49 protein-coding genes (2 of these 49 only partly in view) are annotated in these 57,334 nt (G+C 70.7%); 19 read left to right on the top strand and 30 right to left on the bottom strand.

Features of this window, described 5'->3' with window-relative positions; translation table 11 throughout:
* From ftsX to prfB, 3 genes are all read right to left on the bottom strand, one after another.
* On the bottom strand, positions 1-27 hold the start of the coding sequence (gene ftsX, locus AB0J97_RS09380; protein WP_364086475.1) for a permease-like cell division protein FtsX. It extends 882 nt beyond the left edge of the window; only the first 27 of its 909 coding nucleotides appear in the window; the start codon lies at positions 25-27; the stop codon falls past the left edge of the window.
* Positions 28-47: 20 nt separating this feature from the next.
* On the bottom strand, positions 48-737 hold the full coding sequence (gene ftsE, locus AB0J97_RS09375) for a cell division ATP-binding protein FtsE (protein ID WP_020541427.1): 690 nt from the start codon (positions 735-737) through the stop codon (positions 48-50).
* A gap of 378 nt (positions 738-1,115) precedes the next feature.
* A complete protein-coding gene (gene prfB / locus AB0J97_RS09370) occupies positions 1,116-2,231 on the bottom strand; it encodes a peptide chain release factor 2 (protein WP_357702985.1) in 1,116 nt (371 codons plus the stop codon).
* 47 nt (positions 2,232-2,278) lie between these two features.
* Here prfB and AB0J97_RS09365 point away from each other — a divergent pair, with 47 nt between their 5' ends.
* Entirely contained in the window at positions 2,279-3,310 is a 1,032-nt protein-coding gene (locus tag AB0J97_RS09365; RefSeq protein ID WP_364086472.1) for a hypothetical protein, read from the top strand.
* Between the two features lie 19 nt (positions 3,311-3,329).
* On the opposite strand, the gene AB0J97_RS09360 is transcribed toward AB0J97_RS09365, so the two are convergent.
* The 3 genes from AB0J97_RS09360 to AB0J97_RS09350 form a co-directional block, all read right to left on the bottom strand.
* The gene (locus tag AB0J97_RS09360; protein ID WP_364086470.1) at positions 3,330-8,189 is read right to left on the bottom strand and encodes an NAD-glutamate dehydrogenase; all 4,860 of its coding nucleotides are present in this window, start codon (positions 8,187-8,189) and stop codon (positions 3,330-3,332) included.
* 269 nt (positions 8,190-8,458) lie between these two features.
* The gene (locus tag AB0J97_RS09355) at positions 8,459-8,656 is read right to left on the bottom strand and encodes a zf-HC2 domain-containing protein (RefSeq protein ID WP_357702991.1); all 198 of its coding nucleotides are present in this window, start codon (positions 8,654-8,656) and stop codon (positions 8,459-8,461) included.
* Positions 8,656-9,210: a sigma-70 family RNA polymerase sigma factor gene (locus AB0J97_RS09350; protein WP_364086468.1), complete on the bottom strand. Its 555-nt coding sequence runs from the start codon at positions 9,208-9,210 to the stop codon at positions 8,656-8,658. The genes AB0J97_RS09355 and AB0J97_RS09350 overlap by 1 nt, the downstream gene beginning before the upstream one ends.
* A 200-nt stretch (positions 9,211-9,410) precedes the next feature.
* Between AB0J97_RS09350 and AB0J97_RS09345 the strand changes: the two genes are divergently transcribed.
* The 4 genes from AB0J97_RS09345 to AB0J97_RS09330 all read left to right on the top strand — a co-directional run bounded on the left by AB0J97_RS09345 (position 9,411) and on the right by AB0J97_RS09330 (position 14,985).
* Positions 9,411-10,859 carry a DUF1996 domain-containing protein gene (locus AB0J97_RS09345; protein WP_364086466.1) on the top strand — a complete coding sequence of 483 codons (1,449 nt, stop codon included), beginning with the start codon at positions 9,411-9,413 and terminating at the stop codon, positions 10,857-10,859.
* A 55-nt stretch (positions 10,860-10,914) separates the two neighbouring features.
* The gene (locus AB0J97_RS09340) at positions 10,915-11,745 is read left to right on the top strand and encodes a hypothetical protein (RefSeq protein WP_364086464.1); all 831 of its coding nucleotides are present in this window, start codon (positions 10,915-10,917) and stop codon (positions 11,743-11,745) included.
* Between the two features lie 31 nt (positions 11,746-11,776).
* Complete coding sequence (locus AB0J97_RS09335) at positions 11,777-13,384, top strand: NADH-ubiquinone oxidoreductase-F iron-sulfur binding region domain-containing protein (RefSeq protein WP_357702999.1); 1,608 nt, start codon at positions 11,777-11,779, stop codon at positions 13,382-13,384.
* Positions 13,385-13,470: 86 nt separating this feature from the next.
* Positions 13,471-14,985 carry an FAD-binding oxidoreductase gene (locus AB0J97_RS09330; protein WP_364086462.1) on the top strand — a complete coding sequence of 505 codons (1,515 nt, stop codon included), beginning with the start codon at positions 13,471-13,473 and terminating at the stop codon, positions 14,983-14,985.
* Position 14,986: 1 nt separating this feature from the next.
* Here AB0J97_RS09330 and AB0J97_RS09325 read toward each other — a convergent pair whose 3' ends face one another.
* Positions 14,987-15,583, bottom strand: coding sequence for a L,D-transpeptidase family protein (locus AB0J97_RS09325; RefSeq protein WP_364086460.1), 597 nt, complete (start codon positions 15,581-15,583; stop codon positions 14,987-14,989).
* Positions 15,584-16,207: 624 nt separating this feature from the next.
* On the opposite strand from AB0J97_RS09325, the gene AB0J97_RS09320 reads away from it, so the two are divergent.
* Complete coding sequence (locus AB0J97_RS09320; protein WP_364086458.1) at positions 16,208-16,843, top strand: GNAT family protein; 636 nt, start codon at positions 16,208-16,210, stop codon at positions 16,841-16,843.
* A 13-nt stretch (positions 16,844-16,856) separates the two neighbouring features.
* Here the strand turns inward: AB0J97_RS09320 and AB0J97_RS09315 are convergent, their stop codons facing one another.
* Genes AB0J97_RS09315 through AB0J97_RS09305 form a run of 3 tightly spaced genes read right to left on the bottom strand, consistent with a single transcriptional unit; the run spans position 16,857 to position 20,660 of the window.
* A complete protein-coding gene (locus AB0J97_RS09315) occupies positions 16,857-18,818 on the bottom strand; it encodes an acetoacetate--CoA ligase (protein ID WP_357703007.1) in 1,962 nt (653 codons plus the stop codon).
* A gap of 58 nt (positions 18,819-18,876) precedes the next feature.
* Positions 18,877-19,734 carry a serine hydrolase gene (locus AB0J97_RS09310; protein ID WP_357703009.1) on the bottom strand — a complete coding sequence of 286 codons (858 nt, stop codon included), beginning with the start codon at positions 19,732-19,734 and terminating at the stop codon, positions 18,877-18,879.
* On the bottom strand, positions 19,731-20,660 hold the full coding sequence (locus AB0J97_RS09305; protein WP_364086453.1) for a LysR substrate-binding domain-containing protein: 930 nt from the start codon (positions 20,658-20,660) through the stop codon (positions 19,731-19,733). The genes AB0J97_RS09310 and AB0J97_RS09305 overlap by 4 nt, the downstream gene beginning before the upstream one ends.
* Positions 20,661-20,746: 86 nt before the next feature.
* On the opposite strand from AB0J97_RS09305, the gene AB0J97_RS09300 reads away from it, so the two are divergent.
* Entirely contained in the window at positions 20,747-22,354 is a 1,608-nt protein-coding gene (locus tag AB0J97_RS09300; protein ID WP_364086451.1) for a penicillin-binding transpeptidase domain-containing protein, read from the top strand.
* Positions 22,355-22,397: 43 nt separating this feature from the next.
* Here AB0J97_RS09300 and AB0J97_RS09295 read toward each other — a convergent pair whose 3' ends face one another.
* The 10 genes from AB0J97_RS09295 to AB0J97_RS09250 form a co-directional block, all read right to left on the bottom strand.
* The gene (locus tag AB0J97_RS09295) at positions 22,398-23,105 is read right to left on the bottom strand and encodes a haloacid dehalogenase-like hydrolase (protein ID WP_364086448.1); all 708 of its coding nucleotides are present in this window, start codon (positions 23,103-23,105) and stop codon (positions 22,398-22,400) included.
* Between the two features lie 94 nt (positions 23,106-23,199).
* Positions 23,200-23,826 (bottom strand): HAD hydrolase-like protein, encoded by a 627-nt coding sequence (locus AB0J97_RS09290; RefSeq protein WP_357703017.1) that lies wholly within the window; start codon positions 23,824-23,826, stop codon positions 23,200-23,202.
* 12 nt (positions 23,827-23,838) lie between these two features.
* Positions 23,839-24,342 carry a hypothetical protein gene (locus tag AB0J97_RS09285; RefSeq protein ID WP_364086445.1) on the bottom strand — a complete coding sequence of 168 codons (504 nt, stop codon included), beginning with the start codon at positions 24,340-24,342 and terminating at the stop codon, positions 23,839-23,841.
* A 31-nt stretch (positions 24,343-24,373) separates the two neighbouring features.
* Positions 24,374-25,021: an HAD family phosphatase gene (locus tag AB0J97_RS09280; protein WP_357703020.1), complete on the bottom strand. Its 648-nt coding sequence runs from the start codon at positions 25,019-25,021 to the stop codon at positions 24,374-24,376.
* Positions 25,022-25,080: 59 nt separating this feature from the next.
* Positions 25,081-26,376: a glycoside hydrolase family 3 protein gene (locus tag AB0J97_RS09275; RefSeq protein WP_364086443.1), complete on the bottom strand. Its 1,296-nt coding sequence runs from the start codon at positions 26,374-26,376 to the stop codon at positions 25,081-25,083.
* Between the two features lie 92 nt (positions 26,377-26,468).
* Positions 26,469-28,133 (bottom strand): phosphoenolpyruvate--protein phosphotransferase, encoded by a 1,665-nt coding sequence (gene ptsP, locus AB0J97_RS09270; protein WP_364086441.1) that lies wholly within the window; start codon positions 28,131-28,133, stop codon positions 26,469-26,471.
* The gene (locus tag AB0J97_RS09265) at positions 28,130-28,393 is read right to left on the bottom strand and encodes an HPr family phosphocarrier protein (RefSeq protein ID WP_357703026.1); all 264 of its coding nucleotides are present in this window, start codon (positions 28,391-28,393) and stop codon (positions 28,130-28,132) included. Before AB0J97_RS09265 ends, ptsP begins: the two co-directional genes overlap by 4 nt.
* Positions 28,394-28,563: 170 nt before the next feature.
* The gene (locus AB0J97_RS09260; RefSeq protein ID WP_357703028.1) at positions 28,564-29,010 is read right to left on the bottom strand and encodes a PTS glucose transporter subunit IIA; all 447 of its coding nucleotides are present in this window, start codon (positions 29,008-29,010) and stop codon (positions 28,564-28,566) included.
* Positions 29,011-29,020: 10 nt separating this feature from the next.
* On the bottom strand, positions 29,021-29,257 hold the full coding sequence (locus AB0J97_RS09255; RefSeq protein ID WP_125632338.1) for a PTS glucose/sucrose transporter subunit IIB: 237 nt from the start codon (positions 29,255-29,257) through the stop codon (positions 29,021-29,023).
* Between the two features lie 51 nt (positions 29,258-29,308).
* Positions 29,309-30,343, bottom strand: a complete 1,035-nt coding sequence (locus AB0J97_RS09250; RefSeq protein ID WP_364086438.1) for an SIS domain-containing protein — start codon at positions 30,341-30,343, stop codon at positions 29,309-29,311.
* Between the two features lie 176 nt (positions 30,344-30,519).
* Here AB0J97_RS09250 and AB0J97_RS09245 point away from each other — a divergent pair, with 176 nt between their 5' ends.
* The 3 genes from AB0J97_RS09245 to AB0J97_RS09235 all read left to right on the top strand — a co-directional run bounded on the left by AB0J97_RS09245 (position 30,520) and on the right by AB0J97_RS09235 (position 33,988).
* Positions 30,520-31,260, top strand: a complete 741-nt coding sequence (locus AB0J97_RS09245) for a GntR family transcriptional regulator (protein ID WP_357703032.1) — start codon at positions 30,520-30,522, stop codon at positions 31,258-31,260.
* A gap of 69 nt (positions 31,261-31,329) precedes the next feature.
* The gene (locus AB0J97_RS09240) at positions 31,330-32,646 is read left to right on the top strand and encodes a PTS transporter subunit EIIC (RefSeq protein WP_364086435.1); all 1,317 of its coding nucleotides are present in this window, start codon (positions 31,330-31,332) and stop codon (positions 32,644-32,646) included.
* Positions 32,647-32,725: 79 nt separating this feature from the next.
* Positions 32,726-33,988 (top strand): PTS transporter subunit EIIC, encoded by a 1,263-nt coding sequence (locus AB0J97_RS09235; RefSeq protein WP_364086433.1) that lies wholly within the window; start codon positions 32,726-32,728, stop codon positions 33,986-33,988.
* A 78-nt stretch (positions 33,989-34,066) separates the two neighbouring features.
* Here the strand turns inward: AB0J97_RS09235 and secA are convergent, their stop codons facing one another.
* Entirely contained in the window at positions 34,067-36,856 is a 2,790-nt protein-coding gene (gene secA, locus AB0J97_RS09230; protein WP_357703038.1) for a preprotein translocase subunit SecA, read from the bottom strand.
* 225 nt (positions 36,857-37,081) lie between these two features.
* On the opposite strand from secA, the gene AB0J97_RS09225 reads away from it, so the two are divergent.
* The gene (locus AB0J97_RS09225) at positions 37,082-37,342 is read left to right on the top strand and encodes an HGxxPAAW family protein (protein WP_357703040.1); all 261 of its coding nucleotides are present in this window, start codon (positions 37,082-37,084) and stop codon (positions 37,340-37,342) included.
* 252 nt (positions 37,343-37,594) lie between these two features.
* Entirely contained in the window at positions 37,595-38,788 is a 1,194-nt protein-coding gene (locus tag AB0J97_RS09220; protein WP_364086430.1) for a crosslink repair DNA glycosylase YcaQ family protein, read from the top strand.
* A gap of 999 nt (positions 38,789-39,787) precedes the next feature.
* Here AB0J97_RS09220 and AB0J97_RS09215 read toward each other — a convergent pair.
* The 6 genes from AB0J97_RS09215 to mtrA all read right to left on the bottom strand — a co-directional run bounded on the left by AB0J97_RS09215 (position 39,788) and on the right by mtrA (position 47,182).
* Entirely contained in the window at positions 39,788-40,486 is a 699-nt protein-coding gene (locus tag AB0J97_RS09215) for a response regulator transcription factor (RefSeq protein ID WP_357703044.1), read from the bottom strand.
* Between the two features lie 264 nt (positions 40,487-40,750).
* Complete coding sequence (gene raiA / locus AB0J97_RS09210) at positions 40,751-41,413, bottom strand: ribosome-associated translation inhibitor RaiA (RefSeq protein WP_357703046.1); 663 nt, start codon at positions 41,411-41,413, stop codon at positions 40,751-40,753.
* A gap of 627 nt (positions 41,414-42,040) precedes the next feature.
* Positions 42,041-42,634: a ComF family protein gene (locus AB0J97_RS09205; RefSeq protein ID WP_364086427.1), complete on the bottom strand. Its 594-nt coding sequence runs from the start codon at positions 42,632-42,634 to the stop codon at positions 42,041-42,043.
* Positions 42,635-43,027: 393 nt separating this feature from the next.
* Positions 43,028-44,752 (bottom strand): LpqB family beta-propeller domain-containing protein, encoded by a 1,725-nt coding sequence (locus tag AB0J97_RS09200; protein ID WP_364086425.1) that lies wholly within the window; start codon positions 44,750-44,752, stop codon positions 43,028-43,030.
* Positions 44,739-46,409, bottom strand: a complete 1,671-nt coding sequence (mtrB, locus tag AB0J97_RS09195) for an MtrAB system histidine kinase MtrB (RefSeq protein ID WP_357703052.1) — start codon at positions 46,407-46,409, stop codon at positions 44,739-44,741. The genes AB0J97_RS09200 and mtrB overlap by 14 nt, the downstream gene beginning before the upstream one ends.
* A gap of 95 nt (positions 46,410-46,504) precedes the next feature.
* The gene (gene mtrA, locus AB0J97_RS09190) at positions 46,505-47,182 is read right to left on the bottom strand and encodes an MtrAB system response regulator MtrA (protein ID WP_043620615.1); all 678 of its coding nucleotides are present in this window, start codon (positions 47,180-47,182) and stop codon (positions 46,505-46,507) included.
* 268 nt (positions 47,183-47,450) lie between these two features.
* On the opposite strand from mtrA, the gene AB0J97_RS09185 reads away from it, so the two are divergent.
* The 5 genes from AB0J97_RS09185 to AB0J97_RS09165 are packed head-to-tail and all read left to right on the top strand — an operon-like array spanning position 47,451 to position 52,955.
* On the top strand, positions 47,451-48,758 hold the full coding sequence (locus AB0J97_RS09185) for a glycerophosphoryl diester phosphodiesterase membrane domain-containing protein (RefSeq protein WP_364086422.1): 1,308 nt from the start codon (positions 47,451-47,453) through the stop codon (positions 48,756-48,758).
* Positions 48,755-49,381 carry a DUF4129 domain-containing protein gene (locus AB0J97_RS09180; protein WP_364086420.1) on the top strand — a complete coding sequence of 209 codons (627 nt, stop codon included), beginning with the start codon at positions 48,755-48,757 and terminating at the stop codon, positions 49,379-49,381. The genes AB0J97_RS09185 and AB0J97_RS09180 overlap by 4 nt, the downstream gene beginning before the upstream one ends.
* Complete coding sequence (locus tag AB0J97_RS09175; protein WP_364086418.1) at positions 49,378-50,556, top strand: DUF4350 domain-containing protein; 1,179 nt, start codon at positions 49,378-49,380, stop codon at positions 50,554-50,556. Before AB0J97_RS09180 ends, AB0J97_RS09175 begins: the two co-directional genes overlap by 4 nt.
* Before the next feature lie 13 nt (positions 50,557-50,569).
* Complete coding sequence (locus AB0J97_RS09170) at positions 50,570-51,526, top strand: MoxR family ATPase (RefSeq protein WP_357703060.1); 957 nt, start codon at positions 50,570-50,572, stop codon at positions 51,524-51,526.
* A 55-nt stretch (positions 51,527-51,581) separates the two neighbouring features.
* Positions 51,582-52,955 (top strand): DUF58 domain-containing protein, encoded by a 1,374-nt coding sequence (locus tag AB0J97_RS09165; protein WP_364086415.1) that lies wholly within the window; start codon positions 51,582-51,584, stop codon positions 52,953-52,955.
* Here AB0J97_RS09165 and AB0J97_RS09160 read toward each other — a convergent pair.
* Complete coding sequence (locus tag AB0J97_RS09160) at positions 52,952-53,944, bottom strand: stage II sporulation protein M (RefSeq protein ID WP_364086412.1); 993 nt, start codon at positions 53,942-53,944, stop codon at positions 52,952-52,954. The two genes, AB0J97_RS09165 and AB0J97_RS09160, sit on opposite strands and share 4 nt — an antisense overlap.
* 51 nt (positions 53,945-53,995) lie before the next feature.
* On the opposite strand from AB0J97_RS09160, the gene AB0J97_RS09155 reads away from it, so the two are divergent.
* Positions 53,996-54,922 (top strand): RDD family protein, encoded by a 927-nt coding sequence (locus tag AB0J97_RS09155; RefSeq protein WP_364086410.1) that lies wholly within the window; start codon positions 53,996-53,998, stop codon positions 54,920-54,922.
* A 15-nt stretch (positions 54,923-54,937) separates the two neighbouring features.
* Here the strand turns inward: AB0J97_RS09155 and AB0J97_RS09150 are convergent, their stop codons facing one another.
* The gene (locus tag AB0J97_RS09150) at positions 54,938-56,344 is read right to left on the bottom strand and encodes a hypothetical protein (RefSeq protein WP_364086408.1); all 1,407 of its coding nucleotides are present in this window, start codon (positions 56,342-56,344) and stop codon (positions 54,938-54,940) included.
* A gap of 167 nt (positions 56,345-56,511) precedes the next feature.
* Here AB0J97_RS09150 and AB0J97_RS09145 point away from each other — a divergent pair, with 167 nt between their 5' ends.
* On the top strand, positions 56,512-57,144 hold the full coding sequence (locus AB0J97_RS09145) for a DUF305 domain-containing protein (RefSeq protein ID WP_364086406.1): 633 nt from the start codon (positions 56,512-56,514) through the stop codon (positions 57,142-57,144).
* A gap of 17 nt (positions 57,145-57,161) precedes the next feature.
* On the opposite strand, the gene AB0J97_RS09140 is transcribed toward AB0J97_RS09145, so the two are convergent.
* Positions 57,162-57,334, bottom strand: partial view of an adenosylhomocysteinase gene (locus tag AB0J97_RS09140; RefSeq protein ID WP_357702714.1) — the 3' end only. 1,063 nt of this gene lie beyond the right edge of the window; 173 of the gene's 1,236 nt are visible here — the last part of the coding sequence; the start codon falls outside the window, past its right edge; its stop codon occupies positions 57,162-57,164.

Below are 57,334 nucleotides of genomic sequence, written 5' to 3'. Positions count from 1 at the left end.
CTCGGAGAAGATGAAGTTCGCCCGCATGTTCTGTCTGCCGCTCCCTGTCAGTACGCCTGGCCGTAAACGCCACGCGACTGGTCACGGACGATTTTCCCGTCTTCCAGCTCGACGACGCGTTTGCGCATGGAGTCCACGATGGCCGCGTCGTGCGTGGCCATGACGACCGTGGTGCCAGTCCGGTTGATGCGGTCGAGCACCTTCATGATGCCGATGCTCGTCGCGGGGTCGATGTTGCCCGTGGGCTCGTCGGCCAGCAGGATCATCGGCCGGTTGACGAACGCGCGGGCCATGGCGACACGCTGCTGCTCGCCGCCGGACAGCTCGTCGGGCATGCGGTGCGCCTTGCCCTCCAGGCCGACCAGCTCGATGACCTCGGGGACGACCTTGCGGATGAACCGCCTGGGCTTGCCGATCACCTCTAGGGCGAACGCCACGTTCTCGTAGACGTTCTTGTTCGGGAGCAACCTGAAGTCCTGGAAGACGCAGCCGATACGGCGGCGCAGGTGAGGCACCTTGAAGTTGGAGAGGCGGGCCAGGTCCTTGCCGGCGACGTGAATCGCCCCGGAATTGGGCCGCTCCTCCTTCAGGACCAGACGCAGGAACGTGGACTTGCCTGACCCCGAAGGGCCGACGAGGAACACGAACTCACCCTTGTCCACGTCGACGGAGACGTGGTCGAGAGCGGGCCGGTTCTGGTTCGCGTAGACCTTGGTGACATTATCGAAATGGATCACGAGAGCATCACGGCATGCCAGTCTAGGGGTCAGGACGGAAGCGAGGGTGGCACATGCCCATTCCCGCCGCCGGCCGATCGGGGACGCCGTCTTTACTGATGATCGACGTTCCGATTGGCCAGACGACAGTCTAGGGGGAAGACTGGCATGGAACGTCCATAACGGAAACAAAACGATTGTGCGGCTACACTTGGGGCTGTCATGAGTTGCGAACACCTCGTATGCGCGCAGTGCGCCCACCCCGTGATCGAGGGCCGCTGCCCCCTCTGCCGAGCCAACAGGGAGCGGATGCACAACCACGGCTTCGCCGGATTGTCACCCGCCCTCGTCGCCGTCCTGCTCCTCGTCCTGCTCTTCGCGACGCTGGTGCTCAGGCACCTAGTCGGTGCCTGACTCCTGCCTGCGCATCCAGCGGATCTCCGACTCGATGAACCCGTCGAGGTCGCCGTCGAGCACCGCCGTCGGGTTGCCCGCCTCCGTGCCCGTGCGCAGGTCCTTCACGATCTGGTATGGGTGCAGCACGTAGTTGCGGATCTGCGTGCCCCATGACGTGGTGGTCGCGCCACGCAGCTCCGACATCTTCTCCGCTTCCTCCTGCCGCTTGCGCTCCAGCAGCTTGGCCTGGAGCACGTTCATGGCCGAGGCGCGGTTCTGGAGCTGGGAGCGCTCGTTCTGGCAGGAGACCACGATGTTGGTCGGGATGTGCGTGATGCGCACCGCCGAGTCGGTGGTGTTGACGCCCTGGCCGCCGGGGCCCGACGAACGGTAGACGTCGATGCGCAGGTCGTCTTCGTTGATGTCGATGTGGTCGGTCTGCTCGACGACCGGCACGATGTCGACGCCCGCGAACGAGGTCTGGCGGCGGCCCTGGTTGTCGAACGGGCTGATGCGGACCAGCCGGTGGGTGCCGTGCTCGCCGCGCAGCGTGCCGTAGGCGTAGGCGGCCTTGATGGTGAACGTGGCCGACTTGATGCCGGCCTCCTCCGCGTAGGAGGTGTCGTAGACCTCGGTGGAGTAGCCCTTGCGCTCGGCCCACCGCAGGTACATGCGCAGCAGCATCTCGGCCCAGTCGGCCGCGTCGACGCCACCGGCCTGGGAGTTGATGGTGACGAGCGCCTCGCGGGCGTCGTACTCGCCCGACAGGAGCGTGCGTACCTCAAGGGCGCCGATGTCGGACTTGAGGGACTCCAGCTCCTTGTCGGCCTCGACGCGCGTGTCGTCGTCGCCTTCCTCCGCCGCGAGCTCGTAGAGCACCTTCAGGTCGTCGAGACGGCGTGCGACGCCCTCGACGCGGTTGAGCTCACCCTGGAGATGGGAGAGCTTGCTGGTGACCTTCTGCGCCTGCTCGGGGTCGTCCCACAGGTCTGGGGCGGCAACCTGCTGCTCCAGCTCCTCGATCTGCTTGCGCATCGCGTCGAGGTCGAGCACGTCCTGGATGCTGCGGAGCGTGTTCGCGAGCTCGTTGATCTCTTCTGCCGGATCGATGCCTGCCACGTCTCCCTAGGGTACGCGACCCTCGCGTGCACGAATAACATGGCGAGGTGCGCGCATACCGTCGGGGGAAGATGCTGGCGCTCGCCGTCGGCGTGCTGGCCGCGGCTACCGCGTGCACAGGCCCTGCTCAAACGTCCTCCGGAGTGTCGCAGGGGAAGGCGCCTGCCACGGGCTCGGCCACGCCCTCGCCGTCCGCGCCGCCTCCCGCCGTCACGCGTCAGGAGGCCGCGGAGGCGATCGCCGCGATCCTGCCCACCGACGACGTGCTGCGTGTCGAGAGCATCGTGCCGGGGCGGCTCGCGCTCGACAGCGACCTGGTCCGCGACGGGCAGTTCGCGCTCACCCAGGCCGCCTACGAGTCCACCGGCGACCGTCCGCCGCGCTACACGTGGGGCTCGCCGACCCTCTACGTGCCCAGGTTCGCCCAGGGCGAGCGGGCGCCCTGGTTCAGCGCGCTGGTGACGCGCAACGGGCAGCCGACGCTGCTGACGTTCGCCAAGAGCGGCGAGGACTGGCAGCTCAGCTCGGCCGCGCAGCTCCTGTCAGGGCAGCGGCTGCCGCAGGTCGAGCTCGACTCCGACGGCTACGCCAAGGCGCTGACCCCCGACGACAAGACCGTCACGATCAGCCCCCAGTACATGGGCCCGGTGCACGCCAGCGTGGCCGAGACGGGGGCGGCCGGGGTGACGGCGGGCCTGCTCGCCGACGGCCAGTACACGACCGAGGTGGCCAAGCAGATCGCCACCGACCGGGAGAAGGCCAAGAAGGACGGGTTCAGCTACGACTCGATCTTCAGCGCCGACAACTGGCCGGTCTACGCGCTGCGCACGTCCGACGGCGGCGCGCTGATCCAGTACTCGCTGTCGCGCAACACCTCGACCCGCACGGTCGCCAACAACACCTACATCATCCCGGTGCCGCCGGAGGCGAGCTGGGCCATCTCGGGCTCCTCGGTGCGCCGCAGCCTCAAGCTCACCGAGGTCCACCAGTACGCCACGGCGGTGCCGCCGCTGACGGCCCCGGCCGCCGCCCGCGTCATCGCCCACGACGGAGCCCTCACCCGCGCCAGCGGCGAGTGAGGGCCCCCTCGGGCGGTTCCTAGGCCTCCGTGCGCGGCAGGCCGCTGGCGCCCACCAGCGTGCGGATCGCGCGCAGGGCCACCGACAGCGTCGCCAGGTCGAAGTGGTCGCTCTCCCAGATCTCCGACAGCGTCTGACGGGCGCGTCCCACGGCGGCCGAGTTGGCCTCGGTCCAGCCGGCCAGCCGCTCCTCCGGGGGCAGGCCGGGCTTGCTGTGGGCCAGCACGTCACGGGTCAGCGACGCGTGCGCGGTGTACAGGTCGTCGCGCAGGGCCGAGCGGGCGATGGAGTTCCACCGGTTGTCCCTGGGCAGGGCGATGACGCGTTCGCGCAGGCGGGCGAGCTGCAGGCGGTCGGCCAGGTCGAAGTAGACCTCCGCCACCTCGTTCACCGGACGGCCCGTCAGCGACGCCACCTCGACCAGGTCCAGCGTCGAGTACGCGGGCACCATCGACGCCACCCGCTCGGCCAGCTCCTGCGGCACGCCGCGGGCCACGAACGAGTCCCGGCGCTCCTCGTACGCGGCCAGATCCGGCCCGGTGAGCAGCTTGGGGATGTGCGCCGACAGCCCGTTGACGCCCTTCAGGAAGAAGGCGACCGACCCGGCCAGGTCGAGCGGCGGACGCCGGTTGACCAGCAGCCAGCGGGTGCCGCGCTCCAGCAGCTTGCGGCCCTCCAGCAGCATGGCGACCTGGGTGGCGGTGTCCACCTCGTTGTCCAGCGCCTCCACGGCCCGGTAGAAGCTCGGCAGGTCGAAGACCTCACGCGCCACCAGGTACGCCCGCACGATGTCCGACGTGGAGGCCCCGGTCTCCTCGCCGAAGCGGAACATGAACGTGGTGCCCATGGAGTTGACCAGCTCGTTCACCACGCAGGTCGTGATGATCTCGCGGCGCAGCGGATGCGCGTCCATGTACGTGCGGAACCGCTCGCGCAGGTCCGACGGGAAGTACGACACCAGGCACGACGCCAGGTACGGGTCGTCGGGCAGCTCGGACCCCAGCACCTCGGCGTCGGCCACCAGCTTGGTGTAGGCCAGCAGGACCGAGAACTCCGGCGCGGTCAGCCCGAGCCTGGCCTGCCGCCGCTCGGCCAGCGTCTTGTCCGAGGGCAGGAACTCCAGCTCCCGGTTGACCAGCCCGTCCCGTTCGAGCTTGCGCAGGTAACGGGCGTGGATGTGGAGCATGTCGACCGCCTGGGCGCGGGTCGCGTCGAGCACCACGTTCTGGGCGTGGTTGTCGCGCAGCACCAGGTCGGCGACCTCGTCGGTCATCGACGAGAAGACCTGGTTGCGCTGCTTGTCGGTCAGCTCGCCGTCGCGCACGACCTGGTCGAGCAGGATCTTGATGTTCACCTCGTGGTCGGAGGTGTCCACCCCGGCGGAGTTGTCGATGAAGTCGGTGTTGACCAGACCGCCGTTCAGCGCGAACTCGATGCGGGCGAGCTGGGTGAAGCCCAGGTTGCCGCCCTCGCCGATGACCTTGCACCGCAGGTCTCCGGCGTTCACCCGGAGCCCGTCGTTGGCCTTGTCGCCGACGTCGGCGTTGGACTCGGAGCCGGCCTTGGCGTACGTGCCGATGCCGCCGTTCCACAGCAGGTCGACGGGGGCCCGCAGGATGGCGCTGATCAGGTCGTTGGGGGCCAGGGCGTTGACGCCCGCCTCGATGCCCAGCGCCTCGCGCATCTGCGGGGTGATCTGGATGGACTTGGCGGTACGCGGGAACACGCCGCCGCCCGCCGAGATCAGCGAGGCGTCGTAGTCGTCCCAGGAGCTGCGCGGCAGGTCGAACAGGCGTTGCCGCTCGGCGAACGACCGGGCCGCGTCGGGCGTCGGGTCGATGAAGACGTGCCGGTGGTCGAAGGCGGCCACCAGCCGGATGTGCTGGGAGAGCAGCATGCCGTTGCCGAACACGTCGCCGGACATGTCGCCGATGCCGGCCACGGTGAAGTCGGTGGTCTGCACGTCCACGCCCATCGTGCGGAAGTGGTACTTGACCGACTCCCAGGCGCCGCGGGCGGTGATGCCCATGGCCTTGTGGTCGTAGCCGACCGAGCCGCCGGAGGCGAAGGCGTCACCGAGCCAGAAGCCGTACTCCTTGGCCACGCTGTTGGCGATGTCGGAGAAGGTCGCGGTGCCCTTGTCGGCGGCCACGACGAGGTAGGTGTCGTCGCCGTCGTGCCTGACCACGTCGGCCGGCGGCACGACCTTGCCGTCCACCAGGTTGTCGGTGACGTCGAGCAGGCCGGAGATGAACGTCCGGTAGCAGGCCACGCCCTCGGCCAGCATGTCCTCGCGGGTGCCGGACGCGGGCGGCTGCTTCACCACGAACCCGCCCTTGGACCCGGTGGGCACGATGACGGTGTTCTTCACCATCTGGGCCTTGACCAGGCCGAGGATCTCGGTCCTGAAGTCCTCCATGCGGTCGGACCAGCGCAGGCCGCCGCGGGCGACCTTCCCGAACCGCAGGTGCACGCCCTCGACGCGGGGCGAGTACACGAAGATCTCGTACTTCGGCCGGGGCAGCGGCAGCACGCTGATCGCCTGCGGGTCGACCTTGAGCGAGATGTACGGCTTGCGCTGCCCGTCGACCGTCTGGAAGTAGTTGGTGCGCAGGGTCGCCTGGATCATCTCCAGGTAGGCCCGCAGGATGCGGTCCTCGTCGAGGGAGGCCACCTCGTCGAGGGCGCCCAGGATCTCCTCGTTGAGCGCCTCCACGAGGTCGACCCGCACGTCGTCGCCGCGCTTGGGGTCGAGCTTGGCCTCGAACAGGCGGACCAGCAGCCGGGCCAGCCGCACGTTGCCCAGCAGCACGCGTTCCATGTAGAGCTGCGAGAACGTGCTGCCGGCCTGCCGCAGGTACTTGGCGTAGACGCGCAGGATCTCGACCTGTTCCCAGGTCAGGCCCGCCCGCAGGATGAGGGCGTTGAAGTTGTCGGCCTGGACGCGGCCCTGCCACAGGGCGCTCAGGCCGTCCTGGAAGAGCCGCTTGAAGTCGTTCCTGTCCACCTCGCCGGAGGGCGTGTAGCGCAGGCCGAAGTCGTAGATCCAGGCGTTCTTGGTGCTCGCGTCGCCGTCCCGGTCGATCTCGTACGGCCGCTCGTCCACGACCTCGACGCCGAGCCGCTGGATCAGGGGCAGGGCCTCCGACAGGGAGATCGGCGAGCCGACCTTGTAGATCTTCAGCCGCCGCTCGCCCTCGGTGGCGTCGTACGGCTCGTAGAGGTTGATCGCCACCTCCTCGCCGTCGGCGACGAGCTGCTCCAGGCGGCGCAGGTCGACCACGGCGACCTTGGGCGGGAAGTCGGCCTTGTACCCCTCGGGGAAGGCGGAGACGTACCTCCTGGCCAGCGCGGGGGCCTCCTCCTCGGAGGTCATCTCGTCGAGCGCGACGGTCAGGTCGTCCTCCCAGGAGCGGGTCAGCGCGGCCAGACGCGCCTCCAGCTCCTCCACGTCGACGCTGGGCACGGGGAGCTGCTCGCCGCGCACGACCACGTGCAGCCGGGCCAGCACGGACTCGCCGATCATCGCGCTGTAGTCGAGCGACCTGCCGCCGAGCGCCTTGAGCAGCACCTCCTGCATCTTCAGCCGCACCTTGGTGGTGTAGCGGTCGCGTGGCAGGTAGATCAGGCAGGAGATGTAACGGCCGTAGTCGTCGCGCCGCAGGAACAGCTTGACCTGCTTGCGCTCGCGCAGCCGCAGCACGCCGAGCGCGATCGGCAGGAGCTGGGAGACCGAGGTCTGGAACAGCTCGTCGCGCGGGAACGTCTCCAGGATCTCGATGAGGTCCTTGCCGTCGTGGCTGTCGGGCGAGTGGCCGGCGGCGTTGAGCACCTCGGCCAGTTTGCGCCGCAGCACCGGGATGCGGGAGATCGACTCGTTGTAGGCCACGTGGGTGAACAGGCCGAGGAAGCGGCGCTCCCCGATGACCTCGCCCTCGGGCGAGAACAGCTTGACCCCGATGTAGTCGAGGTAGGTCGCCCGGTGGACGGTCGCCCGGCTGTTGGCCTTGGTGATGATCAGGAGCTGCTTCTCGCGGGCCTTGGCGCGCACCTCCGCGGGCAGCGCGGAGAAGCTGTCCGAGCCGACCTTGTCGTCGCGCAGGATGCCGAGCGCGGCCCCGGGCAGGGCCTTCAGCATCTCGCCCTGGTCGGTGTGCTCCAGCCGGTACTCGCGGTAGCCGAGGAAGGTGAAGTGCCCGTCGGCGAGCCAGCGCAACAGGTCGAGGCTGTCCTCGACCTCGGCGGGCTCCAACGGCGGCGGGTTCATGCTGAGGTCTTCGGCCGTCTGGACGGCCAGCGCCCGCATCTTCCTGAAGTCCTCGACCGCGTACCGCACGTCGGCCAGCACCCGCAGCAGGTCGGCCTCGACGCGCCTGAGCACCGCGGGGTCGGCCTGCCGGTCGATCTCGATGTGGATCCAGGACTCGACCAGCATCTGGCCGGTGACGTCCTCCTGGCCGCGGCCGAGCATCCGGCCCGTCATGTCGCGGCGTACCCGCATCTGGGGGTGGACCACCAGGTGGACGCCGATGTCGTGCCGGTCGAGCTCCATGGTGACCGAGTCGACGAGGAACGACATGTCGTCGGTGACCACCTCGACGACCGAGTGCCCCGGGTCCCAGCCGTTCTCCTCCAGCGTGGGGGTGTAGGCGCGGACCACGGCCCGGCCTTGGGGGCGTACCTCGGCGAGCTGTCGCTGGGACATCGCCGGGCCGTACACGTCGACGGGGTTGCGGTCGAGCAGGTCCTCGGGTGCGACATGGCGGTAGTAGAACCGCAGGAAGGAGAGGGCCTCCTCCGCGCTCATGTGCTCGCTGCCGACCGCGCAACTCTCCGCGGCTCTTTGCAGCAGCTCATCCTTGGCCTCGTCGAGCGGCATTTCGCTCTCACTCCTTTGTGAGGGTTTGCCATGGCTGTTCATAGCCAGGCTCTTCGTTCCCATGGCAAGGGGAAGTAGTGCAGACGCGTACGTCCGCGGAGACAGGGGACACCGGCCGGGCCACGCGTGCCCGGCCCGGTGCGGATCCGCCGATACGGGGGAACGGGCGCATCACCGTCGATGCCCACCGAACACCTCCCCCTGAACACCCGGCCTGATTCCGGGCGTACGCCTCGCCGTACCGATATCACCCGAAAAGGGCATAGACGTCAACGTGACATCGACATGGGGGGATCATCGCCGGAGGCCGAGGGGACGTTCTTGAGGTCGTCGAGCCGGTCGGGAAGCTCGGCCAGCTCCACGAGCTCGGCCTGACACCGCTCGCATGCGTCGAGGTGGCGCTCGAACGCCTCGTGCTCCTCATCGTCGAGGACACCGAGGGCGTAGGCGGCCACCCCGTCGTGCATCAGCCGGCTACCCCCTTGTCCCGCAGCTGTTCGCGGAGAGCCCGGATCCCGTAGTAGAGCCGGGACTTCACCGTGCCCGGCGGTATCCCCAGAATCTCCGCCGCCTCACTTATCGTACGGTCTCGGAGGTAGGTCTGCTCAATGACTTCGCGGTGTTCGTCGGACAGGCTGCGCAGCGCGTCGGCGACCACGATCGCCGAGAGGGCGCGCTCGGAGCCGTCCGGCACTGACATCTGGTCGACCTCGGGCGGCTCGACCTCGTGAGGCCGGGCGCTCTTCCGTCGACGTCCATCGATAACGATGCGGCGGGCCACTGTCAGCAGCCACGCCCATAAAAGGCTTGGTTCCCATTGCAGTCTTGCCGAGTTACGCCAGGCCCTGACCAGCGTCTCCTGTACGACGTCCTCAGCCCATTGCAGATCGTTACCAGTCGATTTGCGTACGTGGCGCAGCAGAGGGCCGCCGAACTCCTGGTAGAGCACCGCGATGCGATGTTCCGCCTCGGCATCCGCACTCTCGAACCTGCCGTCGAGGTGACCTAGCACGGGGCACATCTTTACACCTTCGTTATGCGTCCGGCAGCCACTCCGATAACTCCAGTTATTTCTAACTATCTCCGGTCATGGCTGAACCTGATGGTGTAAGCCCGCGTACCTCCCACCATGCAACGGCTTCGTGCGGCGAGACCCTCATGCCCGGCGGCTCCGTGGTGGCCGCCCGCCGCCGCCGAGGCGGTCGAAACGAGGAGACAACCATGAGGAGAACTGGGCGCATGGCCGCGGCCATGTCCGCTCTTGCCGTGGCGGCGGGGAGCCTGGTGTCCGCCGCCGTCATCGGGGTGGTGCCGGCGCGGGCCGACCTCTGCGACCCGGCCCAGGCCAGCCAGGAGAACGCCCGTCGCCAGGGCGACCGCGCCCCCGACCAGCAGGTCCCTGACCAGCAGGCGCCGGACCAGCAGGCCCCCGACCAGCAGGCGCCGGACCAGCAAGCGCCCGACCAGCAGTTCCCCGACCAGCAGGCCCCTGATCAGCAGGCGCCCGACCAGCAGGTGCAGGGCGGCGGGATCGGGCTGCGCGACCCCGCGCAGTCGCCGGATCCGGAGGAGTCCACCGGCCTGTTCAGACGCAACCGCTCGCCCCGGACCCCCACCCCGGAGGCACCCCAGAACCCCGACCAGAACTCCCAGGACCCCCAGAACCCTCAGGACCCGCAGAACCCCCAGGACCCCCAGAATCCCCAGGACCCGCAGGACCCCGGCGACCAGTCGTCGGACCAGCGCGGACGGCCGACCAGGACCGCCTCCCCCTCCCCCACGGCCACCCAGGACGACGACTGTCGGAATCTGGGCCCGTTCGTCGAGGACTTCGTGGACATCCGCCAGGTGCAGCCTCTGAGGCTCGACGCCGGCATCGGCAGGAACGGCTCACGCGGCACATTCGTCGCTCAATGCGGCACCAATCGCAATGGCCACAACAACCCCGACAATTTCATCGTGGCCCCCGGCGTGAGCAACGGCGCCCACCACCTCCACGACTATGTGGGCAACCTGTCCACGGACGGCTTCTCCACCGACGAGAGCCTGGCCGCCGCCGACACCACCTGCCGCGCAGGGGATAAATCCACTTACTTCTGGCCGGTTCTCCGTGACCGTAAAGTGGACGCGAACGCCCAGGACCCCGACGGCAACGTGGGCCAGGTGATCCGCGCCCGTGCGGTGACCCTGCAGTTCCGGGGCAACGCGACCTCCAGGGTCGTCGCGATGCCGAGGTTCCTACGGCTGATCACCGGCGACGCCAAGGCCGGGACGAACGGCGCGGCCAACGCGCGGGCCCGCTGGACCTGCACAGGATTCACAAATCGCATAAGTCCCGATAAATATCCGCTTTGCCCGCGCGGAAGTCAGGTTCTTCGTATTCTGGATTTCCCCAGCTGCTGGGACGGTCAGAACACCGACAGCGCCAATCACCGCACGCACGTGGGCTTCCCCGGGCAGAACGGCGCTTGTCCGCAAGGCACCAGGGCGATTCCGCAACTGCGCATGATCCTCGCCTACACAGTTCCACAGGGTCCGTCGTTCGCCGTGGACGCGTTCCCTGAACAGAAGCACAACCCGGTTACCGACCACGCGGATTTCGCCAACGTCATGCCCGATCGGCTGATGCAGTTCGTCGTCTCGTGCATCAACCGGGGGCGCCGCTGCTGACACGTCCCCATCAGCCTTCCGAGTCGTACCCTCACCCGACCTTGGAGGGAAACAGATGCTCCACAGACGACACCCCCGGCACGCCCCCACAAAGCTGGACACAAGGAACGTCCGGCTGGGGGCGAGCGCCTCGTTGACCGCCGTCCTGTTGTCGGTGTTCGCGCTGGCCAGGACCGAACGCGGCGTCGCGCTGCTCGGCCGGGGAGTCAGTTTCCTAGAGTTCTACGCGGGCGTGTTCGCCCTGGTGCTGCTGACCGCGACGGTCGCGCTCGGCCTGCTCACCACCGAACGCGTGTTCCTGTCCCCGCCCAACCGGGTCAGGGCGCAGCTCGCGCACCGGGCCACCGCCCTCATCGGCCTGGCCTACCTGGTCACGCACATCGTCCTCATGGTCGGCCTGGGACACGCGCCGCCGGGGGCCGCGGTCGTGCCGGTCGCCGGGCTCTACGTGGGGTTCGGCGCGCTCGCCTTCGACCTCATGATCGTGGCGGTGGTCACGGGCATGCTCCGAGGCCGCTTCGCCGTACGCGGCACGCCGTGGTTGTGGCGGCTGCTGCACTCGGCCGCCTACCTGGCCTGGCCCATCGCGATCATGCACGGGCTGACGGCGGGCCGCTCGCCGGCCGGCTGGGTGGCCTGGTCGTACGTGGCGTGCCTGGCCGCGGTCGGTTCGGCGCTGGTCGTGCGCGTGCTGGCCACGTTGCGCAGGCCGCCCGTCGTACCGGAGAGGGTCGAGGCGCCCGTCGTGACGGCCGGGGTCGCGGCGGACGTGCCCGTCGAGCGGCCGCGTGCCACGGCGGCAGCGGCGGCGGCCACCGCCGGGGCGCCGGCAGACGCGCTGGTGAGCCTGGCCGACGCGCGACGCAGGTACCGGGAGGCCGGATGAGCCCGCGCCGTGTGACCTCAGGGAGCCGGTCGTGATCCCGCACCGGGTGCCGCGCGTGCTGCGGATGGGTCCGGCGCGGCTGACCGCCGGGCTCGATCACTGCCGGCGGCTCGACCTGCCCGCGCACCGGACGCTGCACGGCGAACCGCGCCCGCGCGAGCTGGCCGAGCTCATCTCCATGGTGAACGAGGTGGACATGCGCGGACGGGGCGGCGCCGCCTTCCCGTTCGGGCGCAAGCTGCGGGCCGTGGCGGACGCGGCGGGCACCGGCGAGAGCGTGGTGCTGGTCAACGGCGCCGAGGGCGAGCCGGCCAGCTCCAAGGACGCCATGCTGCTCACCCGCAACCCGCACCTCGTGCTGGACGGCGCCATCCTGGCGGCGGAGGCCCTGGGCGCCCGAGAGGTGGTCGTGGCCACCGTCGCGGGCGAGGTGGCCGAGTCGTCCGTGTCGGCCGCAGTGGCCGAACGCCGGGCCGCGAACGTGTCGGGCGGTTCGGAGAGCCGCATCCCGATCCGGGTGGTCGGGCTGGCGGAGAGGTTCATCAGCGGGGAGGGCGGTGCGCTCGTCCGCGGCGTGAACGGTGAGGAGGCCATCCCGCCGGGAAGGAAGCGGCGGGCCGCGACGAGCGGCGTGGACGGGCTGCCGACCCTGCTGTCCAACACCGAGACCTACGCGCAGTTCGCGCTGCTGGCCGAGTACGGCCCCGAGAAGTACGCCGAGGTGGGCACCAGCAAGGAGCCCGGCACGATCCTGCTCACGGTGAGCGGCGGCGCGGCCAACGGCGCGGTGATCGAGGCGCCGACCGGCGTCCTGCTGGCCGACGTCCTCGCGCTGTGCGAGGCCGAGGCCGGGGACGGCGTGCTGGTCGGCGGCTACCACGGCGCGTGGCTGTCGGCCGAGGTGGCCAGGTCCGCGGTGATCTCGCGGGAGGGCATGAAGCTGGCCGGGGCCACGCTGGGGGCCGGGATCATCGTGCCGCTCGGCGACGCCACCTGTCCCCTGGGCGAGGCGGCCAGGGTGGCATCGTACCTGGCCGCCGAGTCGGCCGGGCAGTGCGGTCCCTGCCGCCTGGGGTTGCCCGACGTGGCGCGGGCGCTGTGCGCGATCGCCGAGGGCACGGGCTCCGTGGACGCCGTACGCCGGTGCGTGCGGGCCGTCGAGCGGCGTGGCGCGTGCTTCCACCCGGACGGCACGGCCAAGTTCGTGCTGTCGGCGCTGGACGCGTTCGAGAGCGAGATCGCGCTCCACCTGGAGCACGGCTCGTGCGGCCGGCCGGTGCGCGGCGTGCTGCCGATGCCCGAGCCCGAGGTGGAGCCCGAGTACCGGCTGGAGGTGGACTGGACCCGCTGCCAGGGGCACGGACTGTGCGCGCACCTGCTGCCGGAGTTCGTGGACCTGGACGACTACGGGTTCCCGTCGTTCAGGAACGTGCCGGGATGGATGGTCAAGGACGCGCGGCGGGCGGTCGAGATGTGCCCGGCGCTGGCGTTGCGCATCGCCCAGACGAACGGGGACGGGCCGAAACCGCCCATGTCGCCGCTTCGGCTGGTCAAGGACGGCGTGTTGAGGAAGGCCCCGGGGCTGACGCGGGTGGGGGCCGGTCAGAACATCTTTGGATTCGGAGGGACGGCGGGGTGATTTTTGCAGTGATGGAGTTGTGACCAACTTGTCCGGAGATCCACGCGTCTCATCGATCGGTTCGACACGACCGACGGGGGACGACCATGGACCGCCGCGACTTTCTCCGCCTCACCGCGCTCGCGCCGCTGGCACTCGCCGCCGACGCGAGGACGCCCGGCGCACCGGCCACCGGTGCGCGAACGTCCGGCTTCGGATTGTCCGGCGCTGAGGTGTCCGGCGCTGAGGTGTTCGGCGTCGGGGCGGCCGGCGCGGGGCGGTCGGCGCCGCCGCCGGACTGGGCGCGGCTGCGCAGGCAGCTCGCCGGCACGCTGGTGCTGCCCGGCGACTCCGGGTACGACAGCGCCCGCCGCCTGTTCAACCCGGCCTACGACCGGATCAGGCCGGGCGGCGTGGCGTACTGCGCGAGCCCGGCGGACGTCTCGGCGTGCCTGGCGTTCGCGCGCGCGACCGGCGTCGCGGTCACCGCCCGCTCCGGCGGCCACTCCTACGCGGGCTGGTCCACCGGCACCGGCCTGGTGATCGACGTGTCCCGGATGAACGCGGTCTCCTACGCCTCCGGCCGGGCCACGGTCGGGGCGGGCGCCAAGCTGATCGACGTCTACGACCGGCTGGCCCGGCACGGCGTGAGCATCCCGGCGGGCTCGTGCCCCACGGTCGGGATCGCCGGGCTGACGCTGGGCGGCGGCCTCGGCGTGGTGTCGAGGAAGTACGGGCTCACCTGCGACACCCTGGAGTCCGTCCGCGTGGTCACGGCCGACGGCCGCCTGCTGACCGCGGACGCCACCCACCACTCCGGCCTCTACTGGGCCTGCCGCGGCGGTGGCGGCGGCAACGTCGGCATCGCGGTCTCCTTCACCTTCCGCACCCACGCCACGCGCGACCTCACCGTGTTCTTCCTGCACTGGCCGTGGTCGAAGGCGGGGGCCGCGGTGCGCGCCTGGCAGTCGTGGGGCCCGTCCGCGCCGGACGAGCTGTGGTCGTCGCTGCACCTGACGCGCGCGGAACGCGGCCTGGACGTGCTCGTCGTCGGCACGTACGAGGGCCCGAAGGCGTCACTGGACCGCCTGCTCGCCCCGCTGGTCGCGCGGATCGGCACGCCGTCGTCGAGGTCCGTGCGGACCACGTCGTACCGGGAGGCGATGATGATCATGGCGGGATGCGCCTCGCGGTCGGTGGAGCAGTGCCGCCGGACGCCGAGGGAGGCGTTCGCCGCCAAGTCGCACCTGGCCTACGCCAAGCTCCCGGCCGACGGCGTCCGGAGGCTGGTGGACGGGGTGGCGCGCGGCGGACGGCACTCCGTGTTGCTGGACGCGCTCGGCGGCGCGGTGGGCCGGGTGAAGCCGGCCGCCACGGCGTTCCCGCACCGGGCCGCGCTCTACAGCGTGCAGTACTACGCGGAGGGCACGGACCGGACATGGCTGCGCGGGCTGCACGGCGAGATGACCCCCCACTTCGGCGAGCACGCCTACGTGAACTACATCGATCCCGACCTGACCGGCTGGCGCGGCGCCTACTACGGCCCCAACGCCGCCCGCCTGGCCGAGGTGAAGTCGACCTACGACCCCGACCGGCTGTTCCGCCTGCCGCAGGGCATCTGACCTACTTCTCCCGCACGTAGACGGGCTCGCCGATCTTCACCATGTCGAACAGCCGCTTCGAGGTGGGCAGCGGCAGCCGGACGCACCCGTGCGAGGCGGGCCGCAGCGGCACCTTGGACGAGCCGTGCATGGCGATGCCCCCGACGAAGTAGAGGGAGTCGTACATCGTGCCCAGCGGCCCCTCGGTCCAGCCCGGCGCGCGGCTGGTGACGTGGAAGTCGCCGGTCGGGGTGATCGCGTTGCCGCAGTGGCCGTTCTCGCAGTAGCTGACCCGAGCGCCCGTCGAGACGTGCGAGACGAGCGCCGGGCGGCGGTGACGGTAGACGACGAGGAGCTGGTAGCGCAGGTTGATCTCGACCCGGTCGGCCTCGCCGTTCGGGACCAGCGGCTTCATCCGCACCGGACGGTCGAAGGCCCGCCACACCTCTGGTCCAACCGCGCCCTGGGGACGCAGGTGCCGGTGCTTCTGGAAGGCCCACACGCCGAACTTGGTCTGCTCGTCGTAGACGCCGTTGATCCTGCCGTAGTAGTAGCCGTTCCGGTGCAGCCGCTCCTGGAGGCGTCTGACGGTCTCGCCGCGGTCGCCCGGCCGCAGCACGACCTCCGTGCCAGGCCCGGTCGTGCCACGCCCAGTAGTGCCGCGCCCGGCCGTGTCGCGCCCGGCCGTGTCGCGCCCGGCCGTGTCGCGCCCGGTAGTGCCAGGCCCAGTCGTGTCGGGCCCGGTCGTGTCGGGCCCAGTCGCGCCGGGCCCAGCGGTGCCGGGCACAGCCGTGTCCGCCACGGCGGGCGCACCGGCCAGGAAGGGAAGCCCACCACACCCGAGAGCGGCAAAAACAACCGCTCTCCGAACCTTTGTGATCATAGGTCAACGCCTACCCAGATCACCAACAATTCACGACACTGGTAAATCACACTAAAAACCGGCATATCGCTTTTATGCGACAACAAAGTCAAAGCTTTAGCGGCGTCTTGGGCAAGCAGAGAAGGGGGCGACCAAGAAAAGGCGGATGCGCCATGGACGCATCCGCCTTTCCTCCAGAGGCCGGGGAGTGAGCTGCGCGTTCACCCACCCGGACCTCTGTTCACCCCTCCGAACAGCCCCAACCTTAGCCAAGCCGAAGCCCGGAACGCACACCGTTCGGCAAAACCTTTCCGGAGAAAATCGGGGGCAGGCAAAAAACGAGTCGCGCGAGCGTCAGCACGGGTGGAAGTATGCCGAGATATGCGTAACTGGCCGCTCTTCGAGCTCTCCATCACCACGCCGCGACTGGAACTGCGGCACCCCACCCTCGACGACCTCGACGAACTGGCCGACCGGGCGGCCGAGGGTGTCCACGACGCCGGCTTCATGCCGTTCCTGCGCCCGTGGTCCGAGGCGGCCCCGGCCGAGCGGGTACGCCGTACGGTCCAGTACCACTTCAGGAGCTGGGCCGAGTTCACCGCCGACGACTGGTCGGTGGAACTGGTCGCGGTGCACGAGGGCCAGGTGGTCGGCACCCAGGGCATCACCGCGACGAGCTTCCCCGTGGCCCGGCAGGTCAAGACGGGCTCCTGGCTGGGGCGGCGCTTCCAGGGCCTCGGCATCGGCACGGAGATGCGCAGGGCCGTCCTGCACTTCGCCTTCGCCGGGCTCGGCGCGCGGCACGCCGTGACGGAGGCGTTCGAGGACAACCACGCCTCGCTGGCGGTGACGAGGAAGCTCGGCTACCGCGACGACGGCGTCACCGTGCACGCGCGCAAGGGCGAGCCGGTCGTCACCCGGCGCTTCCGCATGGCCCGCGAGGACTGGTCGCCGTCGCCCGACATCGAGATCCACCACCTGGACGCCTGCCTGCCCCTGTTCGGCCTGGAGCCCTGAGCATCCGCCGTCGCTACGGCCTGAAGTGCCGCAACACCTCCGGGTTCGCCATGGCGTCGGGGTTGGCCGCCTCCTCGACGGGCGTGCCGAGCAGGATCTTGCGTACGGGCACCTCCAGCTTCTTGCCGGACAGCGTCCGGGGGATGCCGGGCACGACGCGGATCTCGTTCGGCACGTGCCGGGGCGACAGCTCCTGGCGAAGGGCCGCGCACAGGGCGCGTTCGAGCTGCTCGCCGAACTCGGCGCCCTCGGCGAGGGTGACGTAGAGCAGCAGGCGGCCCTCCTGGCCGAGCTGGCCGGTGTCGATCACCAGGCTGTCGGCGATCTCGTCGAACCGCTCCACGACCCGGTAGAACTCGCTGGTGCCCATGCGCACGCCGCCGCGGTTGAGTGTCGAGTCGGAGCGGCCGTAGATGACGCAGCCGCCGTCCTCGTTGATCTTGATCCAGTCGCCGTGCCGCCACACGCCGGGGTAGACGTCGAAGTAGCTCTCGAAGTAGCGCCGCCCGTCGGGGTCGTTCCAGAACATCACCGGCATCGAGGGCATCGGCCGGGTCAGCACCAGCTCGCCCACCTCGCCGACCACCGGCTCGCCCTTGGGATCGTACGACTCCACCTTCGCCCCCAGCGACCGGCACGGGATGATCCCCGCCCTGATCGGGTGCAGCATCGTGGCCCCGACGAACCCGGTGCACACGTCGGTGCCGCCGGAGAACGACCCGATCGGCGTACCGGGCAGCTCGGCGGCGACCCACTCGAACCCCTCGGGCGGCAGCGGCGAGCCCGTCGAGCCGATGCCGCGCAGCCGCTCCAGCCCGGTCGGCCGGATCCCCTCCTTCAGCGAGGCCATGATGTACGGCGCCCCCACCCCGAAGTACGTCACCTGCTCCTGGGCGGCGATCCGCCAGAGCGCGGCGGACGAGGGATGCGTGGCCGAGCCGTCGTAGAGCACCGGCGTGGCCCCCACCAGCAGGGCGCCGATGAGGTAGTTCCACATCATCCAGCCCGTGGTGGTGTACCAGAAGAACACGTCCTCCTCGCCCAGGTCCTGGTGGAAGGCGAGCGACTTGAGGTGTTCGAGCAGCACGCCGCCGTGCCCGTGCACGATCGGCTTGGGCAGCCCGGTCGTGCCGCTGGAGTAGAGGATCCACAGCGGGTGGCCGAACGGCACCCGGTCGAACTCCAGCGGCCCCGCCTCGGCCCGCAGCCCCTCCCAGCCGATCACCTCGCCGTGCGGCACCGAACGCGTGTGCGCGGCACCGGGCTCGGCCTGCTGGGGGGCGCGGCCGTCGCCGGCCGCCGACAGGTAGGGGATCCAGACCGTGGCGCGCAGCGTGGGCAGCTCGGCGGCGATCTCGTTGACGGCGTCGGAGCGGTCGTAGGTCTTGCCGTTGTAGCGGTAGCCGTCGACCGCGATGAGCACCTTGGGCTCGATCTGCTTGAACCGGTCGACGATGCTCGGCACCCCGAAGTCGGGCGAGCCGGCCGACCAGATCGCGCCGAGCGAGGCGGTGGCGAGGAAGGCGATCAGGGCCTGCGGGATGTTCGGCAGATAGCCGGCCACGCGGTCGCCCCTGGTGACGCCGAGCCGGGCCAGGCCGGCGCGGACGCGGGCCACCTCGTCGCGCAGCTCGGCGTACGTCAGCTCCTGGCGGGCGCCGTCCTCGGAGACGAAGACCAGGGCGGTGCCCTCGGTACGCCGCAGCGCGTTCTCGGCGTAGTTGACCGAGGCTCCCGCGAACCAGGTCGCGCCGGGCATCTCGCCCGACAGCACCGGCCCGTCACCGCGCTCCCCGATGACGTCGAAGTAGTCCCAGACCGACGTCCAGAAGTCCTCAGGACGGTCGACGGACCACTGCCACACCTCCTCGTAGCTCGCTCCGGACCGTCCCAGCCACTCCAGGTAGCGGGTCAGCTTGGCGGCGGCCACGACCTCGTCGGTCGGCTCCCAGAGAAGCGCACCTTCAGCAACCATGTGCCCCATCCTGTCGCCCGGTAGGTGGAAAGTCATACCTGACCTCCCACATAACTTGCTACCTCCTCAGGTGGTCCACCGCCATACGCGCCGCCGTGCCGATCACCGCGTCGGCGCGCGGCTGGATGACCGCCGTGCTGGACGAGCGGGTGAACACCGCCACCGCGTACCGGCCGCCGTCGGGGTACTCGACCACGCCGACCTCGGTGCGCAGCGTCGGCAGCGACCCGGTCTTGCCGCCGACCTCGACGTCGTCGTACGGGAAGCCCGAGGCCAGCCGGTGGGGCCACACCTGCATGTTGAGCACGGCGCGCATCCAGGAGCAGGACTCCGGCGTGGCGGCCTCGTCCCGCCAGATCATGGAGAGCAGGCGGGTCATCTCGCGGGGGGTGCTGCGGTTCGTCCGCGCCGGGTCGAGCACCCGCAGGCGGGAGATGTCGTCGGGATCCAGGTACGGCCACCCGTGGCCGGTGTCCAGCTCCATGGACTCGAACAGGGCCCGGCCGCTCTGCCGCAGCCGGGTGCCGTCGAGGCCGAAGGCGTCCAGCATGGTGTTGACCGCCTCCATGCCCACCCGGTCGAGCAGCACGTCGGCGGAGGTGTTGTCGCTCACCGCCATCATCAGGTACGCCAGGTCGCGCAGCGACATCGTCACGTCGTCGAGCATGGCCGACAGGCCCGTGGGCCCCGAGACCCGCCGGTCGGCCGTGACGGTCGTCGGGGCCGTCGCGTCCAGCAGCCCGGCGTCGGCCTGCCGGCAGAACTCCACCAGCAGCGGCAGCTTGAACACCGACGCCAGGGGCACCGGCTCGTCGGCGTCGTGCCCGGCCTCCCGCCCTGAGTCGATGTCGCAGGCGTGCAGCCAGCCGGTGACCCCGGCCATCCGGAACAGCGCCGCGTAGTCGGGATCGCTCATGCCAGCATCCCCGGCCTCCGGCTGATCCGCCGCGCGGGCGCGGCGCCCTCGTCGGTCATCCCGGCGCTCTCCTTCAACGTGCGTACGGCAACGGCCGAGAACTCGGCCACCCAGTCCTTCCTCGTGCCCGTCGCCGTTCGCCAGGCGGTGGAGACCCGGCACGCGATCGGCGAGCCTAGCAGCGGCCGCCACGCCAGCCCAGGGACGTCCGCCTTCGGCCCGAACGCCACCGCCTGGCCCGCGAGCACCAGGCCGAGCCCGGCGCCCTGGTGCACCTGGGCGGGGACGTAGCCGTGCCGGCGGCACTCGGCCAGCGTCTCTGCGTGCCAGCCCGGCTCGCCCTCCTTGGGCGGCATCAGCAGCTCGCGCCCGGCCAGCTCGGTCAGGTGCACCTCGCCGGCCTCGGCCAGCGGGTCGTCCCCGGCCAGCAGCACGCCCTGGGGCTGCACGAGCACCTGGCCGAAGTCCAGGCCGGGGGCGGCGACCGGATGGCGGACGAGCCCGACGTCGATCGTGCCCTCGGCCAGCGCGGACACCTGGTGGGCCGTCCAGATCTCGGCGGGGACGAGCCGTACGTCCGGATTCGCCGCCCGGAAGCCCGCGACCAGGGCGGCGATCACGGAGGCGGCCAGGTCGGGCGGGACCCCGATCTTGAGCACGCCGCCGTCGCCGTGGCGGGCCAGCTCGCGCAGCCGCTCGACCCTGGCCACGATCTCCCGGGACTCGCCGAGCAGCAGCCGCCCGGCCTCGGTCAGGCGCACCTGGCGGGCGGACCGGTCGAAGAGCGGCACGCCGAGCTCCTCCTCCAGGCGCTTGATGCGCTGGCTGAGCGGCGGCTGGGCCATGCCGAGGCGGATCGCGGCGTTCCCGAAGTGCAGTTCCTCCGCCACCACGACGAAGTAGCGGAGATGCCGGACCAGGTCCATGACCAGCCACTATATCCAGATTTATATCTATGTAGCCGTCATATCAATATTGGACGGGACGTCTCACTGTCTGGTGTCCTCAGGCCATGGCATCACAAACGGGGGCCCTGTACGGGCGACTTCGGCCGGAGGAGCCGCGCCGCCGACGGCGGCGCAGGTGGCCGCTGGTCCTGGCAGTCCTTCTCGTGCTGGTAGTGGCGGCGGGGGCCACCATCTGGCTGTTGCGGACGGAAGGCTCACCCGAGCAGACGACCGACGAATACCTCTCGGCCTGGTCCGTCAAGGACTATGCGAAGATGCGCCGGCTCGTCGCCGACCCGCCCACCGACTTCGAGGCCTGGCACCGGCGTTTCAGCACCGACCTCAAGGTCGAGCAGGCCACCTTCTCCCGCTCCCGGTCGACCGGCCCCTTCGCCGACGACGGCCCGGACGACGACGGCTACCTGGGCTTCAACGTCAACCTGCAAGGCCGCCGGGACTGGAAGTACAGCAGCCGGCTCAAGGTGGTCGAGCAGGACGGCGCGTGGAAGGTCGCCTGGACCCCGGCCGTCCTCCATCCCCAGCTCAAGAAGGGCCTCTCGCTGCGCCTGGTCGCCCAGAAGCGCGACGCGGTGAGCGTCCGGGCCGCCGACGGCACCGAGATCGGCGGCGCGGACGCCCCCGGCTCGGTGCAGCAACTGGTGGAGGGCATCAAGCAGACCTACCCCGACCGCTTCAACGGGAGCGGCGACTCCATCATCGGCCTCTACAAGGGCGACGAGCTGGTCGAGACGCTGGTCAAACCGGGCGGCACCGAGCCGCTCACCACCACGATCGACCTGAAGGTGCACGAGGCGGGGGCCGCGGCGCTCGAAGGCGTGACCAAGCCGGCCTCGCTGGTGGCGTTGCGCGCCTCGACCGGCGAGATGCTGGCCGTCGTCAACAAGCCCGGCGGCTTCAACCGGGCGCTGCTGGGCAAGTATCCGCCCGGCTCGACGTTCAAGGTCGTCACGGCCTCGGCGCTGGTCGCGGACGGGGTCGAGCCCGCCAAGACGGTCACCTGCCCGGCCGAGAAGAACATCGGCGGCTTCCCCTTCCACAACGCCGGCTTCAAGGACTACGGCACGCTCTCCTTCCAGGACGCCTTCGCGCACTCGTGCAACACCACGTTCGGCGAGATGAGCGTGGCCGAGCTGAACGGCGGCAGGCTGGCCGAGGTGGCCAGGAGCTTCGGCTTCGGCACCGCGATCAACCCGGGCGTGCCCGCCGTGCGGGCCGAGTTCCCCGACCCCAAGGACGACACCGACCTCGCCTCGGCCTCCATCGGCCAGGGCCGGGTGCTGGCCAGCCCGCTCAACATGGCCTCCGTCGCCGCCGCCATCGCCTCGGGCGCCTGGATCCCGCCGCGGATCGTGCCCAAGGGGATGGTCTCCGACGACCGCCCGCGCCCGCTGGAGCGCGGCGTGGTCTCCGCCCTGCGCAAGCTCATGCCCGCCGTCGTCACGGACGGCACCGCCAAGGCCGCGCACTTCCCCGCGGGCACCGCGGGCAAGACCGGGACGGCCGAATACGGCTCGGGCAAGGAGCCGCCCGCGCACTCGTGGTTCATCGGCTACAAGGGGGACGTGGCGTTCGCGGTGGTCGTGGAGGGCGGCGGCGCCGGCTCGGCCGTGGCGGCCCCCGTCGCGGCCCGTTTCCTCACCGCCCTGCCCTGATCCACCGCACGGGGGCGTAGGTCGGCAGGGCGGAGCAGGCGGGTCAGCCGGCCTTGCGGTCCAGGGGGGAGGTCAGGCCGTTCACGGCGGCCACCACCTCCGAGGCGTCGGACAGGTCCGGCAGCACCAGGTCGGCGCCCGCCTCCCGCAGCTCGGCGGCCGTGGACCGCCCGGAGGCGACCCCGATCACGGCGGCCCCGCCGATCCTGGCCGCCTGCACGTCACGCGTGGAGTCGCCGATCACGACCGTGTTGGCCGCCGTGAACGGCGTGCCCAGCCGCTGCTTGGCCCTCCCCTGGGCGACCTGCAGCAGCGTCGCCTTGGGGTAGACCTCCTCGCCGTAGCCGCCGAGCTCGAAGTCGACGTACTTGTCCAGCCCGAACGCCTTGAGCTTGTGCACGGCGTTGCCCTTGATCGTGCCGGTCAGCACCGACTGCACGACGCCGTCGAGCCGGGCCACCGTCTTCAGCGCGCTCTTGGCGCCCGGCATCATCCGGCCCTCCTTGGCCAGCCGGCCGCGCCGGTCGGCGAAGGCGAGGGCGAGCGCGGCCAGGAACCGGGGCAGGTGGTCGTCCTCGGCCTGGATCCCGTTGACGGCCAGCGTCTCGAAGACGATCTCGGAGTCGGGGCGGCCCAGCGGCGGCACGAGCTTGACCAGCGGCCGGCCGGTCACGGCGCGGAACGCCTCGGCGTAGGCGTCCCGGGTCACGATGGCGACGTCGACCAGGGTGAGATCGACGTTCCAGAGCACAAGGCGGTTGATGGCGACCTCCTGAGGGGTTACCGGCAAGGGTACGGCCGCCGCCCGCCCGGGGGCTTCCCCCGAGGCGGATCCGGCATGCCCCTCAGGCGTACTGGAGCGCCTGGGCGAGCGTGTCCACCACGGGCAGGCCGGTGCCCTCCAGCTCGGCCCGCGAGGTCATGCCGCCGGTGTAGAGCACCGCCCGCGCACCCACGTGCCGCGCGGCGAGCCCGTCGTCGACGCTGTCGCCGATCACCAGGATCTCGCCGGGATCGACGTCGAGGGCCTGGATGTGCGTGGTCATGTGCACGGCCTTCTCGCCCCCCGTGCTCCCGACCAGCCCGTCGACCCGGGTGAAGTGCCGGGTGATGCCGAAGGACTCGACGATCGGCACCAGATGGGCGTGGGGGGCCATCGAGCACAGCGACTGGGTGCCGGCCCAGCCGCCGAGCACCACCTCGGCGTCGGGGGCCAGGCCGCAGGCGGCGCTCAGCCTGAAGTAGTGCTCATGGAACCCGTCGTCCAGCAGTTCCCACTCCCCCTCGGCGAGCGGCCTGCCGAGCAGGCGCTCGTAGGCGACCCAGATGGGGCGGGTGTAGACCGCGCGGAACCCGTCGGCGGTCAGTTCGGGCAGCGCGTACGGCTTGAAGAGGGCGTTGGTGGCACCTACGACGGCCTCGACGTCGTGAAAGAGCGTCCCGTTCCAATCCCAGATGATGTGTTTTGTCATGTCCCATCAAGCTTATTCTGAACGCAGCAGGTCCGGGATCTCCTGGGTGGCATACCACATGAGCTCATGGGCCTCCGCGCCGTCGACCGTGAACCGGGCGTCGTCGTCGCCGTCGTCGGAGGCGGGCAGCGCCTCGACGGCGGCCTCGATGTCGGCGGCGGCGTCATGGTCGTCGATGTGCACCGCGGCCACCTTCGCCATCGGGACGGCCGCGGCGAGCCGCACGCGGGCCCGCTCCTCCAGGCCGACGCCGGCCGAGACCGAGCCGTCGGGCACCTCGGCGGCGACCACCACCCGCCTGGGCCCGGCGGCCACGCCGTCGGCGGCCAGCATGCGCAGCGAGGCGCGGGCCGCCTCGGTCAGCGCGACGTACTCCAGTTCCTCGGTGTCGCCCGAGGCGTACCACTCGGTCAGCGCGGGGGTCACCGCGTAACCGGTCAGGGGGGCCGGCCCCAGTTCCCCTGCCTCGACCGCGCGGGCGAGGGCGGGGAGGGTGCACGGCAGATAGACGCGCATCACGAACCTTTCCGAAATCGCAAGGGCACCATCATGCCCGTCGCAGCGTGAGCCGGAGAACGGACTCCAGCTCTGTGAGGGTCGTGTCGGCGTCACGGTGGTGGATTCCGGTGATGCCGAGCGCGCGGGCGGCCAGGATGTTGGCCTCGATGTCGTCGATGAAGACGCACTGCTCGCCGGGCAGTCCGACCTGGTCGAGGGCGTGTCGGAAGATGCGTTCCTCGGGTTTGCGCATGCCGACCTCGCCGGAGATCACGACCGCGTCGAAGAGGCCGTCCCATTCGTGGCGGGGGTAGGTGTTCGACCAGGAGTTAGACAACAAACACGTCTTAACCCCATTTTTCCGTACGTCGCGGAGCATGTCGTACATGGCGTCGACCCGTTCGAACTGCGCGAACATGCGCTCCAGCAGCCCCTCGGCCACCGGCGGCACGCCGTCGACGGTGAGCAGCCGGGCGGCCAGGTCGCGCTCGAAGGCCGGGCCGTCGAGCTCGCCGCGTTCGAGCGCGTGCACGACGTTCTGGCCCTCGCCGCCCTGGTAGGCATGGTCGACCAGCTCGCGCATCACCGAACGGTAGTGCTCGGCGTCGATCCGGTCGGCCGCCAGCCACCGGGCGATGGAGTCGGTCAGGCTGGTCGTGAGCACGCCACCCCAGTCGATGAGCACCCCTGCGACCACGACCGCCTCCTCGCTCGAATCCGGTTCTAGGATAGAACCCCGCGAATCGGCTTTCGCGCCTACCCCGCGGCCCGCACCTCGGCGGCCAGCTTGCGGTGCTCGGGCGACCGCAGCACACCGGCCGCCTCCTGCGCCGACGCGACGGGCGCCGCGGACAGCAGCCCCCTCTTCTGCTTGAGCCTGAGCAGCCGGACGACCGACTGGTCGAGGCGGTCCTCCGAGACGCGCCCCGACTTCACCGCCCCCAGCACCGCCTGGTACGCCTTGCCCAGGTCGTACGGCATGAGCAGCAGGTCGGCCCCGGCCAGCACCGCGCGCACGGCCACCTCGCCGTCGCCGTACTTCTTGCGCACGCCCTCCATGTTGAGCGCGTCGGTGGAGATCACGCCCTTGAAGCCGAGCTTCTGCCGCAGCAGGCCGGTCAGGATGGGCTTGGACAGCGTCGCCGGGTCACCCGACGGGTCGAGCTTGGGGAAGACGATGTGGGCGCTCATCACGGCGTCGACCCCGGCGCCGACGGCGGCCCTGAACGGCGGCGCGTCGATCCGCTCCCACTGGGCCATGGTGTGCTTGATCACCGGCAGGCCGGTGTGGCTGTCGACGGAGGTGTCGCCGTGGCCCGGGAAGTGCTTGGCCGTGGACGCCACCTTGGCGTCGCCGAAGCCCTTGACCGCCGCCGCGACCATCTTCGCCACCGCGGACGGGTCGTTCCCGTAGGCCCGCCTGCCGATGACCGGGTTCCTCGGGTTGATGTTGACGTCGGCGACGGGCGCGAAGTCGAGGTTGACCCCGAGCGCCCGCAGCTCCTCGCCGGTCGCCCTGGCCACGGCCCTGGACATCGCCGGGTCCTTGGTGGCGCCGATCTCGGCCGCGCCCGGGAAGTCGGTCATCAGCGCGGACATGCGGGACACCAGGCCGTTCTCCTGGTCGGTGCCGACCAGCAGCGGGACCTTCTTCGACGCCTCCTGGAGGCCGTTGGTGAGCTTGACGACCTGGGCGGTGGACTTGACGTTCGCCGGGAAGAGGATCACGCCGCCCAGGTGGTAGCGGGCGATCACCTTGGCCGGGGTCTGGGCGCCGTAGCGGGCCTGGTTCTCGCCGGAGACGGTGTCGGCGGCGGTGCCGTACAGGACGGGCATGAAGAGCTGGCCGACCTTCTCCTCCAGGGTCATCCGCCGCAGGGCCCGCAGCACCGGGTCGGCCTCGGCCTGGGGCGGGCTCTGTGGTGTCGTGCTCCCCGCGGGGGTGGTGGCCCCGTCGCTCGCCGGGGCCGCACTCGCCGGGGCGCCACCCCCGCCGCCGCACGCGGTCAGCGCCAACACCAGGAGCCCTGCCGGGCCGATCCGTCTGAACATGCCTTCCAAGGTATCCATGCCGAGGCCCGTCCGAGGCCCGTCCGAGGCCCGTCCGAGGCCCGTCCGAGGCCCGCAGCCCCAAAACGCCCCGTTCACACCCCCAGCGCCGCGAGCCCGGGCAGGTGCGTGCGCGCCACCGCGCGCGCGTTCGCGGCCGTGACCTGGGCCCGCGCGTTGCGCGCCGCCAGCCTGCACTGCTCCAGCGTGTGCGCGGCCAGCGCGGCCCGTACGGCCCCCAGAGCCCCCGCCCCCATCGACAGCGTGGTCGCCCCGAGCCCGACCAGCACGCACGCCAGAGCGGGATCGGCGGCCGCCTCACCGCAGACGCCCACCGGCTTGCCGTGGCCGCAGGACATGGCGATCAGGTCGAGCAGCGCCGGCTGCCACGGGTCCTGGAGCCCGCTCACCGTGCCGAGCTGGCGGTCGGCGGCGAAGGCGTACTGGGCCAGGTCGTTGGTGCCGAGCGAGACGAAGTCCACCATCCCGGCCAGTTGCCCGGCCCGCAGCGCCGCGGACGGGATCTCGATCATGACACCCACCTTGGACAGCCCGCGCGCCCGGCAGGCGTCGGCGAACCATTCGGCCTCCTCGGCCGTAGCCACCATGGGCGCCATCACCAGCAGCTCGGCCGGCGCGTCCTCGGCCGCCGCGGCCAGCGCGCGCAACTGCGCGTCCATCACCTCGGGGAACCGCCTGAACAGGCGCAGCCCGCGCTCGCCCAGCGCCGGGTTCGGCTCGGCGGGGGCGGGCAGGAACCGCAGCGGCTTGTCGGCGCCCGCGTCGAGCGTGCGCACGACCACGGTCCCGCCGGGCACGGCCTCCAACGCCGCGCGGTAGGCCCGCCGCTGCTCCTCGACGGCCGGGGCGTCGGCGCGGTCGAGGAAGAGGAACTCGGTCCGGTAGAGCCCGACGCCCTCCGCCCCGGCGGCCACCGCCTCCGTCAGCTCGGCCGGGCCGGCGACGTTGGCCAGCAGCGGCACCGCGTGCCCGTCGGCGGTCCGGCCCGGCCCCTTGGCCGCGCTGATCGCCGCCTGCTTCGCCGCCGCCGCGTCGCGCGCCCCGGCCACGTGGTCGTCGGACGGCTCCAGGCTCACCTCGCCCGTCGTGCCGTCCACCAGCACCCGGACGCCGCCGGGGATGCCGGTCGCCCCGGGGCAGGCGACCACGGCGGGTACGCCCATCGCCCGTGCCATGATCGCGGTGTGGCTCGTGGGCCCGCCCTGCTCGGTGACGAACCCGGCCACGTGCCGCCGGGACAACAACGCCGTGTCGGCGGGCGCCAGATCGACCGCGACCAGCACGTACGGCTCCTCGGGCGCCACCGGCAGCCCCGGCATCGGGTGCCCGGTCAGCAGGGCGATCACCCGGTCCCTGATGTCGTCGAGGTCGGCGGCCCGCTCGCCCAGGTATCCGCCGGCCCCGCTGAGCACGTCCCGGTATTTGGTGAACGCCTCGAAGACCGCCCGCGGAGCGGCGAGACCCCGGTCGATGAGGGTCCTGACCTTCACCACCAGCCCGGGGTCCTCGGCCATCAGCGCCTGCGCCTTGAGGATCTCCTCGGCCTCGCCGCCCGCCTGGTTGCCGCGGGCCTCAAGCTCGCCCGCGACCCGTGAGAGCGCGGCCGTCGCCCGCTCCTTCTCCTGTTCCGCCTCACCGGTGTAGGTGCTGCCCTCGGGGGGTTCGGGCACAGAGGCGGTCAGAACGTACGCGGGGCCGTGCCCGATGCCCGGGCTGACCCCAACCCCCCGCAGGTTCATGGCGCTCCGGCGATCGTGGCCAGTTCGTCCAGGATCTCCTCGGAGCCGTCGCCCTCGGCGCTGATCACGACGGTCTCGCCCTGCCGGACGTCGAGCGCCATGATGGCGAGGATGCTCTTGCCGTTGACCGGCGCCCCTCCGCCGCTGGCCTTGGCCACGCTGATGTCCATCGGGGCCAGCTGGGCCCGTTTCACGAACGTCGCCGCGGGACGGGCGTGCAGACCCACCTCCGCCGCGACCGTGACCTTGCGCTCACCCATGAGCCTCTCCTTCTCTACCCGGTCCAGACCAGCTGGACCCCTGCTTGAATGGCGGCCGGCCGCTCGCGGTCGGGCCGGTGCCCGGTATGGCTGGGGGCACGCCTATTGTGACGTCTTCTGCCGGTACGACCGTGCCCGTACGGCGATCTCGGGGACCGCGCCGACGGCCGCTACATCCATGTGAACAGCTCGTCCCCCACGTGCACCGCCCCCTGGACGATGCCGGTCACCGACTCCGAGGGGGCGTCGAGGGCCACGACCGGGCAGACCGGGGACCGTCCGCCCGCCTCGACGGCGGACGGGTCCCACGCCACGACGGGCTGCCCCGCGCTGACCCTGTCGCCCTCGGCCGCCAGCAGCCGGAAGCCCTTCCCCTTGAGCTGGACCGTGTCGATGCCCAGGTGCACCAGCACGCCCCTGCCGTCGTCCCCCACGATGACGTAGGCATGCGGATGCAGTTTCATGATCTTTCCCGCTATGGGGGCCACGGCCTTGCCTGGCCCCCGCAACGGGTCGATCGCCGTTCCCGGTCCCACCATGCCCGCGGAGAAGACCGGATCGGGCACGGCGGCCAACCCCACAGCCGCCCCCTCGACCGGGGCGAGAACAGTCGTCATGGTCTCGCCCTTAGCCGATGATGTCCTCGATGTCGCTGGCGATCGTGTCCGCCTCGGGCCCCACGACGACCTGGACCACGTTGCCCGCGGCCATCACGCCGTGCGCCCCCGCCGCCCTGAGGGCGGCCTGGTCGACCTTGGACGCGTCGTGCACTTCGGTGCGCAACCGGGTGATGCAGGGTTCGATCTCGATGATGTTGTCGGCACCGCCGAGACCGGCGATGATCGCATTCACATCCGCCGCCATCCGGTCCTCCCTCGTTCCAACTCCTTGACCAGGCTAAACGAGGCGCCTCGCTCAGTCCGTCTGCGTGACCTTGTTGAGTCCGCGCGGCGAGTCGGGGTCGATGCCGAGGCGCCGGGCCAGCGCTTCGGTGAGGAGCTGGCCGGGGATGATCAGGCCCATCGGCGCCACCCATTCGGGCAGGTCGGGGCCGTTCAGCGCGGCCGTGCCGGCCTGCGCGAGCGCGTCGCCGCCGCCGATCGTGTACGCCGCCGCGCCCGCCGCCACGACCCGCTCGGCCAGGGCCACCGTGCCGGACAGCGTGGGGCTGTTCTCCGAGGCCACCAGCAGCGCCGGGGTGTCGGCGTCGACCACGGCGATCGGGCCGTGCAGCAGGTCGGCGTAGGACAGGCCCATGGCGTGCAGGTAGCAGGCCTCCTTGAGCTTGAGCGCGGTCTCCAGGGCCGTGGAGAAGGCGAGCCCGCGTCCGGACACGACCACGCCCGGCTTGTCCAGCAGCCCTTCGACGACCGCGTCCAGGTCGCCCGGCTCGGCGATCAGCTTCTCGACCGCCTCGGGCACCCGCCGCAGGTCCCCGGCGTCCACGTCGGCGCCCAGGCCCAGCGCCAGCACGGCCAGCGCGGCGAGCTGCGTGGTGTACGTCTTCGTCGCCGGGACGGCCTTCTCCTCGCCGGCCAGCGTGCACAGCGCGACGTCGGCCGCCTGGGCGAGTGGGCTGTCCTCGCCGCCGTTGGTGATGCCGACCGTCTTCGCGCCGCAGTCCTTGGCCCAGGCCAGGGTCTCGACGATCTCCTCCGTACGGCCCGACTGCGAGATCGCGACGGCCAGCACGCCGTCCAGGTCGACCTTGCGCTTGTAGGTCGTCGCGATGGACGGCGCGGCCAGCGCGCCCATCCGTCCCGCGTGGGACTCGACCAGGTAGCGGCCGTAGACTGCGGCGTTGTCGGAGGTTCCACGCGCGATGAACAGCAGCTGGCGAGTCTGCTCGCCCACCGCCTTCACCTCGCCGACCCTGGGGAGCAGGGCGTCGAGCGTGGCCCGCAGCGCCTCCGGCTGCTCGGCGATCTCACTGCGCATCTTGGTGGTCATCCTGAGCTCATCCCTCGATTCATACGGTTCGCACTTGACCGTCTTTCGCGACATGTGGTCTAGTCCGGACTAGACCAGTACGAACCATAGCCCATGACCACCAAACAAGAAATCTGCCCATAGACTGCCGCACCACCAGTCCCAGATTTCTTCTTTGCCGATCGAGGGGAGGATCCGTGGCGCACATCGATCCGGATAGCCCGGTGCCCAAGTACTTCCAGCTTCGCGAGATCCTGCTGGACCTCATTGACAGCAACGAGCTCAGCATCGGCGCCGCCATCCCGTCCGAGCGGGAGCTCTGCCAGCGGTTCGGCCTGTCCAGGATGACCGTACGGCAGGCCGTCGACCACCTGGTCTCCGAGGGACGCCTGCACCGCGTGCCGGGCAAGGGCACGTTCGTGGCCAGGCCCAAGATCGAGCTGGCGTTGCAGCTCACGTCGTTCACCGACGACATGAGGGCGCGCGGCATGATCCCGGGCTCGCGCGACCTCGACCGTCGCATCGTGCGGGCCAGCGCCCACCTGGCCAAGGAGCTGGGGATCCAGCCGGGTGAGGAAGTGCACTTCATCGAACGCCTGCGTACGGCCGACGGTGAGCCGCTGTCCATCGAGCGGGCACACATCCCGGTCAAGCTCGCCCCCGACCTGGCCGATTACGACTTGTCCGACAAATCGCTGTATGAGCTGCTGGAGAGCCGCTACGGCCTGGTCATGGACGCCGGCGAGCTCACCATCGACGGCGGCATCGCCGACCCGAGCGACGCCGACCTGCTGAAGCTCCCGCGCGGCGGCGCCGTGCTGCTGCTCCAGCGCAGGTCCTTCTCCGGCGGCGTCTGCGCGGAGCTCGGCGTGTCCACCTACCGCGCTGACCGCTATCAGCTGCGGACCATACTCGAAATGCCCGTTAGACGGGGCTAGGGCCACTCCGCCGGGCCCGGACGGCCGGCCCGGCGGACGCCCCACTCCCACCCCCCGGAGGAACGCCCGGTGAACGAGACCACCGCCGCCGCCCGGCCTTCGCCGCTCGCACGCGTGATGAACGTGCTCCAGAGGCTGGGCCGCTCGCTGATGCTGCCCATCGCGGCCCTGCCCGCGGCCGCGCTGCTCTCCCGGTTCGGCCAGCCCGACATGCTGGGCTCCAACGGCCCGGCCTCCGGCGGCCTGGCCGACGTCCCGGGGTTCGCGTGGATGAGCCAGGTCGCCGCGGTGCTGGCCGCGGCCGGGGACGCGCTGTTCCAGAACCTGCCGCTGCTGTTCGCGGTGGGCGTGGCCATCGGCTTCGCCCGCAAGGCCGACGGCAGCACGGCACTGGCGGCCGTCGTCGGCTACCTGGTGTTCGACCGGGTGACCAAGGTGATGTTCTTCGGCTCCGACATCCGGGACACCGTGGCCATGCGCCAGGTCCAGGACGAGGGCATCAAAGAAGTCATCAACTACGGCATGCAGAACCCCACCAAGGTGCTCGGCGGCATCGTGATGGGCCTGGTCACCGCGCTGCTGTGGCAGCGCTTCCACCGGATCAAGCTGCCGTCGTGGCTGGCGTTCTTCGGCGGACGCCGATTCGTACCGATCATCACCTCCATCGTCGCGCTGCTGCTCGGCGTGCTGTTCGGCTGGCTCTGGCCGGTCCTCGGCGAGTGGATCCGCCACGCCGGCGAGGCCCTGGCCGCCATCGGTCCCATCGGCACCGGCATCTACGGCCTGATCAACCGCCTGCTCATCCCGCTCGGCCTGCACCACTTCGTGAACTCGGTCGTCTGGTACGTCGTGCCGCAGTGCGAGGTGGGCGGTCACGTGCTGGGCGGCGACTGGAACTGCTACTTCGGCGGCGCCCCGCACTCCGGCCAGTTCATGGCCGGCTTCTTCCCCGTCATGATGTTCGCCCTGCCGGCCGCCGCCCTGGCCATGTGGCGGGCCGCGCCCCCGCACCGCCGGGCCACGGTGGGCGGCATCATGCTCTCGGCGGGGCTGGCCTCGTTCGTCACCGGCATCACCGAGCCGATCGAGTTCGCGTTCATCTTCGTCGCGCCCGCGCTGCTGGTCGCGCACGCCATCCTGACCGGGCTGGCGATGGCGCTCACCACGCTCATCGGCGGGCAGCTCGGCTTCGGCTTCTCCGCGGGCCTGCTGGACATGCTGCTGAACGTGAGCAAGTCCAACACCCAGAACCTTCCGGGCATCCTGCTGCTCGGCCTGATCTACGGCGTCGTCTACTACGTCGTGTTCACGTTCCTCATCCGCAGGTTCGACATCATGACACCGGGCCGAGAACCCGAGCCCGACCTCGACTCCGGCGAGACCTAGCGCCCGTTTTCCGCCTCTCCCGCCGTGGTAGGAACCTGGCATTCCCCCGCTGACGGACCACCGAGCGGGGGTGAGGGGCATGGGCGCGTCGCCCTGGTCGGCGACGTTCGCGGTGCTGCAGCGCATCGGCCGCTCGCTCATGATGCCCATCGCCGTGCTGCCCGCGGCGGGCCTGCTCTTCCGCTTCGGCCAGGACGACCTGCTGGGCAAGGACGGACTCGGCGGCATCCTTCCCTGGATGCTGCCCGTCGCCAACGTCCTGGCCGCGGCCGGCGGCGCCCTGTTCGACAACCTGCCCGTCCTGTTCGCGATCGGCGTGGCGATCGGGTTCGCCCGCAAGTCGGACGGCTCCACCGCCCTCGCCGCCCTGGTCGGCTACCTGGTGTTCGACCGCGTCAGCCGTACGCTCTTCTACGACGCGGGCCACGGCGCGGTCTACGCCAAGGTCGTCGTCGCCACCCCCCAGGGGCCCATGCTCAACCTCGGTGCCCAGAACCCCACCGGCGTGCTCGGCGGCATCGTCATCGGCATCACGGCGGCGCTGCTCTGGCAGCGCTTCTACCGGCTGAAACCGCCCCCGTGGCTGGCCTTCTTCGGCGGACGCCGCTCGGTCCCGATCATCACCGCCGTCGCCGCCCTGCTGCTCGGCGTCGTGTTCGGGCTGGTCTGGCGTCCGGTCGGCGACTGGCTGGCCGGCGTGGGCGACTGGCTGTCGGCCCACGGCACCGCCGGCACCGGCATCTACGGCGTGGCCAACCGCCTGCTGATCCCCGTCGGCCTGCACCACTTCCTCAACACCATCGTCTGGTTCACCCTGCCCGAGTGCCATGCGGGCCTGAACGGCGCCACCCGGAACGCCGCCGGCGACCTGAACTGCTACTTCGCCGGCGAGCAGGGCGCCGGCATCTTCATGACCGGCTTCTTCCCCGTGATGATGTTCGGGCTGCTCGGAGCCGCCATCGCCATGTGGCGGGCGGCCCCGCCGGAACGCCGCAAGTCCGTGGGCGGCATCATGCTGTCGGCGGGGCTGACGGCATTCATCACCGGCATTACCGAGCCGCTGGAATTCGCCTTCATATTCGTGGCGCCGGCGCTTTTCGTGGTGCACGCCCTGCTGACGGGGTTGTCGATGGCCCTGCTGGCGGAATTCGGCGCGCGACTCGGGTTCACCTTCTCCGGCGGAGCCATCGACATGCTGCTGAACGCCAGCAAATCGAACACCCATCGGCTCGGCCTGATCATCGGCTTCGGCCTGCTGTATTTCGTCCTCTACTATTTGATCTTCGCATTCCTGATCCGCCGCCTGAACATCCCCACCCCCGGCCGCGAACCCCCCGCCTGATCACGCATGACGAAGCCCCCGCCCCCCCTGCTTTCGCACGGGGAGACGGGGGCCCGCTCAGGCTCTCGCCTCAGCCTGTCAGACGGCGTTCTTCGGGTCGCCGTGGCAGCGCTTGTACTTCTTGCCCGACCCGCACGGGCACGGCGCGTTGCGCTCGACGTTCCCGTACGCGGCCCGCTCGGCCGGCGTGGTGCGCACCCGCGTGTGCTCGACGTCGCCCTGCTCGCCAGGGGCGGAGTATTCGAGCTCGGCCGGGCGCTGCGGCCCGCGCAGGGCGGTGGAGATGATCGACCGCGTCTCGGTGACCGCGGCGTCCTCCTCCTCGACGATCGGGTTCTCCTGCACCTCGACCTCAAGGTTGAACAGGAAGCCGACCGAGTCCTCCTTGATGCCCTCCAGCATCGCGGCGAACATCTCGAAGCCCTCGCGCTGGTACTCGATCTGCGGGTCCTTCTGCGCGTAGGCCCGCATGCCGATGCCCTCGCGCAGGTAGTCCATCTCGTAGAGGTGCTCGCGCCACTTGCGGTCGAGCACGGACAGGATGACCTGGCGCTCGAAGTTACGCGTGGCCTCCGCGCCGAGCTGCTCCTCGCGCCTGGCGTACGCCTCCAGGGCGTCGGCCTTGATCTTCTCCGAGATGATCTCGGCGGTCAGCTCCTCGCGGCTGCCGACCTCCTCGACCAGGTCGTCGATCCGGAGCGAGACCGGGTAGAGCTCGCCGAACGCCTTCCACAGCTTCTCCAGGTCCCACTCCTCGGCGAAGCCCTCGGAGGTGGCGCCCGCGACGTAGCCGTCGATCACGTCGCCGACGAAGCCGCGCACCTGGTCGTGCAGGTCGGCGCCCTCCAGCACGCGGCGGCGCTCGGAGTAGATCACCTTGCGCTGCCGGTTCATGACCTCGTCGTACTTCAGAACTTCCTTGCGGATCTCGAAGTTCTGCTGCTCGACCTGGTGCTGGGCGGAGGCGATGGCCTTGGAGACGATGCCCGACTCGATCGGCTGGTCGTCGGGGATGCTCAGCCTGTTCATGATCATCTCGACCCTGGCCGCGTTGAACAGGCGCATGAGGTCGTCGCCGAGCGAGAGGTAGAAGCGCGACTCGCCGGGGTCGCCCTGACGGCCGGAACGGCCGCGGAGCTGGTTGTCGATGCGGCGCGACTCGTGGCGCTCGGTGCCCAGCACGTAGAGGCCGCCGAGCTGGGTGACCTCGTCGTGCTCGGCCTTGACGGCCGCCCTGGCCTTCTCCAGCGCCTCGGGGTAGGCCTTCTCGTACTCCTCCGGCGTCTCGACCGGGTCGAGGCCGCGCTGGCGCAGCTCAAGGTCGGCGCGGAACTCGGAGTTGCCGCCGAGCATGATGTCGGTGCCTCGACCGGCCATGTTCGTGGCGACGGTGACGGCGCCCTTGCGGCCCGCCTCGGCGACGATCGCCGCCTCACGCGCGTGGTTCTTCGCGTTGAGGACCTCGTGCACCACGCCGCGGCGCTTGAGCGCCTTGGACAGCCGCTCGGACTTCTCCACCGAGGTCGTGCCGACGAGGACCGGCTGCCCGGCCTCGTGGCGCTCCTTGATGTCCTCGACCACCGCGTTGAACTTGGCGTCCTCGGTCTTGTAGACCACGTCGGGCTGGTCCTTGCGGACCATCGGCCGGTTGGTCGGGATCGGGACCACGCCGAGCTTGTACGTCTGGTGGAACTCGTTGGCCTCGGTGACCGCCGTACCGGTCATGCCGGACAGCTTGGCGTAGAGGCGGAAGTAGTTCTGGAGGGTGACCGTGGCGAGAGTCTGGTTCTCGTCCTTGATCTTCACGCCTTCCTTGGCCTCGATGGCCTGGTGCATGCCCTCGTTGTAGCGCCGGCCGTGCAGCACGCGGCCGGTGAACTCGTCGACGATGAGCACCTCACCGTCGGAGACGATGTAGTCCTTGTCCTTCTTGAACAGCTCTTTCGCCTTGAGCGCGTTGTTCAGGAAGCCGACCAGGTGGGTGTGCTCGGGCTTGTAGAGGTTGTCGATGCCGAGCCAGTCCTCGACCTTCTCGACGCCGGCCTCCAGGACGCCGACCGTGCGCTTCTTCTCGTCGACGATGTAGTCGCCGGTGCTCTCCTCGCCCGGGTTCTTCGCCTCGACGCCCTTGCGCAGCCTGGGAACGATCTTGGCGAACTCGCTGTACCACTTGCCCGACTGCTCGCCGGGGCCGGAGATGATCAGCGGCGTGCGGGCCTCGTCGATGAGGATCGAGTCGACCTCGTCGACGATGGCGAAGTGGTGGCCGCGCTGGACGCACTCCTCCAGCGACCACGCCATGTTGTCGCGGAGGTAGTCGAAGCCGAACTCGTTGTTGGTGCCGTACGTGATGTCCGCTTCGTACTGCTTGCGCCGCTCATCCGGCGCCTGGCCGGAGAGGATCATGCCGACTTCCATGCCCAGGAACCGGTAGACGCGGCCCATGTTCTCGGCGCCGACCTTGACCAGGTAGTCGTTGACGGTGATGACGTGGACGCCGTTGCCCGCCAGCGCGTTGAGGTAAGCCGGCAGCGTACAGGTCAGGGTCTTGCCCTCACCCGTCTTCATTTCGGAGATGTTGCCCATGTGCAGGTTGGCCCCGCCCATGATCTGCACGTCGAAGTGCCGCTGGCCGAGCACGCGCCGGGCCGCCTCACGGACGGTCGCGAACGCCTCGGGAAGCAGGTCGTCGAGGCTCTCGCCGTCGGCGTAACGCTGCTTGAACTCGTCCGTCAGGGCGCGCAACTCCGCGTCGGACAGGCTCGTGAAGTCGTCCTCGATGGAGTTGACCTGATCGGCGATCCGCTTGAGCTTGCGCAGAGTCTTGCCTTCGCCGGCACGTAGGATCTTGTCGAGAATGGCTGCCACTTTATGTAAAGCTCCTCGCAGGTCTACCCCGGCGGCGCCGCCAGGAGGAGAGGCCGAGACAAACTTCCCCGGTTGCCATCGTAGGCGGTTCCACAACCAGACACAGCCACCGTGGCGACGAGGGCGCCGGACACGTCTGGGAGAATGGGGTCAAGGCAGAGGGTATGCCGGTTGAGCGCCGGTTCGCACCAATAGCGGGATATCCGGCAAAGGAAGGATTTAGTCATGGTTGAGGGGAAGAAGTCCGAGCACGCGCAGAATCTCGGCAACCACGGCGGGCGCGCCTCCTCGTGGCTGGCCGTGACTGTCATGGTGGTGGGCACCATCGTGGCCGGCTTCGGACTGACGGCCGACAACTGGACGCTGGTCTGGGTCGGCGCCGGTGCGTTCGTCGTCGGCGGCATCCTCGCCCTCGTCTTCGACATCTTCACGGACGTGGTGATCGACGCACCCCGCGTCGGCATGCACGCCGAAGACCACCGCTGACCACTCCGGCACACGGCGGGCCCCGACCATCCGGGCGCCCGCCGTTCCCATGCCCGGCCCCTCCGGAACCCCCTGTTCTCGGCATCCAATTCCCCAACCCCAGGACATCGGCGTGTCGCTCCCACGGCGCACAGGTCGTGGGGCCGCCTCCGGCCGTCCCCACCTGGGACGGAGCGATTCTGTCGGTGGGCGCCGCTAAATTTCCCCCATGGATAGCCCTACCGTCCCCCAAGGCCCCCTGGGGTTCGCCGCATGACGACCGTGACCGACCTGACCGCTGACGAAGCGCGTCGGGTCATTCTGCGCGCCCAGGGGCTCATCGGCGCCGACGTGCGCAAGGGCGGGGTGCGCGGCATGCTTCGCCGGCTCGGCGCCGTACAGCTCGACACGATCTCCGTCCTGGCCCGCTCCCACGAGCTGGTCGCCTACGCGCGCCTCGGCGCGGTGGGCAGGCCCGCGGTCGAGCGCGCCTACTGGCACGATCCCGCCCAGAGCTTCGAATACTGGTGTCACGCGGCCTGCATCCTGCCCATCGAGCACTGGCCGCTCTACGCCTTCCGGCGCCGCGCCTACCGCGACCGGCGCTACCGCTGGCACGAGGTCCCCGACAGCGTCGACAAGCTGCTGCAGCAGGTGCGCGACTCGGGCCCGCTCACGACGTCCGACGTCGGCGGCGCCAAGAACGGCGGCCCGTGGTGGGACTGGTCCGACTCCAAGATCGGGCTGGAGTGGCTGCTCGACATCGGCGAGATCGCCTGCGTGCGCCGCGTCGGCTGGCGGCGCGTCTACGACCTGACCGAGCGTGTCGTACCCGCCGACTCGCTGGCCGACGACCTGTCCGACGAGGAGTGCATCGTCCTGCTGGCCGCCATCGCGGGCCGGTCGCTCGGGGTGGCCAACCGTACCGACCTGCTCGACTTCCTGCGCCTCAAGGGCAAGTACGCGGCGATGCTCGACCAGGCCCTGCTCAGCGGCGCCGCCGGTCTGGCGCCGGTCAAGGTGGCGGGCTGGCCCGCCAAGAAGGGCCACGCCAACGCGTGGGCCGACCCGCAGGCGCTGGAGTCCGAGCCGCGCGGCCGTCACCGTACGACGCTGCTGTCCCCGTTCGACTCCCTCATCTGGCACCGCGGCCGCACCGAGCGCGTCTTCGGGTTCAAGTACCAGCTTGAGCTGTACGTGCCCAAGGAGAAGCGCGTCCACGGCTACTTCACGATGCCCGTGCTGGCCGGGGGCCGCCTGATCGGCCGGGTCGACCCGGCCCGCGAGGGCACCACCCTGGTCGCCCGCCAGGTCCACCTTGAGCCCGGCCTGTCCCCCGCCAAGTGGGCCGACGCCCTGCGCGACGCGCTGTGGTCGGCCGCCGAATGGGTGGGCTGCGACTCCGTACGCGTCGAACGCACCGACCCCCCAGAACTGGCCCCCCTCCTGACCACACCCCAGCCGTAACCCCCCGAGAAACGGACCCCCCACCGCACCACCAACCCGCCTCGGAGCTCCCCGGCACCACCCCGACCACCCCGTACCCCCGCCCCTCCCTTCGGCGCTCCGCACTCCCTCCCCCGCCCCTGACCTCAGCCCGCGCTCGGGCCGGGGGCTTCGGGGAGGGGCCTGCCCTAAGGGCGAGCGGTCCGGCTGCAGCCGGGCGCGAGGGCCGGGGTTGTAGCGCCGCTGGGCGCTCTCAACGAGCCGTACGCGGCGGGTTACGTGCCGGGGCCGCTGGGCGCTCTCAACGGACCGTGCCCTGCGGGTTGCGCGCCAGAGCGGCGGGGGCTGGGGAGGGCATCGGTGGGGTGCCCCGCGCTACGGGAGCTCGGCGCTTCCTGGCGCTGGAACGGCCTTCTCAGCAGCGGGCCGCCGGCTACAGCCACAGCCGGGAAGCAACGCACTCGGAAACCGGACGAGGGCCGGGGGCTGGACACCCAGGGGGGCTGGACACCCGGGGCCGGGCACCGTCGGCCGGGACTGAGCACCGAGGGTAGAACCAGGACAATCCGAGGATTGGCGCTAGATGCCAGGACCGAACCCAAACGGCCGAAGACCAGAACCAGGGACCGGGGCCGGGACAGAACCAGGACGTCCGAGGATCGGGACCAGGGACCCTGAACCGAACGCAGAACGACCGGAGACCGGAACCAGGAATCGAGCCAGCACCAGGAAACCGAGACCGAACCAGCACCCGAACTAGGAGCCTGAGACCGAACCAGCACCCGAGCTAGCAGCCTGAGACCGAACCAGCACCAGGATCAGGACCAAGAGCCCGGGACCGAATCAGGGCGACCGAAGGCCGGGGTTGGAGGCCGGGGGCCGGGGGCCGGACCAGGGCCATCGGGGACCAGGGCCAGGACCGGGATCGGCCAGGACCGGGGCCGGGGGTGGACCGGGGATCGTGTTGTGGTCGCTGTCAGCGGAGGGGCTTCGGGGTGTTCTGTGCGGGGCCGGGTGGCCTCAGGTGATCTCCAGCATGCGTTCCCGCACCGCGTACACCACCGCTTCCATCCGCGAATGCAGCTGCAGCTTGTCGAGGATGTTGCGGACGTGGTTCTTCACCGTGTTCTCGGAGATGAACAGCTGCTTGGCGATCTCGCGATTGTTCATGCCCTTGGCGACCAGGCGCAGAACCTCCATCTCGCGGTCGGTCAGCCTGGGCACGGGGAGCTGCGGCGGGCGTTCGGCCTCCTTGCGGCTCATGTTCGCGAACTCGCTGATGAGCTTGGCGGCCATCGCCGGGTTGATTAAGGACTGTCCCTCGTGCACGCCGCGCACCGCGGCGGGCACGTCGTTGATCTGCACGTCCTTCAGCAGATAACCGGTGGCGCCGGCCTTGATCGCCTCGAAGAGATCCTCTTCCTCGTCGCTCACGGTCAGCATGATGATCCGGGTGCTCGGGACGGAGGCTCTGATGCTCTTGGTCGCCTCGATCCCGTCCTGCCGGGGCATGCGTACGTCCATGAGGGCGACGTCGGGCATGAGGCGATCGGCCAGTTCGACCGCCTCCTGCCCGTCGCTCGCCTCACCGACCACCTCGATGTCGGGCTCCGCGGCCAGCGTCAACGCCAGGCTGCGCCTGATCAGCTCGTGATCGTCAACGATCAGCACGCGGATCGGCTCGCTCTCTGCCGTGCGGACCTCGCCGGACTCGGTCACGAGCCCTCCTCGGTCCGTCGTGCGCCTGCCTTGCTCACGGGGAACCTGCTCATCGGACGGCCGCTCCGTTGTCACGCCCGGTCGGGGCCGTGGCGGCTGTCCGCATGGCGGTAGTCCCGTCAGTACCCTCGCTTCGCTCGCTCATCTGAACCTGACTGAGCTCGCTCACGTGTCCTCCTCGTCGGGGGGCCAGAGCCGTCGGACCGCCATGATGGCACGTATGGCACGGTCCTCGGGTGGTCGAGAAGATCTTTTAGCGTGCGATCAGGGCTCTATGAGCCGCAACACGCCGTAGTTGTACCCGCGCCGGTTGTAGACCACGCTCGGCAGGCCGCTCTCCTTGTCACGGAACAGGTAGAAATCGTGCCCGACCAGTTCCATTTCGAGCATGGCCTGGTCGATGGTCATGGGTTCCGCCTTGTGGAACTTCTCCCGGACGACGAGCGGTCCGTCGCCGTCCATCTCGATCGGGACGATGTCGTCGTCGAGCTTCTCGTCCTGCACCGGCAGGTCCTCGTAGGACTCGGCCGGCTCAGGGACGTGCTTGGCCCCGAGAGGCGGCAGGCCGACGTCAGGGAGCGTCGCGGTGATCTCCGCCACCGAGGGCGGGCAGTGGTTGCCGTGATGAACCTTGCGCCGGTCGGCCAGCCGCCGCAGGCGGCCTTCCAGCTTGTCGAGGGCGATGTCGAGGGCTACGAACCGGTCGTCGGCCGAGGCTTCGGCGCGGATGGCCGGGCCCTTGGAATGGATGGTGAGTTCGACACGCTCGCGCTGGTCGGCGAGGCGAGGGTTGCGTTCTTTCGACACCTCCACATCGACTCGGATGAGTTTGTTGTCCAGACGTTCGATCCTGGCCAGCTTGGTCGTCACCTGGTCTCGGAACCGGTCACTCACTCCTGTGTGCCGACCCTTGACGATGATGTCCATGCAACAGCCCCCCTTCGTCTAACGACTGAGCAAGAGCGCCCGACTCTGTGCGTTCCGGACGGGGTTTCGGGTCCGCCTCTCTGTCACCGCTACCCTCTTCCGCCACGACGTCACCGGGTTCTCGGGTGGCACCCGTCCGGCCGACCTGGTCTTCGACCCCACATCCGCCTGCTGAGGATTTCGCAGCTCTGTTGCCACTACTGCCCTTCTCTTCTGACGAGGGACATCTGGACCCTCGGGAAGGCAGGACTTATCCCTAAGCCGCACCGTGATCGGTCGACAAAGAGTCGCCTTACGTGGACCGTTTTGCCTGCGGCTGGCATCGGCTAGCAGAGCCGGGGACACCGACTCTGCGCAACCACGGACCCGAACGGGTGCCATGTCAGAACGCTATCCGCATCCTGCGCGAATGTCAGCCGGAGCGTCGGCCAAAGGATCACGTTCCGTGACTTTTCCGGGGTTCCGGACGCCCGGGGGACCTCGGAGCGCCCTGTCGGCAAGCCCAGTGGCCACGCGCCTTCCGACGGTCTGAGCTGCACCACTTCTTCTTCCCCCAACAGGAAATCCATCCTTCAAGATGGGCCTAAGAATTGGATCTTTCTTTACCGACAGTGATGTCAAGCGTTTTCAAGATCTTCGGCGTGTCGCGGCGACGGTGGCCGCCATCGGCACCCGTACGCCGGCAGCGCGCAGTGCGCGGGCGGCTTCGGCGAGCGAGGCGCCCGTGGTCACGATGTCGTCCAGGAGCAGCGCAGAGGGCGCTGGAGGGCCTTTCGCGCGTCCGGCGACACAGAGGGACCCGGCGAGGTTCGCGACGCGCTGCGTGGCGCTCAGGCCCGCCTGGTCGGCCACCCGGCGCGCCTGCCGCAACCCCGCCCACGGCTCGGCCCGCAGGCCGGACGCCACGAGGTGACGGGTGACGAGCACGGCCACCCGGCCCATGGGATCGTGCCCCCGGCCCCGCAGCGCCCTCCTCGCGCTCGGCACCGGCACGACGGCGAACGGCCCCCGCGCCCACCCTGCCCCCGCCCCGGCGCCCAGGGCGGTGAGCACGGTGAACGCCAGCACCTGCGCCAGCACGCCGGCCAGCGCCACCGCGCCGCGCTCCTTGTAGGCCAGGATCGCCCTGCGCGCCGCGCCCTCGTACGGCGTGGCCGACCAGCACTCGGGCAGGCCGGCCGGGCCCGGTCTCGGCCCCCGCCTGGCGGGGACGGCGGCCATCTCGGCCGCGCACCCCGGACAACACCGAGCACCGGCACGGCCGCAGCCCACACAGGACTGCGGCAGGAACACATCGAGCACGCCCCCGAACACGCCGCCCAGCATGCCTACCGCCACCGACAGTTCCGGGAAACCCGAGCACCGCACGCTCGCGGGCAGAGGTCAGCCCGGAGGGAGGCGGGCCAGGGCGAAACAGACCCGGAGGGAGGCGAACCCGGAGGGAGGCGAACCCGGAGGGAGGCGAACCCGGAGGGAGGCGAACCCGGAGGGAGCGGCCCCAGAGGGAGCGGCCCCAGAGGAAAGCGCGCCAGGGGGAACCAGACCCCGAGGGAGGCGGACCCAGCGAGAAGCGTGCCCAGGGGAGGCGGGCGCGCGGAGGGAGGTGGGTCCAGGTCAGCCCAGGGGGAAGAACGGGTTCTTGGCGCTGGGGTCGATCCTGCTCGTCCAGCCCTGCCGGTCCGGGTTGAGCTCGATGATCTTGGGCCCCTTGTCGGTGTTCGCCTCCGCGAGCACCCGCCCGATCAGCGCAGTCACCCGCTCCAGCCGGTCCTTCAGCGGGATCCCGATCGTCTCGCCGTCGCCGATGTCGATCTCGTTGAGTATCTGCCCGGCCTTGCTCTTGATGAGGACGAGCAGGTGCTCGTCGTCCTCCCAGGCGATGTCCTCGATCTCGTACTCGACCTCCGTCGAGGTCAGCGTCTGCAGGTTGCCGAGCATGGGCCCGTTGAGCCCCTCGCTCAGCGCGCCGAGCTGCACGGTGTTCTTGCCGGTGCGCAGGGCCACCCGCACGCCGTCCCTCGCGATCCTGAGCGCGGTGACGTCGAGGCCGTCGAGTCCGGGGGCGGAGACGCGCTCAGGCCCGTGTCCGCCGTTGGGGTCGTACCGCAGGACGACCTTGTTGTGCTGGTCGAACGTCCACAGGGAGCCGTCGCGGCGCCAGGTGGGGTCGGTGAGGTCGGCGCCCTCGATGACCTGCTGCCAGCGGCCCTCGGGGGTGAGCCCGGCGATCGAGATGCCGGTGGAGGTCCGGGCCGCGACGATCGCGCCGGTCTGCTGCGTGGACAGCGCGAACGCCTTGAAGTCGGTGTTCGACTCCCCCGCCGGTCCGGACACCGCGACGCCCGCGCCCTCGTTGTTGCTCATGACGTGCACGGACCCCTTGTTGGTGTAGTACGGCGTGTTGCCGCCGTTGTCCAGCCAGTGGGTCTCGGAGTTGGGCGGCTCGGTCCAGTACTGCTCGCCCTCGACCTGCACCTCGATGGTGCGGCTGATGGCGACCTTGTTGTTGGTCAGGCTGTACTTGAGCTGGGCCACCAGCGCGGCCTTCTCGCCGAGGTCGAGCGGCAGGAGCGGGCCCGACAAGTTGATCACGACGCGGTCGTCGCCGGTGCCGATCGACTCGACCTCGGTGCCCTCGGGGAACACGGTGCCCACGGCGCCGCGCAGCGCGCCGCTGGGCCCCTTGAGCAGCCGCCTGACGATGGTCTGGGCGAAGGTCTCGGTCGGCTTGAGCCGCAGGCACACCCGGTCGACGACCAGCCGCTCGCGGGCGCTGTTGAGGTAGTACAGGTTGGTCAGCCGGTACGCCCGGGCCACGTCGGACTTGGTGAGCAGCAGCCCGTCCGGCAGGTCGTCCACCCGGTAGACGCCCCGGGCGTCCTTCTTCAGCACGAACAGCCGCTCCGGCGCGTTCCCCGACAGCGGCACGTACGCGTCGTCGGGGTCGATGCGGGCGACCTGCTTGGCCTTGAGCCCGTACGTCTCCGCGGCGTCGCCCTCCACCGGGTCCACCTGGTACACGTCCTCGATCACCGTCACCGGCCCGGACGGCTTCCACTTGGCCTGGGCCTTGGGCGTCAGGTACTTGGCCAGCACGGAAGGGTCGTCGGGGTAGGCCGCCATGGCCGCCTGGAGCCCCTTGACCAGCAGCTCCGGGTCCCAGTCGTCGCGCGGCGCGACGGCGATCATGCGCTGGAACGGCTTGTTCAGCGGGTCGCCGCCCCCGGCGTCGCTCACCGTGTACGGCCCGGTCACCGGGATCACGGTGCAGCCCGACCCCGCGCAGGCCACGGCCGCGGCGATGGCGACCGCGGCCCCCATCCGCCTAGTCCTCGTCATGGCCGCCTCCGTCCCCCGAGGCCGGGAGCAGCACCGGCGTCATGTGGCTGCGCCAGGTGCGCCGCATCTCGATCTCGGGCGGCACCAGCGACAGCGGCGAGCCCTTGAGGTCGGCCCCGGCCAGCCGGGGCAGCGTGAGGCGGAACTGCGAGCCCTCGCCCGGCTGCCCCCACGCCTGGAGCCAGCCGCCGTGCAGCACGGCGTCCTCGCGGGAGATGGCCAGGCCGAGCCCGGTGCCGCCGATGGTCCTGGCCCTGGACGGGTCGGCCCGCCAGAACCGGTCGAACACCATCGTCTCCTCGCCCGGCTTGAGCCCGATCCCGTGGTCGCGGACGGCGACGGCGACGGCGTCGCGGTCGGCCCCCACGGTCACCACGATCTCCCTGCCCTCGCCGTGCTCGATGGCGTTGAACAGCAGGTTGCGCAGGATGCGCTCGACGCGGCGGTTGTCGACCTCGACCATGCACGGCTCGTGCGGCAGGCGGATGTCGAAGCGGGTGGAGTGGCGCTCGGCCAGCGCCTCGGAATCGGCGATGGCCCGGTGGACGACGTCGCGCATGTCCACCGAGTCGATGTCGAGCGTGGCGGCGCCGGCGTCGTAGCGGCTGATCTCCAGCAGGTCGGCCAACATCGACTCGAACCGTTCGAGCTGGGCCTGCATCAGCTCGGCCGAGCGGGCGGCCATGGGGTCGAAGTCCTCGCGGGCGTCGTACAGCAGGTCGGCGGCCATGCGGACGGTGGTCAGCGGCGTGCGCAGCTCGTGGGAGACGTCGGAGACGAACTGGCGCTGGACCTGCGACAGCTCCTCAAGCTGGTGGATCTTGAGCGCCAGGTTGGCGGCCATCTCGTTGAACGAGTTCGCCAGACGGGCGAGGTCGTCCTCGCCGCGCACCTTGAGACGTTCGTCCAGCTTGCCGGCGGCCAGGCGCTCGGCGGCCTGGCGGGCCAGCCGTACGGGCGTGACCACCTGCCGGGTGACCAGGTACGCGATGGCGGCCAGCAGCAGGACGAGCCCGAGCCCCACCACGACGATGGCGAGCCGGACGTTGGACAGCAGCTCCTCTTCCTCGTTGAACGGGAAGAAGTGGTAGACCTGGTAGTCCTCGCCGGTCAGGGTCTCGTGCACGACCCCGGCGACCACGAACGTGAGCGTGGCCTGGCTCTGCCCGGCGAACCTGATCGTCTCGATGGACACTTCGGTCTTGCCGTACTCGGCCCGGTTCATGTACCTCTGCAGGCGCTGCCGGAGCGAGGCTGGCACGTCGGCCTGCACGACCCGGCCCGAGGCCCGCGACATGCCGGGCGTGGCCTCGTTGAGTATGAGGACGTCGTAGCGCTTCTTGGAGCCGTCCTCGCCGGACCCGGTGACGGTGTCCATGACCTGGTCGAGCGGGTTGACCTTCTGGTCGGCGTCGGCGGCCTTGGCCCCGTCGTCGGACGGCGGGATCAGCGCGTCGGCGATCTGCAGCCGGTCGGCGTAGGCCTCGTTGAGCGCGGACTGCTGGCTGCTCGCGATCACGGACCTGTTGATCTCGTCGGACAGGAACGTGCCGAGGACGACCACGACGGTCACCGAGATCACCAGCGTGCTGGTGACCACCTGGAGCTGGAGCGAGCGCCGCCACACGCTGCGCACCCGGCCCGCCGCACGACGCACCCTCCGGCGGACGCCGCCGAGAATCTGGCGGACCGTCCGTCGGCGGGCATTCCGGGTCGAGGGCCTGGTCGGGGGCATGGCGGGGCGGGGGAAGGCTAGGCGGGGCCGGCTTTGTAGCCCACGCCGCGGACCGTCACGACGATCTCGGGGTGCTCGGGGTCCTTCTCGATCTTGGCGCGGAGGCGCTGCACGTGCACGTTCACCAGCCGGGTGTCGGCGGCGTGCCGGTAGCCCCAGACCTGCTCCAGCAGGACCTCGCGGGTGAAGACCTGGCGCGGCTTGCGGGCCAGGGCGACGAGCAGGTCGAACTCCAGCGGCGTGAGGTTGATCGTCTCCTCGCCGCGCTTGACCGAGTGGCCGGCCACGTCGATGGTGATGTCGCCGATCTGGAGGATCTCGGGCGTCGGCTCGTCGGTACGGCGCAGCCGCGCCCGCACCCGCGCCACGAGCTCCTTGGGCTTGAACGGCTTGACGATGTAGTCGTCGGCGCCGGACTCCAGCCCGAGCACCACGTCGATCGTGTCGCTCTTGGCGGTGAGCATCACGATCGGCACCCCCGACTCCGCCCTGATCCTGCGCGCCACGTCGATGCCATCGGCACCCGGCAGCATCAGGTCGAGCAGGACAAGATCCGGGCGTGTATCCCGGAACGCGTCGAGGGCCTTGTCGCCGTCGGAGACGAAGGACGGCTCGAAGCCTTCTCCGCGCAACACGATGCCGAGCATCTCGGCGAGAGCGGCGTCGTCGTCGACGACCAGCACGCGACCTTTCATGGCCCCTCATTCGTTCTACGCATTGTGGGACATACCCGCACGATCGCTGAAGGTTACCCTTGGTCGGCCCATGTGTGGGACATGAGCCTCACGAAAGGCGAATTTTAGGTTCCCCCCGCAACCACAAACCCAGTCTGCGGTAACGGAGCGACTTTCGGCCATCCCCGGCAGCCTTCGTTGCCCTGATTCGCCGATAAATGAGGGCTGGATGAGCCGGCGAATGCCCTCCGTGACACCAGCCACCCGCCCAGCGTGCCAGGATTGGGATATGTCAGACGGTCACGGACGCACGCCCGAGACGCCCCCAGGCTGGTCTGCCGAACAGCCCCCGCCCTACAGCGCCCCGCAGGCTTCCCCGTGGACCGCGCCGGGCTCGCCCACGCAGACGCCGTACGGCCAACCGTACGAGCCGCAGGGCGAAGCCCCCCAGCCGCCGCCCTACGGCCCGCCGGGGCCTCAAACACCCTACCCCCAGCCGGGCCACCCGCACTCCGGTCATCCGCAACCCGGCCAACCCCAGTACGGCTACCAGCAGCCCGGCTACGGCTACATGCCGCCGCCCGCGCTGCGTCCCGGCATCATCCCGCTGCGCCCGCTGGGGCTCGGCGACATCCTCGACGGCACGATCAAGCTGGTCAGGTCCAACCCCAAGGCCGTGCTCGGCCTGTCGGCCATCGCCGCCCTGCTCGGCGCGGTGCCGCTGGCCGTGGGCCAGGCGCTCATGCTGGGCTCGATGGGCGACGCGCTGGAGGACCCGGCGTCGGCCTCCGCCAGCTACGACAGCGTCAACGGCGTCATCGCCCAGTACGGCGGCATGCTGGTCTCGTACGCGGTCCAGTTCGTCGTGGTCACGGTGCTGACCGGCGTGCTGACCCGCATACTCGGCCGGGCCGTCTTCGGCGGCAAGATCACCGCGGCCGAGGCGTGGCACCTCTGCAAGGGCCGCATCCCCGCGCTGTTCGGGGTCGTGGGGCTGATGGCCGTCATGATGGTCGTGCCCGTGGCCGTGTTCTTGGTGATCCTGTTCGCGCTCGCGATGAACGTCTCCTCCTCCGACGGCGTCGGCCTGATGCTCGGCGTGATGGGCCTGTTCGTCCTGCTCTTCATCCCGTACTACCTGTTCATCACCACGCGCTTCGCGTTCGCCGCGCCCGCCGTGGTGCTGGAGGGGCGGGGGCCGATCGACGCGATGCGACGCTCGTGGCACCTGGTGACCGGTGACTTCTGGCGGGTGCTCGGCATCCTGCTGCTGACGTCGCTGCTGGTCGGGCTGTTGTCCGGGGTGCTGTCGGTGCCGTTCACGCTGGGCGGGACGGTGATCGGCGTGCTCGGCGGCGGCTCGCCCGGCTCGGCCGTGGCCGCGGCCGTGTTCATCGCCGTCGGCGGCACGCTGAGCGCGATGCTCTCCTACCCCTTCCAGGCCGGCGTCTCCGGGCTGCTCTACGCCGACCGGCGCATGCGCGGCGAGGCGTTCGACCTCGTGCTGCAGACCGCGGCGATCGAGCAGCAGCGCCAGGGGTGGGTGCACTCCTCCGCCGACGAGCTCTGGCACCCGTCCAACTCAGCCGGGTCGTGAGCCCGGTCGACCGGGAGGAGGCGGCCCGCAGAGCGGCCGAGGAGCTCCTCAAGCCCGGATACGAGAAGGAATCCCTGTTCGACCTGCTCTATCGGCGTTTCAACCAGTTCATCGGTGACCTGACCGACGCGGCGACGGGCGGCGGCTCGACCGGCGGAATCATCGCCGCCATCGTGATCGCGCTGATCATCCTCGGCGTGATCCTGCTGGTCGCCTGGCGGTTGCGCGGGACCGCGCGCAGGAACGCCATGGCCGTCGGCGGCCTCTACGGCGAACGCGTGCTCAACGCCGCCGAGCACCGCAGGGCCGCCGAACGCCTGGCCGCCGAGGGCGACTGGACGCAGGCCGTCCGCGAACGCCTTCGCGCCATCGCCCGTGACCTGGAGGAACGCGCCCTGGTCGACGGCATGCCGGGCCGCACGGCCGACGAGCTGGCCGCCGAGGCGGGCGCGGCGCTGCCCGCCTTCGCCGCCGAGCTGGCCGCCGCCGCCCGCTCGTTCGACGACGTCAGCTACGGCGGCGTGCCCGGCACGCAGGCCGCCTACCAGGCGATGAGCGACCTGGACGAGCGGCTGCGCCAGGCGCGGCCCGTCCCGCTGGCCGTGGGAGGCGTCCCGTCATGAGCTTGTCCACCTCCGCGCCGCCGGCCGCCTCCGCCCCCACCTCCCCCACCGCCCGCTCCACCTGGCGGGCGGGCCGCATGATCGTCGTGCTCGGCCTGGTCGTCGTCCTGTTCGCGGCGGCCGCGGTGCTGTTCGGCCCGCAGCGCGGCCCCTCGCGCTTCCTCGACCCGGCCGACACCTCGCTGGCCGGGTCGAAGGCACTGGCGGAGCTGCTGCGGGCCAGGGGCGTCCAGGTCGACCGGGTCGACTCGGTCGAGGCGGCCGCCGGCAAGGCCGCGGACGGCGGCCGGCTGCTGCTGGTCACCGACCTGACCTACCTCGACGAGCACCGGCTCGCGCAGATCCCGGGCGACCGGCTGATCGTCGGCGACCTGCCCGGCCTCGACGTGCTGGCCCCCGAGGCGCGCACCCTGCGCGAGCCGTCGCGCGTGCGCTCCCGCGACCCGGAATGCGGGCTGCCCGCCGCCACGCGGGCCGGCAGCGCGTACGTCGGCGGCCTGGTCCTGACCGGCCCGCCGGGCACCGCCGCCTGCTACCCGGCCGGCGAGGGCCACTCGCTGGTCAGCTACCGCACCCCCGACGGCGCCACCACCACGGTCGTCGGCGACGGCGCGTTCATGACCAACCTGCGCCTGCCCGAGGACGGCAACGCGGCCCTCGCCCTCAACCTCGTCGGCACCGGCAGGCCCGTCACCTGGCTGGTACGCCCCGACAACCCGCCCCCGCTCGACCTGCCCGGCTCCGAGGGCAAGTCGATGTACGACCTGATGCCCCCGAGCATCCCCTGGGCGCTCCTGATGGCCTGCCTGACCGTGGTGCTCGTCGCGTTCTGGCGCGGGCGCCGCCTCGGGCCGGTGGTCACCGAGAAGCTGCCCGTCATCGTGCGGGCCGCCGAGACGGTCGAGGGCCGGGGCAGGCTCTACCGCGCCAGGAAGGCCAGGCAGCGGGCCGCCGACTCGCTGCGCGCCGGCACGATCGACCGGCTCACGCCCCGCCTGGGCCTGGCCCAGGGCGCCGGGCCGCACGAGCTGGTCGCGGCCCTGGCCGCGCGGATCGCCGACGACCCGCAGGTGGTCGGCGCCGCACTGTACGGCCCGCCGCCGGCCGACGACGCCGGGCTCGTCGCGCTGGCCGGGTACTTGGACTCCATCGAAAGGCAGGTCAGTGAACTCTGAGGAGACATTCCGCGTGGCCCCCTCGGGCGAGGCGGCCAGGGAGGCGCTCGGCGCGCTGCGGGCCGAGGTGTCCAAGGCCGTGGTCGGCCAGGACGCCGTGGTCACCGGGCTCGTCATCGCCCTGCTGTGCCGGGGGCACGTGCTGCTCGAAGGCGTGCCGGGCGTGGCCAAGACGCTGATGGTGCGCACCCTCTCCGCGGCCCTGTCGCTCGACTTCAAGCGCGTGCAGTTCACTCCCGACCTGATGCCGGGCGACGTGACGGGCTCGCTGATCTACGACGCGAAGACCAGCGAGTTCGAGTTCAGGGAGGGGCCGGTCTTCACGAACCTGCTGCTCGCCGACGAGATCAACCGCACCCCGCCCAAGACGCAGGCGGCGCTGCTGGAGGCCATGGAGGAGCGCCAGGTGAGCGTGGAGGGCTCGGCCCGGCCGCTGCCCGACCCGTTCGTGGTCTGCGCGACCCAGAACCCGGTCGAGTACGAGGGCACCTACCAGCTTCCCGAGGCCCAGCTCGACCGGTTCCTGCTCAAGCTGACCGTGCCGCTGCCGCCGCGCGAGCAGGAGATCTCGGTGCTCGAACGGCACGCGCGCGGCTTCGACCCGCGTGACCTGTCCGACGTCAAGCCCGTGGCCACGGCCGAGGACCTGGCGGCCGGCCGCGAGGCGGTCTCCCAGGTGCACGTGGCCCCCGAGGTGCTCGGCTACATCGTCGACGTGGCCCGCGCGACCAGGAGCTCGGCGTCGCTGCAGCTCGGCGTCTCGCCACGTGGCGCGACGGCGCTGCTGGCGGCCTCCAGGGCGTGGGCGTGGCTGTCCGGGCGGCCCTACGTGACGCCCGACGACGTGAAGGCGCTGGCCAGGCCCGCGCTGCGGCACCGCGTCCAGCTCCGGCCCGAGGCCGAGCTGGAGGGCGCGACCGCCGACGGCCTGCTCGACGGCATCCTGGCCTCGGTCCCGGTCCCGCGCTGATGGCCCGCTCCGACGAACGCGAGTGGTCCGCGACGCTGTCGCCCGGGAGGCGCCGATGGCTCTGACGGGACGCGCCGGACTGCTCGCCGCGGCCGGGATCGTGGTGGTCCTGCTCGCGCCGCAGCCCGCCGCCGCGCTGGCCGGGGTCTGCCTGCTGCTGGCCGCCGCGATCATCGTGGACCTGGTGTTCGCGGGCGCCGTGCGGCCGCTGCGGCTCCACCGTTCGGGGGACACGCTCGTACGGCTGGGGCAGACGGCCACGGTCGAGCTGATCGTGGAGAACCCGGGCCGCCGGCGGGTGCGCGGGCGGATCAGGGACGCCTGGCCGCCCTCGGCCGGGGCCGAACCCCGGGTCGCCGCGCTCGACGTGCCGGCCGGTGAGCGGCGCAGGATCGTGGTCACGCTCAACCCGACCAGGCGCGGCGACCGGTCGTCGGTGGCGGTGACCGTGCGCTCGGTCGGGCCCCTCGGCCTGGCCGCCCGCCAGGGCAACCACCGCTCGCCGTGGTCGGTGCGCGTGTTGCCGCCGTTCCTGTCCCGCAAGCACCTGCCGTCCAGGCTGGCGCGGCTGCGCGAGCTCGACGGCCGGCATCCGGCGCTGGTGCGCGGGCAGGGCACCGAGTTCGACTCCCTGCGCGAGTACGTGGTGGGCGACGACGTGCGGTCCATCGACTGGCGGGCCACCGCGCGCCGCAACGACGTGGTCGTGCGCACCTGGCGGCCCGAGCGCGACCGGCGGGTGCTGATCGTGCTCGACACCGGCCGCACGTCGGCGGGCCGGGTGGGCGACGCGCCGGTCCCCCTGACCGGGGCCGCCGCGCAGGGCCCGGGGCTCCTGGTACGTCCCGACCCGCGGCCCGCCCCAGGCTGGCCGCGCCTCGACTGGTCGATGGACGCGGCGCTGCTGCTGGCCGCGCTCGCCGCCAGGGCCGGCGACCAGGTCGACTTCCTGGCCTACGACCGGGCGGTGCGCGCGTGGGTGAGCGGCGCGTCCCGTACCGAGTTGCTGTCGTCGCTGGTCAACGTGATGGCGCCGATCGAGGCCGAGCTGGTCGAGGCCGACGGGCAGGGCATGGTGGCCGCCGTGCTGTCCCGGGCCAAGCGGCGCTGCCTGGTCGTGCTGCTCACCGACCTCAACGCGGCGGCGCTCGACGAGGGCCTGATGCCGGTGCTGTCCCAGCTCTCCTCGCGGCACCTGGTGCTGGTCGCGGGCGTGTCCGACCCGCGGGTGGCGGCCATGGCGGCCAGGCGCGGCAGCACCGAGGAGGTCTACGACGCGGCGGCGGCCGAGCAGGCCCAGCTCGCCCGCAGGCGCATCACGGCCAGGCTGCGCCGGCACGGCGTCGAGGTCGTGGACGCGCCGCCCGAGGACATCGCGCCCGCGCTGGCGGACGCCTACCTGGCGTTGAAGGCCGCGGGCCGGCTCTAAGCGGTGGGGGCGACGTCGGGAGCGCGTTCGACGTCGCCGGTCTCGTTCTCGCGCAGGGCCCTGCGGCCGAAGACGATCACGTACGCCAGGAAGGCCGCCTCGGCGAGCACCCCGATGCCCACCCGCGCGGCCGTGGGCAGCCCCGACGGGGTCACGAACGCCTCGATCAGCCCCGACACGAACAGCACCACGACCAGGCCGAGCGCCACGCTCATCACCGCCCTGCCCTGCTCCGCCAGCGCCTCCAGACGTCTGCGCGGCCCGGGGTCGATCACCGTCCAGCCCAGGCGCAGGCCGACGGCGGCCGCCAGGAAGACGCCGGTCAGCTCCAGCAGGCCGTGCGGCGTGATCAGGCCGAAGAAGATGTCCAGCTTGTCCCTGGAGGCCATCAGCCCGGCCGAGACGCCGACGTTCGCGGCGTTGCTGTAGAGGATGAAGGGAATGGGGATGCCGAGCAGGATGGCGTAGATGACGACCTGGGCGGACACCCAGGCGTTGTTGACCCACACGTGGCCGGCGAAGGAGGCGGCGGGATTCTCGGAGTAGTAGTCGGCGAAGTCGTGGTCGACGAGCTGGGCGATCTCGTCGGGCGAGGCGATCGACGCCTGCACGTCGGGGTTGGCGGCCACCCACGCCCCCAGCACCCACGCGACCGCGATGCTGGCCAGCGCCGTGGCCAGCCACCACCGCCGCGCCCGGTAGGCGACCACGGGGAAGGAGACGGTGAAGAACCTGACCAGCTCCCGCCAGGCGGGCGTGTGCGCGCCGGTCACCGCCGACCTCGCCCTGGCGACCAGGGCCGACAGCCGTCCGATCAGCGCCGCGTCGCGGGAGGAGGAGCGCACGATGGACAGATGCGTCGACACCCGCTGATAGAGGTCGACCAGTTCGTCCACTTCCGCGCCGGTCAGCGAGGAGCGGTTCTTGACCAGGTGGTCGAGCCGGTCCCAGACGGGGCGGTGTGCTGTGACGAACGCGTCGATGTCCACCCGACCATTGTGGCCGCTCGTTCAGTGCGGCATTGCCGTTAGGCTCCACATATGTCAGAGGTTGTGACCGGGGACGCCGTCGTCGTCGAGGTACGGGTGGCCCAGATGCCCTCGCGCGCGGTGGCGGTCGTCATCGACATGGCGGTGCAGGTCATCGTGCTGATCGGCGCGTACATGCTCCTGGGCGCGTTCGCGATCGTCACGGACGAGGCCATGTTCGGCGCGGTCATGATCGTCCTGCTGGTGCTGGTGATGGTTGGCTATCCGGTGCTCTTCGAGACGCTCACCAGGGGGCGCAGCCTCGGCAAGCTGGCGCTCGGCCTGCGGGTGGTCGCGGACGACGGCAGCCCGGAGCGCTTCCGGCAGGCGCTGTTCCGCGGCCTGGCCGGGCTGGTGGAGTTCTGGATGCTCTCCGGGGCGCCCGCGCTGATCTCCTCGCTGGTCTCGCAGCAGGGCAAGCGGCTCGGCGACATCTTCGCCGGGACCATCGTGATCTCCGACCGGGCGCCGCGCGAGAGCGGGCAGGCCATCCTGATGCCGCCGCCACTGGCCGCCTGGGCCGCCACCCTGGAGCTCTCCCAGCTTCCCGAGGAGCTCGCGCAGGCCGCCCGCCAGTACCTGACGCGCTGGCACGACCTCACGCCACAGGTCCAGCACGAGATGGGGCTGCGCATCGCGAGGCAGACGGCGGCCTTCGTGTCGCCGGCCGCGCCCGCGGGGGTGCCGCCGCACGCGTACCTGAGCGCGGTCCTGGCCGAGCGCCGGCGGCGGGCGGAGGCCCGCTTCGCGCGCCAGGCCGCCGCCCTGGTCGCCGGGTCCGCGCCCAGGCCCACGCCGTACTCGCCGTATCCGACGTATCCGCAGCAGGGGCCGTACCAGCAGGCGCACCACCCGGTGCAGGCTCCTCACCGGCCTCAGCCGGGGCCCGCGCCGGAGCCGCCGAAGGCGACTCCGGGCGGGTTCGCGCCGCCGCAGTGAGCCGGCGGCGCGGGACTACTTGCCGCCGGGGACGCCGCGCCCGTGCTCGGGGTACGAGCCCTGCGTCTGAGCGTTCAGCTGGCCCATCTTGACGCTGTTGGCCTGGTTCGTCCGCGGGTCGTTGAGCTTGAGCACGTCCAGGCCCAGGTTGAAGTCCGAGCCGTAGATGTAGCCGTTGTAGTAGTACGCCGACCAGAAACCGCCGTCGAGCGGCGGGGCGGTCTCGTCCGGCCCGCGCTCGAAGTAGGCGATCTCCTGCGGGTTGGCGGAGTCGGTGAAGTCCACCACCGAGATGCCGCCCTGGTACCACGCCTGCACCATGACGTCGCGGCCCTTGACCGGGATCAGCGAGCCGTTGTGCGCGACGCAGTTCTCGGTGTCGGCCTGGTGACGGGCGATCTTGAAGTAGCCCTTGAACACGAGCTGCCCGCCGACGATGTCGTAGTAGGCGTTGGCGCCCTTGTTCGGGCCGATGGCCTCGTTGCAGGTGGCCCGGCTGCCGCCGCCCAGCTCGTCGGTGAAGACGACCTTCGTGCCCTCGTTGTTGAACGTGGCCGAGTGCCAGAAGGCGAAGTTCACGTCATCGCGCACCTTCGCGGTGACCTTGGGCTGCTCGGGGTTGGAGATGTCGAGCAGCACGCCCTCGCCCATGCAGGCGCCCGCGGCGATGCCCTTCTCGGGGTAGGCGGTGATGTCGTGGCAGCCGGTGGTGGCCGACTTCCCGTTCGGGTACGGCAGCGGCAGCCCGGGGTTGCCGCCGTCGGGGAACAGGTTCGGCGTCGCGATGACGGCCGCGGCGGTCGGGTTGTCCAGCGGCACCTTGATGATCGAGATCAGGTCGTGCGGCGGCTTGCAGTCGGGGTAATTGGCGCTGGGGCCGTAGGAGGAGACGTAGATGTAGACGTTCTTGCCGGCCGGGTCGGGCACCAGCGTGTTCGTGTGCGAGCCGCAGTTCGTCTCGACCGACTTGATGTACTTGGGGTTGGACTTGTCGCTGACGTCGAAGATGCGCATGCCCTCCCACGACTCCTTGACGGAGGCGCTCTGGGACGTGCTGCTGCACGAGTCGTTGTTGCGCGAGGAGTCGACGGAGCCGAACAGCAGGTTGCCGTAGACGGACATGTCCATCTGGCCGCCGGGGCACACGACCGAGCTCACGAGCGAGGTCTTCTTCGGGTGCTTGATGTCGTAGATGGAGAAGCCGTAGTAGTTGCCGACGAAGGCGTAGTCGCCCTGGAAGGCCATGTCCGTGTGGATGTCGGACAGCGCTTCCGGCTTGGGCACGTTCGCGACGTGCGTGATGTTCGAGCTCATGACGATCTCGCCTGGAGCCGGGATGTCCGCAGCCTGGGCGGGCAGGGTGGCGCCCGTTGCCGCGACGAGGGCGGCTACCAGGATGAGGGCCCTGCGGGGGGTGAACACTCCGTGGTCCTCCTATAAAGGGGGCATAAATCTCCGCCATCGTCGCTCACTCCCCGCGACCTGGCCAGCGTCCAATGTGTCAAATCTTGTTCCGTTTCGACCTCTTTCCTTCGGGCGATTCATGGCCTAGAGTCCGCATTCTCGTCCCAAGCCAGTCAGGAGGCCGAGTGCGCGGCGCGCTCATCGTCATCGCGGGCACGCTGATTGCCCTGTCCGGCTGCTCCTCGGGCGCCTCCTCCCAGCCGCGGGCCGACTCCACCGCGCCGGTGCTCGCCCCGGGCCGTCCGGGCGAGCAGGCCCGCACGCTGGCCCCCGGCGACGCGGCCACCGCCGTCCCCGGGCCCACGGCCAACGCCGCCGACATCACGTACGTCCAGGACATGATCGTCCATCACCAGCAGGCCCTCGACATGACGATCCTGGCTCCCACCAGGGCGGACTCGGTCAAGCTCAAGAGCCTTGCCGACCGGATCAAGGCGGCGCAGGGCCCGGAGATCCAGTTCATGTCCACCTGGCTCAAGCAGCAGGACCAGAAGGTGCCCGACCATCACGCGGCGCACGACGACATGCCCGGCATGGCCACGCCCGAGCAGATGGCGAAGCTGAAGGCGGCCACGGGCAAGGACTTCGACCGGCTGTTCCTGGAACTGATGATCAAACATCATCTGGGCGCGCTCGAAATGTCCGACCAGGTCCTGACCCGCGGCTCGCACATCAAGATCGAGGAGCTGGCCACGGACGTCAGCGTCACCCAGACGGCCGAGATCCGCCGCATGCAGGAGATGCAGGCGGCCCTCTAGGGGCTCTCAGCAGCCCGTCAGGAGCCGACCCGCCAGGAGTGGAGGTAGTCCTCCTGCTCGGGGGTCAGCGTGTCGATGCCGATGCCGGCGGCGGCCAGCTTGAGCTTGGCCACCTCGTGGTCGATCTCCTCCGGCACGTCGTACACGCCGGGCGTCAGGCCCGCCCGCTGCCCCGCCAGCCAGGCCACGG

This window comes from Nonomuraea sp. NPDC049607, assembly GCF_040675375.1.
In the GTDB taxonomy this organism is placed as follows: Bacteria; Actinomycetota; Actinomycetes; order Streptosporangiales; family Streptosporangiaceae; genus Nonomuraea.
Note: the sequence above shows the minus strand (reverse complement) of the source record. Positions and strands in the feature narration are given on the sequence as shown.

Coding starts and splice junctions, on each gene's coding strand:
- AB0J97_RS09275 (WP_364086443.1), bottom strand. CDS start 26,376: ATGTTCAGACGGATCGGCCCGGCAGGGCTCCTGGTGTTGGCGCTGACC.
- AB0J97_RS09235 (WP_364086433.1), top strand. CDS start 32,726: ATGGGCGCGTCGCCCTGGTCGGCGACGTTCGCGGTGCTGCAGCGCATC.
- AB0J97_RS09250 (WP_364086438.1), bottom strand. CDS start 30,343: ATGACCACCAAGATGCGCAGTGAGATCGCCGAGCAGCCGGAGGCGCTG.
- AB0J97_RS09285 (WP_364086445.1), bottom strand. CDS start 24,342: ATGCGCGTCTATCTGCCGTGCACCCTCCCCGCCCTCGCCCGCGCGGTC.
- AB0J97_RS09205 (WP_364086427.1), bottom strand. CDS start 42,634: ATGGCCGCCGTCCCCGCCAGGCGGGGGCCGAGACCGGGCCCGGCCGGC.
- AB0J97_RS09330 (WP_364086462.1), top strand. CDS start 13,471: ATGGACCGCCGCGACTTTCTCCGCCTCACCGCGCTCGCGCCGCTGGCA.
- AB0J97_RS09355 (WP_357702991.1), bottom strand. CDS start 8,656: ATGCACGACGGGGTGGCCGCCTACGCCCTCGGTGTCCTCGACGATGAG.
- AB0J97_RS09305 (WP_364086453.1), bottom strand. CDS start 20,660: ATGGACCTGGTCCGGCATCTCCGCTACTTCGTCGTGGTGGCGGAGGAA.
- ptsP (WP_364086441.1), bottom strand. CDS start 28,133: ATGAACCTGCGGGGGGTTGGGGTCAGCCCGGGCATCGGGCACGGCCCC.
- AB0J97_RS09345 (WP_364086466.1), top strand. CDS start 9,411: ATGAGGAGAACTGGGCGCATGGCCGCGGCCATGTCCGCTCTTGCCGTG.
- AB0J97_RS09175 (WP_364086418.1), top strand. CDS start 49,378: ATGAGCTTGTCCACCTCCGCGCCGCCGGCCGCCTCCGCCCCCACCTCC.
- AB0J97_RS09255 (WP_125632338.1), bottom strand. CDS start 29,257: ATGGCGGCGGATGTGAATGCGATCATCGCCGGTCTCGGCGGTGCCGAC.
- AB0J97_RS09340 (WP_364086464.1), top strand. CDS start 10,915: ATGCTCCACAGACGACACCCCCGGCACGCCCCCACAAAGCTGGACACA.
- AB0J97_RS09165 (WP_364086415.1), top strand. CDS start 51,582: ATGGCTCTGACGGGACGCGCCGGACTGCTCGCCGCGGCCGGGATCGTG.
- raiA (WP_357703046.1), bottom strand. CDS start 41,413: ATGGACATCATCGTCAAGGGTCGGCACACAGGAGTGAGTGACCGGTTC.
- AB0J97_RS09350 (WP_364086468.1), bottom strand. CDS start 9,210: ATGTGCCCCGTGCTAGGTCACCTCGACGGCAGGTTCGAGAGTGCGGAT.
- AB0J97_RS09290 (WP_357703017.1), bottom strand. CDS start 23,826: ATGACAAAACACATCATCTGGGATTGGAACGGGACGCTCTTTCACGAC.
- AB0J97_RS09315 (WP_357703007.1), bottom strand. CDS start 18,818: ATGGTTGCTGAAGGTGCGCTTCTCTGGGAGCCGACCGACGAGGTCGTG.
- AB0J97_RS09260 (WP_357703028.1), bottom strand. CDS start 29,010: ATGACGACTGTTCTCGCCCCGGTCGAGGGGGCGGCTGTGGGGTTGGCC.
- AB0J97_RS09220 (WP_364086430.1), top strand. CDS start 37,595: ATGACGACCGTGACCGACCTGACCGCTGACGAAGCGCGTCGGGTCATT.
- AB0J97_RS09300 (WP_364086451.1), top strand. CDS start 20,747: ATGGCATCACAAACGGGGGCCCTGTACGGGCGACTTCGGCCGGAGGAG.
- AB0J97_RS09155 (WP_364086410.1), top strand. CDS start 53,996: ATGTCAGAGGTTGTGACCGGGGACGCCGTCGTCGTCGAGGTACGGGTG.
- AB0J97_RS09320 (WP_364086458.1), top strand. CDS start 16,208: ATGCGTAACTGGCCGCTCTTCGAGCTCTCCATCACCACGCCGCGACTG.
- AB0J97_RS09200 (WP_364086425.1), bottom strand. CDS start 44,752: ATGACGAGGACTAGGCGGATGGGGGCCGCGGTCGCCATCGCCGCGGCC.
- AB0J97_RS09360 (WP_364086470.1), bottom strand. CDS start 8,189: ATGCCGCTCGACGAGGCCAAGGATGAGCTGCTGCAAAGAGCCGCGGAG.
- AB0J97_RS09185 (WP_364086422.1), top strand. CDS start 47,451: ATGTCAGACGGTCACGGACGCACGCCCGAGACGCCCCCAGGCTGGTCT.
- AB0J97_RS09265 (WP_357703026.1), bottom strand. CDS start 28,393: ATGGGTGAGCGCAAGGTCACGGTCGCGGCGGAGGTGGGTCTGCACGCC.
- AB0J97_RS09225 (WP_357703040.1), top strand. CDS start 37,082: ATGGTTGAGGGGAAGAAGTCCGAGCACGCGCAGAATCTCGGCAACCAC.
- mtrA (WP_043620615.1), bottom strand. CDS start 47,182: ATGAAAGGTCGCGTGCTGGTCGTCGACGACGACGCCGCTCTCGCCGAG.
- AB0J97_RS09310 (WP_357703009.1), bottom strand. CDS start 19,734: ATGAGCGATCCCGACTACGCGGCGCTGTTCCGGATGGCCGGGGTCACC.